Below are 41,785 nucleotides of genomic sequence, written 5' to 3' on the forward strand. Positions count from 1 at the left end.
GCATTCTGGAAGTGGGCGGCGGCACCGGCGGCACCACCCGCGACGTGCTGGCGCAGCTGCCCGAAGGCAGCTGCAGCGAATACTGGTTCACCGATGTCGGCCCGCTGTTCCTGGGCCGCGCCCGGCACAAGTTCGCAGCCGTGCCGGTCATGCGCTACCAGGCCTTCGACATGAACCAGCCAGCCGCCGAGCAGGGCCTGCCGACCGGCTTCGACCTGATCATCGCCGCCAACGTGCTGCACAATGCGCCGAACCTGCGCACCGTACTGGCTAACCTGGCCACCCGTCTGGCCCCCGGCGGCCACCTGCTGATGCGCGAAATCATCGAGCCGAAGAAACTCTTCGACTTCGTTTTCGGCCCGCTGGTGCCGCCGCTGGACCCGGCCGATGGCCGCCAGGGCGAGTTGTTCGCAAGCTTCACCCAGTGGCAGGCCGCCGCCACAGCGGCCGGTTTCCAGCGCTGCGACGGCTACCCCGGCACACAGTTGGCCAGCCATGCCCTGGGCGAGCAGATCATCCTCGCGCAATGGCCGCAACAGGCACAGGCCGCAGCACCGGAGCCGGTGATGCACAGCGTGGTGCAAACCTTGGAGCAGCCTTCGCCGGGCACGGTCCTGGGCTGGCTGGTGCGCACCGTGGGCAGGCCCGCCGACACCTGCCTGCAGGCCCTGCACTGGCACCTGGACCCGGCCTCGCTGCCGGCGCCCCTGCACCTGCGCCTGGAGCCCGACAGCCACCTGCTGCAGGTCAGCGCACGGCATGCCGAAGGCCAGTGGCAGCCGTTGCTCAGCGCCCGCCTGCAGCAACCGCGCAACCTGCGCCGCCAGGTCAGCCAGGCGCGCCTGGCACTGGCCGGCAGCGCCGATGACAGCCTGCTCGACCGCCTGCTGGCGCGCCTTGCCCTCGATGCCCAGGACCTGCACAGCCTGCACTGGCGCCAGGACCAGGCCGCGCCGGCCCAGGCGTGGTTGCAAACCGAACCGCAACAGGCCTGCGCGGCAGACGCCGATGGCCGGGTGTGGCTGGCCCTTGAACATGGCCCCCGGCGCTTCCCCGCGGCCGCGCAATGGCCCGACCAGGGCAGCCTGTACGCCTGGCACTGGCAGCCGCTCGAAACCCCACACGGCAGTACCGCCCGGCGCCTGCTGTGGTTGGGCGAACAGGCCGACCTGAACGGCTTCGCCCGCCACGGGGTGCAGGTGGACGTCAGCGCTTGCAGCGACCTCGGCAGCCTGCCATTGGCCGATTACGATGCCGTGTGCCTGGCTTCGGGCAGCTTGCCGGCGCTGCTGCAGCAACTGGCCGGGCTCGCCCAGCGCCCGGCCCTGGCGGTGCTGCGCCGCGACTGCTTCGTGGTCACCCCTGACGATACGGCCGAGAACTGGGCCGATGCCGGTGACGCCGGGCTGCTGGCGGTGGCCGTGCAAGAACTGGCGCCCCTGCACGCCTGCCTGCTCGACAGCGATACCCCGGTGGCGGCCGAGACGCTGCTCGGCCTGTTGGCCGCGTCGCAACCTGCCGACCTGCGGGTGTTGGCATTGCGCGCAGGCCAGTTGTACCAACGGCAGCTGCAGGCGGTGCCGCTGCCCGCCACGCCGATGCGCCCAGAGGGCCGCCATGTGCTGATCGGCGGCCTGTGCGAACTGGGGCTGGCGGTGGCGGCGTGGCTGGCCGACCAAGGCGCCGACGACTTGGTGATCCTGGCCCGCCGTGCCCCCGCTGCCGACGAGCAGCGCCGCCTCGACCGCCTGCGCGCCCGGGGCGTGCAGGTGGAGATCGACAGCCAGGCCGATGTGCTCGACACCCAGGCCTTCGACGCGGCCCTGCAGCGCCTGGCCCGTGGCCCGAAACTGGGCTGGGTGGTACACCTGGCCGGGGTGCTGCACGATGCGCCGCTGCGCCAGTACGACGCGGCGCACTGGGCCCGCTGCCTGGACAGCAAACTGCTGCCAGCCCTGGCCCTGGACCGCCACCAGGCGCAACTGGCCCCGGCCCTGACCCTGTACTTCAGCTCCGCCGCCAGCGTCCTCGGCCCCCAGGGCCAGGGCGCCCATGCCTGGGCCAACGCCCGCCTGGAGGCACTGGCCAGCCAGCGCAATGCCCGCGGCCACGACACCCTGGCCCTGGCCTGGGGCCTGTGGGGCGAAATCGGCCAGCCGCAACGCGCACCGCTGGTGGCGCAGCTGGCCGAGCGCGGCATGCTCGGCCTGAGTACCGCACAGGGCCTGGCGCTGCTTGGCGCAGCCACCGGCAGTGCCAACGCCATGCTGATGCCGGCACGGCTGGACTGGGCCCGTATCACCCAGGCCTCGGCCACCGCCCGGCGCTTTGCCGGCCTGTCGCGTGAAACCCCCGCGCAGCCTTCACCCGCGCCAGCCCAAGCCAGCGCGGCACCCGCCAGCCCGGCCCTGCCCGAGCGCCTGCGGCAGTTGATCGCCAGCATCGCCGGCTGCGCCCCGGAAGCCATCGCCGCCGACACCCGTCTCATCCAGTTGGGCCTAGACTCGCTGTTGTTGCTCGACCTGGCCGAGCGTATCGAGCAGCAGTTCGGCGTGCGCCTGGGCGCGCAGGCGCTCTACGAAGCCGACACCCTGCAAGCGCTGTGCGCGCAACTGGGTGACGCGGCAGCGCCTGCCAGCACGGTGGCCGACGACCTGCGCGCACGCCTGGCCGCGTTGCTGCAATGCCCGGCCAGCGATATCCAGGCGCACACGCCCCTGGCCCAGTTGGGCCTGGATTCGCTGTTGCTGCTGGAGCTGTGCGAAACCCTCAAGCGCGACCTGGGCGTGCTGCTGTCGGCCCAGGAAGCCTTCGAGTTCACCACCTTCGAGCGCTTTGCCAACGGCCTGGAGCGGCGCCTGAAGCCTACCGCCGAAGCCGCGCCGGCCTCGGCATGGGCACCGCTGCGCCAAGGCCTGGAGCAGTTGCAGGCACGCGGCGGGCAGTGGCTGGCGGCCAATGGCGATGCGCTGGCGCAAGCCGATGACGACGCACCACTCACCGGCCTCAGGGCCCGCCGCCAGGCACTGGATGACCTGCCAGCGCTGCTGTACGTGGAATACGACAAGCCCGCCAGCTTCGACCTCGGCGCGTTCGAACAAGCCTGGAACCGCTTGCTGGCGCGCCACCCGATGACACGTGCGCACCTCGACCGCCATGGCCGCCTGCGCCTGGCCCCGGACGATGCGCGCCTGGTGATCGCCCTGGACGACTGGCGCGACCGCCCGGCCAGCGAACGCGACCTGGCCCTGGCCACACGGCGCGCCCAATGGTCGCGCGAACCCGCCGCCGTCAGTGGCCTGCCGCTGCAATGGCACGCCAGCCGCCTGGACCACGGCACACTGCGCCTGCACCTGCGCATGGACACCGCGCTGATCGACATCGAAAGCGTGCGGGTGATCCTGCGTGAAACCTACCTGTGGTTGAGCGAGCCGCAGCGGACGTTGCCCACCCTGCACTTCAGCGCCCGCGACTACTTTACCTGCGAGCAGGCCCTGACCGACACCGACGCCTGCACCGGGCAGCTGCTTGCCTACCGCCAGGGCACTGCCAGTTGCCCACCGCCGCTGGCGCTAGCCGCCAGCGGGGCGGGCCCGGCCAGCTACCGCATCTGGCGCGCCGCGCTGCCGCGTGAGCGCTGGTTGGCGCTCAAGCAGCGCGGCCTGCAGGCGAACCTCCCGGCCAGTGCCGTGCTCGCCGCCGTGTACGCCGCCGCGCTGCTGCCCCTGGGCCAAGGGCAGGCCTTCGCCCTGCGCCTGGACTACCCCGACCGCAAGCCGCTGCACGCCGAGGTGATGAACCTGGTGCTCGATGCCAGCGACTTGGCCCTGCTGCCCTGCGACCCGGCACGGCCAAGCTTCGCCGCGCTGGCCCGGGACTGCGCAAGCGCCCTGGAACAGCGCCTGGCGGCCTGCCTGGTCACCCCGGCCCAGGTGCTCGATGCCCATGGCCTGGCGGCCTTGCCAACGGTGGCGGTGACCAGCCTGCTGGGCGTGCGCACCACCTACGCGATTGCCGAAACCAGCGACCCGCTGCTGGGCATGCCCAGCTATGAGGTTGCCTCGCAACCGGGCACCTGGCTGCACCTGCAGGTGCTGGAGGAGGAAAGCGCCCTGCTGTACAACCTCGACCTGCGCCGCGACCGGCTCGATGAGGCCGTGGGCGAGGCCGTGATGGGCCGCTTCGAGCAACTGCTGGCGCGCCTGGTCGATGACCCGGCAAGCTGGGACGCGCCGCTGGCCAGCCTGGCCGGAGGTGCAGCATGAGCGCCCCGGTGAAGGTACTGGTGTGCGGCACCCGCTTCGGTGAGCACTACCTGGCCGCCCTGGCCGGCGGCACCTTGCCGGGCTATCGCCTGGCCGGCATCCTGGCCCGTGGCAGCCAGCGCTCGCGGGCGCTGGCCGAGCGCCTGGGGGTGGTGTTGTACCAAAGCGTGGAACAACTGCCGGCGGACATCCAGGTAGCCTGCGTGGTGGTGCGCAGCGCCATTGTCGGCGGCGACGGCTCGAACATTGCCCGCGCCCTGCTCGAACGGGGTATCCATGTGCTCCAGGAGCACCCGGCGCACCCCACCGACATCGCCCGCCTGCAGGCTGTGGGCCACGCCCATGGCTGCCGTTACCAGGTGTGCACCTTCTACCCGCACCTGCCGGCCGGGCGGCGGCTGATCGGCTATGCCCGGGCCAGTGCCGAGCGGCGTGCCCCGGCGTTCGTCGAGATCACCACCAGCCTGCAACTGCTGTACTCCAGCCTGGACCTGGTGCAACGCGCATTGGGCGGCCCGGCGGCCAGCTTCAGCTGCAGCGCGGCGCCGCTGGCGGAGGGCCCGCCCATGCCGTTTCGTGCCTTGCAGGGGCGCTTCGGCACGGTGCCCTTCGCCCTGCACCTGCAGGACTGGCTCGACCCGCACGACCCCGACCACCACAGCCTGGTGATGCACCGTATCGCCATCGGCGGCCCGGAGGGCCATGTGACCTTGGTCAACAGCTATGGCCCGGTGGTGTGGAGCCACCCGATCTATGCCCCGGACTACCAGCGTGACGACGCCGCAGCCTCCTACCTGCTGGCCCCCGAGGCCCATGCCGATTGCCGTTTCAACCGCCAGCCCACGGCGGTCACCTTCGGCCCTGGCGACGGCCCGAGCCTGGCCCAGGCCGTGCACAACGACTTCCCCCAGGCCATCGGCGCGGCGCTGGACGAGCTGTTGGACCCCACCGCCGCCGTGCATCAACCCGCCTGGTGGCAGGCCCATGGCCAGGCCTGGCTGGGCATCATGCGCGCCGTGGGCCAGCCCCGCGAGGTGCACTGCGCGCCACCACCGGTGCCCTGGCCAGACCCACTTCAGTATGCCCAGATACAGCATGCCCAGGCCCAGGAGAGCCATCGATGAACAGCGCCGTTGCCCTGCAGGACCCGTCGCTGCAACGCAACCGCCAGGCTTACGCCGGGCTGGCCGAATTGCTGGAGGCCGCTGGCCTTGCCGAGCATGCCCTGTACCTTAACTGGGGCTACCGGCCCGTCGCGGGGCTGGCCGACCAGGCTGCACGCCAGGTCGCAGCCGGCGAGCCCGGCGCCGACCAGGCGCGGCTGGTGCTGGAAGTGCTGGGGCAGTTGCCGGTGGACGGCTGCCAGGTGCTCGATGTCGGCTGCGGCCGTGGCGGTGCGCTGGCGCTGATGGCCCAGCACTACCGGCCACGCACGCTCACTGGCATCGACCTGTCGGCGGCCAACATCGCCTACTGCCGCAACCGCCATCGGCACGCCCGCCTGCGCCTGCAGATCGCCGATGCCTGCCAGCTGCCGGTGCCAGGCAACAGCGTCGATCTACTGCTGAACCTTGAGTCATCCGGCGCCTACAGCGACTTGCCAGCGTTCTTCGGCCATGCCTGGCGGGTGCTGCGCGAGGGCGGCCATTTCTGCTACGCCGATGTGTTCGATGCCGCGAGCCTGGCGCCCATTCGCAGCGCGTTGGCCCAGTGCGGCTTCGAACTGCTCAGCGAGCGCTCGGTGGCCGCCCAGGTGGTGGCGGCCCGCCAGGCGGCGCCGCCACAGGTCGCCCTGCGCCTGCGCCAGGTGCTGACCGAGCATGACAACCCTGAACTGCGCGCCGAGCTTGAGCGCTTTCTCGCCGAGCCCGGCTCCAGCCTGTTCCAGGCGCTGACCGATGGCCGCGCCGACTACCGTGTGCTGCACCTGCGCAAACGCGCCCAGGCCGGTGCGGTCGATGCTACGGTGGCACGCGCCCTGGCCGGGCGCTCGGCGCGCCTGGATGCTGCGTTCGGTGGCAGCGCATCCAGCCCGTGGCTGCCGTTCGGGCAACCGGACCGCAGCCAGGGCCACCCGGTGTTCGCCCTGCCCTATGCGGGCGGTGGTGCGTCGGTGTACCGCCACTGGCAGCTTGAGAACAGCGCCTGGCGCATTCACCCGGTGCAACTGCCGGGGCGCGAGGGGCGCATTGCCGAGCCGGGCATCGACGACATGGCCACGCTGGTACAGCAGTTGGTCGAGCTGATCGAACCTTGGGCCGACCAGCCCTGGGCCTTGCTGGGCTGCAGCCTGGGCTGCAAGGTGGCCTTCGAGGTGGCCCGTGCGCTGAGTGCCCGTGGCCGGCCGCCGCGGCTGCTGTTCCTGATGGCTTGCCCGGCGCCGAGCCTGCCGCTGCTGCGCAAGGTGTCAAGCTATGACGAGGCGCAGTTCGCTGCCGAAGTGCGGCACCTGGGCGGCACCCCCGAAGCGGTGCTGGCCGACGAACAGATGATGCGCACCCTGGCCCCGATCCTGCGCAACGACAGTGCCCTGGCCGAAGGCTACTGCGCCGACGCCGCCGCCCAGGTGCACAACCCACTGGTGATGGTTGCCGCCAGCGACGACCACCTGGTTCCCCTGGAGGCTGCGCGGCTGTGGCGCCGCCACGCCGGTGCGGGCTTTGACTGGCGGCAGGTCGACGGTGGCCATTTCTTCCTGCGCGAACGCCGCGCCGAGCTGCTTGGCTGGCTGGGCGAGGCGCTGCAGCATTCCCTCAACACGAACGAGATCGAACATGAACGTTGAAGATTTTCAGGTCCACGATATCCGTACCTTCCCCCTGTGCCTGATCGAGCCGGAGGCGGTGGTGCCAGGCTACAGCCAACAATGGGCGCGGGAGCTCGATGCCCTGATGGCCCGGGGCGAGGCGTTCGTGCTGATCTACCGCGAGCCCGGTGACGACGAGCCACACGAGGACCGCAAGTTGCGGACCCAGTGGTTGAAGCAGCACAAGGTGGCGTTTGCCGGGTTGTGCCGCGGCATCATCAGCGTGCTGGAAGATGCTGCACGGCGGGCGCACTTCGACGAGATGGGGCAGATGGGTGAGCAGGTCTTCGGTATTCGTTACCGCACGGCGGCGACGGTGGCGGAAGGCGAGGCGTTGGGTTGGAGGCTGCTGCAGGCCGAGTAGGCGCTCGCGAGGGCTGGGTTATCCCTCATGGAACAAATCGCAACTATCTGATTTAACGGAGAATCCTGTAGGAGCGGGCTTGACCCGCGAAGCAAGCACCGCGGTGCATGGCACCGGCTGCGCCGGTGTTCGCGGGGCAAGCCCGCTCCTACAAAGGATGGTGGCGCGCCTACGTGCAATGCTTTCTGCGCGACAGCGCAGTCCACTGCGCTGGGTAATCTCCTAGCAGGCCCACTCATGCTATTTACCTGGGCAGCGGGCTTGCCCGGGCCGTTACGCGATAATCGCCACCTACCGCCTTCACCTGATCGTGGATCGCGGCTAACCTTGACGACCGCCTGTTGCCCTGTTCTGGAAACCACTGTGACGAAGGAAATTTCTGCCCCTCAACCCGCAGCCATTGGCAAGGACAATGCCGGCGGCCGCGTTCAGGTCATCGACCGCTCGATCGTCCTGCTGCGCACCCTGGCCAACCTCAAGCACGGCGCCAGTGCCCTGGACCTGGCCCGGCAGACCGGCATCGAGCGCTCCACCATCCACCGCCTGCTCAAGACCCTCACCTACTGGGGGCTGATCGAGTCCCGCGGCGCCACCTACCATATCGGCCCGGAAAGCCTCATCTACTCGGCGGCCTACTTGAATCGCCTGAACCTGCGCCGCCTGGCCCTGCCCTACGCCATCGAGCTGCAGCGGGTGATCGGCGAACGCCCGGCGATCGTCTCGTTGTCGGTGCCGGTGGGCGACCAGGTGGTACTGATCGAGCGAATGTGGACGCCTTCCACGCCACTGAGCGTCATCGTCGAGCTGGCCGACCAGTTTCCCATCGAAGGCAGCCCCAGTGGCCGGGCGGTGCTGGCGACCTACAGCGAGGCCATGGCCATCGGGGTGCTGGGGGAAGCCCGCTATGCCAAGGCGCTGGCCGGCTTGCAACTGATCCGTAGCGAGCAGGATTTCGCCTTCGGCCATGGCGAGTTCAAGCCGGGCTTGTCGTCGGTGGCGTTTCCGATCCGGGTGGCCGGTGGGCAGGCACTTGGGGCCGTGGTCGTGGCAGGGCTGGACATGGAAGATCAAACCCACCCAGGGTCGGCATTGGCGGCACACGTGCGGCGGGCATGCGAAGGCATCGCGGCGCAACTGGGGAATATCTGACGGCTCCGGGCCCGCTCACGGGTAAACCTGCGAGAAGGCCCAGCCGATCGCCAAGCGCTCAGCAAGCCGCTGTGGCCAACACCGCCATCAGCCGATTGCGCTGCACCTTGCCATAGTGCGACCGCGGCAGTTCGTCGAGAAAATACACGTGCTTGGGCACCTTGTGGCGCGACAGCAACGCTCGGCAATGGGCCTGCAAGCCCTCAGCCGTTACCTGCGCGCCGGGCTCCAGCACCACCACGGCGCACACCTGCTCGCCCCATTCCAGGTCTGGCATGCCGAGCACATGGGCTTCGCGCACGGCACCATGGCTGGCGAGCGCCTGCTCGACTTCGCCCGGCTGCACCGACTTGCCACCGCTGCGGATGATGTCCTTGCAGCGCCCCCGCACTTCCAGCAAGCCGTCGGGGCGCACCTGCCCCAGGTCACCCGTGCGCAACCAGCCGTCGCACAGCACCGTGGCCGTCAACTCGGGTTGCTGCCAGTAACCGGCCATCAACTGCGGCCCGGCCAGCAGGATTTCGCCAATGCCCTGCTCATCGGCGCGGTCGATTTTCACGGCCACCGCGAACAGCGAACGCCCGACCACGCCTTCGGCGCTTTCACCGTCAGCGCGCAGCGCCGCCATCTGCGCGGCGGGCAGGTAGCAGCTCCAAGGCGCCTCGGTCATGCCGTAGAGCACCGCAATGCGCCCGCTGAACAGGCTGAACGAGCCCTCCAGCACGTCGCCGGTCAAGGCCGCCGCGCCAATGTCCAGGCTCTTGAACGCCGGCAGCTCAACCGGCGCACTGCCGCACTCGCGCAGCAAGCGCAGCAGTTGGGTGGGCACTAGCGAGCTGTACGCCACCCGGTACTGGCGCAGCGAATAGACAAACTGCCGGCTGTCGAAGCGCCCGCCCAGCACCACCTCGCCCCCCGACAGCAAGTGCGCCAGCACCGCCACCGCCGCGATCGGCCAAAGCGGCCGCACGTTCAGCAGCACATCCCCCGGCAACGCAGCGCGCGCCATCACGATATTCTGCAGCACACCGCACAGGCTCGCGTGCCGGTGCATCACGGCCTTGGGCGCACCGGTGGTGCCGCCGGTGTAGTTCAGCGAAGCCAGCGCCTGCGCAGGTTGTGCGGGCCGGGCAGGCAGCGCCGAGGGGGCGACGCGGGTCAATGACGCCAGGGGATGGCAGTGCACCCCCTGCGCCTGCAACTGCCCGGCAAGAGCTTGGTAGGCCGGCGAAAACAACAACAGCACAGCCCCGGCATCCTGCCATTGCGCCAGCAATTCGCCGAGGGACAACGCCGGGTCCAGCGGCACGCGAACCCGCCCACAGGCCATGCAGCCGTAGTCGGCGATCAGGTAGTCGACACTGGCATCGGCCAGCAGCGCCACCCGTGCACCCGGCTCCACCCCCAGCCCATCCAGTGCCTGGCCGAACGCCGTCAACGCCTGGTCCAGCTGTGCGAACGTCAGGCGGCGCCCGCTGGCCGGCTCGTGCAGCGCGGGCGCAGCGGGCCATTTGCTGGCAGCCTGGCCCAACAAGGTACTGATATCCATGCTCACCACCCGCTCAGAACGATGCGCCCATTGACCTGCCGCGACTCCAGCAAGGCATGGGCCTGGGCCGCCTGCGGGAACGGTAGCACCCGGTCGATCAGCGGCCGTACCTGCCCACCGCGAATCAGCGCCAACGCCGTGCGCAACTGCTCAAGGGTCGCACTGCCCGAGCCCTGCAACTTCAAGCGCCGGCCAATCAGCAGCCCCGGGTTGACCGGCACGCTGCCCGGCTCGACATTGCCCAGCACCACCACGCGCCCCCCCAGGCTCATGCTGCGCAGGGTGTCTTCCAACGTGTGGCCAAGGTTCTCCATCGCCACATCCACGCCACGCTTGGCGGTAAGGCGCCACACCTCGGCGCTGTAGCTCCCGGCAGCGACCACCACCTCATCGGCGCCCAGCCCGTGCAGGAACGCACGCTTGCCCTCGCTGCCGGTCACGGCAATCACCCGTGCCCCCAGCGCCCGCGCCAGCTGGATCTGGTGCGCGCCCAGGCCGCCACTGGCGCCGTTGATCAGCACCGTTTCCCCAGGCTGCAAGCCGCCTTCGCCATACAGCGCACGCACACTGGTCGCCACTGGGCAGGAGGCCAGTGCGGCCAAGGTGTAGTCGAGCCCTTCGGGCAGCTCGACGGCCGCTATTGCCGGAATACGCAGGTACTCGGCATAGGCCCCCTCGGTGTCGACCGAGGGCAGGCCCAGCGCCCGGCACAGGTCCTGGCGCCCGCGCAGGCAGTCCCGGCATTGGCCGCAGAAGCGCCGCTGGTAGACCACCACCGGCGTACCGACGCAGAACCGCGTCACGCCGGCACCCACTTCAACCACGTCCCCGGCCACTTCATGCCCCAGCACCACGCCGGTGTGGGCACCTGGCAACTGCCCGGCGCGGTGCAACAGGTCGTGATGACAAACCCCGGCCGCACGTACCCGTACCAGCACCTCACCTGGCCCGGCATGCGGCGTCGGCACCTCCTCCAGTTGCAGTTGCTCCGGCCCACCAAAGGCTTTCAGTACTATCGCTTTCATTTTTTATAACCATTTAGGAGGAACACAAAACATGTTCGTATAACAAACATGTTGTTTGCATTATGAACATCCTTTAAGTTTTCCCCACTTCCACGCCGAGCTGCAAGAGGCAAAGCGTGTTTCTTTCACAGGCAGCGAAAAACACCGATGACAGTTCAATACCAACCCCTGGGCGATGGCGTGGTGCAGATCACCTTGAACCGCCCCGAGCGCCTGAACGCCCTGGATGGCGAGGCCAAACGCCAGCTGGCCGAGGCCTGGGCGCGAGCCGCCGCAGACCACCAGGCCCGCGCCGTGGTACTGCGCGGCGCCGGTGACAAGGCCTTCTGCGCCGGTTCCGACCTCAAGGAAATCCAGGCGACCGGCGAGGCCGTTGCCAGCGCCCTGCTGGCACGCGCCCTGCCCGATGTCGGCATCGACTTGAACAAGCCGGTAGTCGCCGCCTTGCACGGCCATACCCTGGGCCTGGGCATCAGCCTGGCGATCCACTGCGACTTTCGCATCGCCCGCCCAGACACCCGTTTCAGCTTTCCCGAGGTGCGCCACGGCATGCTCTCAGGGTTCAGCGCAATCACCCTGCCCAGCCTGATTGGCGAAGCCCGGGCGCTGGACATCATGCTCAGCGCCCGCAGTTTCGATGCCGAAGAAGCCCTGGCCCTGGGCCTGGTCAACCGCATCGCCGACGACCCGCACAGCGCAGCCATCGAACTGGCCGCGCAACTGGCGGCCCATTCGAGCAAGGCCATGCAATGGAGCAAGACCCTGCTGCTGGCCGACCGCAAACGCCGCCTGCAGCACCATATGGCCCTGGTCGACCAGGCCCGACAGGACGTCATGCTGTACCGATAACCACAACGACAAGCCCAACACCCAAACGCCACGCCAGTACTGTCAGGAACACCCACCACCAGGAATGGAAGCGGCCCCCGATTTCGGAGCCTCACCATGTCTCGCCCCAACCTTTTCCAGCCCAGGCTCAACCTGCTTACCGCAGGCATCCTTGGCCTGTGCGCCGCGCCCCTGGCCAGCGCCGCCGACACCGGCAACACCGATGCGGCCCTGCAGACGGTCGTGGTCACCGGCGCCCGTGACAGTGGCCGCACCGTGGCCAAGAGCCTGGCGCCCATCGATGTGATCAGCGCCGACGACCTGGCCCGCTCGGGCAAGCAGAACCTTCGCGACGCCCTGGCCGCCAGCGTGCCCTCCTACACCAATGCTGCCGGCTTTACCGGCGGCACCGGGCTTTCGGTGAAGTCCGCGACCTTGCGCGGCCTGGGCGGCAACCACGTGCTGGTGTTGGTGAACGGCAAGCGCCGGCACAACACCTCGCTGATCTTCGTGCAGACGGCGGCCAGCTCCAGCGGCCAGTCGCCGGCCGACCTCGACCTGATCCCGGTCAGCGCGGTGGACCACATCGAAGTCCTGCGTGACGGCGCGGCAGCCCAGTACGGCTCCGACGCCATCGCCGGGGTGATCAACATCATCCTCAAGCACAACGACAGCGGCGGCAGCGCCAGCGCCTTGTATGGCCAGTATGAAAATCGCGTCGGCGGCAAGGGCAACTTCGGCGCCCGCGGCCAGGGCCAGATCAACCAGGGCTTTGCCCTGCCCAACGATGGCTTCTTCAGCCTCAGTGCCGACATCGGCATCCAGGAAAGCTCCAACGTGGCAGGCGCGGTGCCGGCTCGCACCAGCATCTACTTCCCGGTCAACGGCGCCGCCGACCCCCGCGAAAACGGTGAAAGCCGCTATCGCCAGCAGCTTGGCCAACCGCGTTCGCAGACCTACAACTTCGGCTACAACGCCGAGCTGCCGCTGAACGAGCAACTGAGCCTGTATTCCTTCTCGACCCTCAGCCACCGCAACTCCACCAGTTGGGGCACCTACCGCACCGCCAACTCGCCGCAGAATATCGTTTCGGTGTACCCAGACGGTTTCTCGCCGCGTTTCGTGGTAGAGGAGGACGACTTCCAGACCGTGGTGGGCCTGCGCAACGACGATGTACTGGGCTGGAAGCTGGATGTGAGCACCAGCTATGGCTACAACGACGCCAATACCCGCAACGAGAAGTCGCTCAACCCGTCCCTGGGCCCGGACAGCCCGCGCGACATGGACGGTGGGCACCTGATCGCCAGCCAGTGGACCAACAACCTCGACCTCACCCGCGCCTTCGATACCGGCCTGTTCGCCAAGCCGCTGAACGTTTCCACCGGCCTTGAGTTTCGCCGCGACGGCTTCGAGATCGAGGCCGGCGAATACGCCTCCTATGCCGACGGTGGCTATGTATTCCCCACTGGCCACCCGCTCGCCGGGCAACGCCCGAACCCTGGCGCGCCGGGCCTGGTGGGCTTCACGCCAGCGGATGCGCACAACTATTCGCGCACCAACACCGCCGGCTACATCGACCTCAGCCAAAGCCTCACCGAGCAATGGGACGTGAGCCTGGCCGGGCGCTTCGAGCACTACAGCGACTTCGGCGACACCGGCAGCGGCAAGTTCTCCACGCGCTATGCCATCACCCCGCAGTTTGCCGTGCGCGGCACCGTAAGCAATGGCTTCCGCGCCCCCTCGCTGCAACAGCAATACTATTCCTCGTCCCTGACCGCCTGGCGCACCAGCCCGCTGACCGGGGTGCTGGAGCAGGCCACCACCCGCTACGTGACGGTGGACGATGCCGCTGGCCAAGCCCTCGGTGCCAAGCAGCTCAAGCCTGAAAAGTCGATGAACTACAGCCTCGGCTTCGTTGCAACGCCCAGCGAAAACCTCAACGTCACCGTCGACCTGTACCAGATCGACATCAAGGACCGCATCCTGCAGACCAGCAACCTGCAAGGCACTGCCGTGTCCAACATTCTGGCCGCCAACGGCCTGGACCCGAACCAGATCGTCTCTTACTTCGGCAACCTGGCCGACACCCGTACCCGCGGCATCGACCTGGTCGCCGACTACCGCTACGACCTGGGCGAATACGGCAGGACCAAATGGACATTGCTGAGCAACCAGAGCCTGCAGACCATCGAGAAGATCAAGGAACCCGATGCCTTGGCCGGCACCGGTATCAGCGCCGTCGGCCGCGACCGCCAGGGCAACCTGACCACGGCCTACCCGAAGAACGTCACCTCGCTGACCGCCGCCTGGCAACTGGGCGATTTCGACCTCACCCTCAAGGGCACCCGCTACTCCAAGGTCACCGGGCGCAACCAGGTTTCCGCCAGCCGCGACGAGGAAATTCGCCCGGCATTCATCACCGACCTGAGCCTGGGTTACTGGCTGAGCGATTCGGTGAAAGTCACCGTCGGCGGGGAAAACATCTTCGACCGCCGGCCACAGCAGCTCAACGCCGAAGCCAAGCGCTACTACTTCTTCCCCACCGACGACCCGACCTACAGCTGGTACTCGCCGTATGGCCTGGAAGGCGCGTACTTCTTCGGCAAGATCGACGTGAGCTGGTAACCCGCGATGAGCAGCCTGACCGCACCCACCGCCGCCCTTGCGCCGCCAAGCCCCGCGTTCGACCCGCCGCTGTACCGCAAGCTGGCGTGGCGGATCATGCCGTTCCTGTTCCTGTGCTTCGTGCTCAACTGGCTGGACCGGGTGAACATCAGCTTCGCCCACCTGCAGTTCAAGGCTGACCTGAACATCAGCGATGCCACGTTCGGCATCATCGTCGGGGTGTTCTCCATCGGCTACCTGCTGTTCGAGATTCCCAGCAACCTGTTGCTGGAGAAGTTCGGCGCGAAGAAGACCATGACCCGCATCATGATCCTCTGGGGGCTGGTGACCATCGCCACCGCCTTCGCCCAGACGCCCGCGCAGTTCTATGTGTTGCGGGTACTGCTGGGCGCCGCCGAGGCCGGTTTCTTCCCGGGGGTGATCCTCTACCTGACCTACTGGTTCCCGGCCGCTTACCGGGCGCGCATCACCTCGCGCTTCATCATGGCCATCGCTGTGTGCGGCATCGTCGGTGGGCCATTGTCGACCTGGATCATGGGCCACTTCGGCGGTGTTGGCGGGTTCAGCGGCTGGCAATGGCTGTTCGTGCTCACCGGTATCCCGCCGGTGCTGGCCGGCCTGTTCGCCTGGTACTGGCTGGACGACAAGCCGGCCAAGGCCAACTGGCTGAGCGACGCAGAAAAACAGGCCATCGCCCAGGCCCTGGCGGCCGAACGGGCCAACCGCAAGCCCGGTGGCCACCAGCGCTTCGTAGAAGCACTGAAGGACGGCAAGGTCTGGTTCATCACCTTGGCCTACTGCCTGACCATCATGTGCACCGGCAACGTCACCAACATCTGGGCGCCGTCGATCATCCGCGATGCCGGGGTCAGCAGCCTCGGCCAGCTCGGCCTGTTCTCCGCCCTGCCCTATGTGGTCGGGGTCGGGGCCATGCTCTGGGCCTGCCGCCATTCCGACCTGCACCAGGAGCGCCGTTGGCATTTTGCCCTGGGCGGGCTGACGGCGGCGCTGGCCATGGTCCTGCTACCGAAGCTGATCGCCGGGCCCTGGTCGGCCATCGCCCTGCTGACCCTGATGACCAGCGGCTACCTGGTGGCCACGGCGGTGTTCTGGACCATACCCACCTACTACCTGTCCGACCGCGCCCGGGCCGCCGGCCTGGCGCTGGTCAACTGCTGCGGGCAAATCAGCAGCCTGCTGACGCCGATCATGATCGGCAGCATCAAGACCAACACGGGCGATATCAGCCTGGCCCTGTACATCGTCGCCGGCCTGGTCGCCAGCGGCACCCTGATCCTACTGCTCGGCGTTCCGCGCCAGGCCTTGCGCGATGCACCCTGATCCCTTTTTCGAGACATGCCCATGACCGATTACCTGGCACTGGCCAATGAACTGGCCAACCACATTCAACCTGGCGCCGCCGAACGCGATGCCCGGCGCATCCTGCCCCACGCGCAACTGGACCTGATTCGCCAATCCGGCCTCGGTGCCGCCCGTGTCCCCGTCGAACTGGGCGGCGGCGATGTCAGCCAGCTCGACGTGGCGCGGATCTTCATCACCCTGGCCAAGGCCGACCCGAGCGTGGCCCAGGCGCTGTTCCCGCACTTCGCCACGGTGGAGCACCTGCGCCTGATTGCCGACGAGCAGCAACAGCGCCGTTACCTGGGCGCCTTCGCCGAACGCCAGCTGTCCTCGGGGGCCATTGCCGAGCGCAGCGGCACGTTCCGTGGCGAGATCCATACCCGCCTTGAGCGCGACGGCGACCGCCTGGTGCTCAACGGCAGCAAGTTCTACAGCACCGGTTGCCTGTTCGCCGACCTGCTCAAGGTGCAGGCGGTGGACGAGGCCGGCAATGCGCTGTACGTCATGCTGCCCGCCAATACCCCGGGCATCACCCTGCTGGACGACTGGGACGGCATGGGCCAGCGGGTCACGGCCAGCGGCACCACCTTGCTGGAGAACGTACCGGTGCAGCCCGAGCAGGTGATCCCCCTCGCCCAGTGGTACCAGCGGCGCAACTACATCGGCGCCAGCGCGCAGTTGATCCACTGCGCCATCGATATCGGCATCGGCCTGGCGGCACTGGACGATGCGGTGCAGTGGTCGCGCACGGGGGCGCGGCCGGTGCGCGAAAGCGGCGTCGACCAGGCGCGCCACGACCCGTACATCCTGCATACCGTGGGCGACCTGGCGGCGGCCATCCATGGCGCCGAGGCGCTGGTGGAAAAGGCCGCGCTAAGCGTCGACCTGGCCGCCCGCACCCAGTTGCAGGGCACCCTCGACGGCGAAGCACTGGATGCCCTGCTCGCCCGCTCCTCCATCGCCGTGGCCGAAGCCAAGATTGCCTCGACCCGCGCCGCGTTGCATGTCTGCGAGCGGCTCTACGAAGTCGGCGGCGCGGCCACCACCCAGTCGCGCTACAACTTCGACCGCCACTGGCGCAACGCCCGCACCCACACCACCCACGATGCAGTGGCCTACAAGTACAAGGCCATCGGCGATTACCTGGTGAACGGCACCTACCCGCCGATCGCCTTCACTTACTGACCAAGGGGCGCCTGCATGATGCCGATGCGCTTTACCGGGCTTGCCCTGCTGCTGTTATCCACCACGATTGCCGCCCAAGGGTGGGACGACCTGGACGCGCGGATTGCCAAGGCAATGCCCGGCGTCATCGAGATTCGCCAGCAGATCCACCAGCACCCGGAGCTGGGCAACCGCGAAGTGCACACCGCCGCGCTGATCGCCAAGCGCCTGGGTGAGCTGGGGCTGCAGGTGCAGACCGGCATCGCCCACACCGGCGTGGTGGGGATTCTGCACGGCGGCAAACCCGGCCCGGTGGTGGCGATTCGTGCCGAACTGGATGCCCTGCCGCTGACCGAACAGACCGGCCTGCCCTACGCCTCCCGCGTGCGTAGCGTGGACCAGAGCGGCGACTTTCGTACCCGTGGCAAGGAGGTCGGGGTGATGCACGCTTGCGGCCATGACGCACACATGGCCATGGCCCTGGGGGTTGCTGAAGTGCTGGCGGCCCGGCGCGAGGAATTGCCAGGGACCTTGAAGCTGATCTTCCAGCCTGCCGAGGAGGGCCCGCCGTTGGGCGAGGCCGGCGGTGCCCGGCTGATGATCGAGCAAGGCGTGCTGGAAAACCCGAAGCCGGCGGTGATCTTTGGCTTGCATGTCACCGCGGGTACCGCCGGCAGCCTGACCCTGAGCCGCACGCGCACCACGGCGGCGGCAGACACCTTCGTCGCCCGCATCATGGGCCGCCAGACCCACGCCGCCTTCCCCTGGACCGGCATCGACCCGGTGCCGGTGGCCGCCCAGACGATTCTGGCCTGGCAAACCATTCCCAGCCGCCAATCGAACCTGAGCCTGTTGCCGGCGCCGGTGATTTCCGTGGGGCGTATCGAAGCCGGTGACCGGCACAACATCATCCCCGCCGAAGTGCGCCTGGAAGGTTCGATCCGTACCGTCAGCGACGAGCAGCGCGAGGATGTGCTGCAACGCATGCGCCGCACCGCCGAGAAGATTGCCGAAGCCTCTGGCGCCAGTGCCACGGTGGAGTACCTGCCGGGCAATTACCGCGCCGGGTACAACGACACGGCACTGGTAGAGCGAATGCTGCCGGTGCTGGAGCAGGTGTCCACGCAACCGGTGAAGGTGGACAGTGGAACCTATGGGGCAGACGACTTCGCCGAGTACGCACGGCAGGTGCCGGGGCTGTTCATGCGCATGGGCGTGACCCCGGCGCAACTGGCGGACAAGCCGGTATGGCCAACCCATTCGCCGGGCTTCCAGGTGGATGACCACGCCTTGTCGGTGGGCATTGCGGCGCTTAGCCGGATGACCCTGAGCTACATGCAGGCGCCGCTCTCTGATTGAACGGATATTCCTGTAGGAGCGGGCTTGACCCGCGAAGCGAGCACCGCGGTGGATGGCACCGGCTTCGCCGGTGTTCGCGGGGCAAGCCCGCTCCTACAGAGAGATCGCGACCTGATTACAGCCAACGAGAGCATGCACAGCCCTGGTAGGAGCGAGCGCAGCTCGCGATGCGGTCGCACAGGCAGATGCCGGCCTGGCCCCTAATAATCCAAATAACGCATATTTTAATATCAACTAAATGCCAAAAACTAATAATTAGCTTAGAACAAAAAAGCCTTTTACAGCCAAAAAATATAAGATTAGGTTCTTACCCAAGCCACCTCATCACGCTGAGGCGCCCACGCGGTCGCCCGATCGCCCCGCCCTCCAATCCCGTGATGAGCACTTCAAGATGCAGCCTTCCCAACAGCCACGCCCCCCGTTTGCCCTGCGCTCAGGCTTGACCACCCTGCTCGCCTGCCTGGCGCTGCCGCCATTGGCCGCCCAGGCCGCCGAGCCGGAAGAAACGCGCCTGGACACCGTTTCAGTAATTTCCACCGGCCTGCGTGGCCAGCAGCGCACCGTGGCCGACAGCCCCACGCCAATCGACATCATCAACAGCGAACAACTGCTCAAGACCGGCCGTGCGGAACTCTCCGAAGCCATCTCCAAATTGCTGCCCTCGTTCAACTTCGGCACCAACATCGCCGGGGTCAACTCCCAGGTGCGGCCATTGAGCAACCGCGGCCTGGGCCCGGCCTACACGCTGGTGCTGGTCGACGGCAAACGCCGCCATAACGGCGCCGCCCCGGCCAACGGCAACATCGACACCAGTGGCGCCAACGCGGTGGACATCGACATGATCCCGGTCAGCGCCGTCGACCATATCGAGGTGCTGAAGGACAGCGCCGCCGCACAGTACGGCTCGGACGCCGTCGCCGGGGTGATCAACATCATCCTCAAGCGCACGGCCTCCGGCGGCCATGTGGAAACCAGCTACGGCCAGCTGTTCTCAGGCCAAGGGGAAACCATCAAGACCGCTGCCGACCATGGCTTCACCCTGGGCGATGGGGGCTTCCTGCACCTGTCGGCCGATGCCCGCAAGCGCGGCACCGCCACCTGGGTGGGGAAATCGCCAGACAGCGTCCGGGCGTTTTTCGAGAATGACCGCCAGGCTGCCTGGGACCATGTCAGCACCCGCAACGGCGACCCGGACCTCAAGGCGTTCAACCTGGCCTACAACGCGGAGTTACCGCTGGCCGACGATTTCAAGCTGTATTCCTACGCCACCTACGGCGAACGCAAGACCGAGTCGAACAACCAGCTGCGTGCGGCCAATGGCGCGGCGTCGGTTCCCGAGCTGTTTCCAGACGGCTACTACCCGTTGAACAACCTCAAGGACACCGACTACCAATTCCTGTTCGGCGGCAAGGGCACCGTAGCCAACTGGGACTGGGACCTCTCCACCACCTATGGCCGCGACAAGATCGAGCACGCCAGCGACCTGACCGCCAACCCCACCTATGGCCCGGACTCGCCCACCAAATGGGACGACCTGGCCACCCTGCAGTTCGAGCAGTGGGTCAATAACCTGGACATCACCCGCGCCTTCGATGGCCTGTTCGGCGTGGCGGTTCCCACCCAGGTGTCGCTTGGCCTGGAGCACCGCTGGGAACGCTTCAGGACCTTTGCCGGCAACGACCCGCGCGCCTACAACGTCGGCCCCTACACCTTCCCGGTGGGCAGCGCGCTGTACAACGCCAATGGGGCGCAACCGTCTACCGGCGCCCAGGGCGTGCTGGCCATCCGCCCGGAAGACGAGGCGGACCTCAAGCGCAACAACGTTGCAGCCTACCTGGACCTTGGGTTCGACCTGACGCCCAAGTGGTACGTGGGCCTTGCCGGGCGCGCCGAGCACTACGACGACATCAAGGAAAACACCTACAGCTTCAAGCTCAACTCGCGCTACGCCATCACCGACCAGGTGGCCGTGCGCGGCACACTGGGTTCAGGGTTCCGCGCGCCCTCGCTGACCCAGCTGGGCTACACCGTGTCCGACAACCGCACGGCAGCCGATGCCAACGGCAACGCGGTGCCGGCCCTGCGCTACACCGCAACGCCCGACAGCGCCCTGGCCCAGGCCCTCGGTGCCTCGGACCTGAAGCCGGAGAAAACCCGCAACGCCGGGCTTGGCATCACCTGGCAGCCCGCACCGCGCACCAGCTTTACCGCCGACGCCTACGTGATCGACATCGACGACCGTATTCTGCTCAGCGAAAACCTGTATGACCGCAGCAACGGCAACGGCGCCATCGGCGACATCCTCGAATCGGTGGGGGTGGCACGCAATACCTGGGTCAGCTACTACACCAACGCCTTCGACACCCGCACCCGCGGCATCGATTTGGTGGCGGACCACCGCAGCCAATACGGCGCCTGGGGCGATGTGCGCTGGAGCGCGGCGTTCAACTACAACAAGACCACGGTCGAGGGCAGCCGCGGCACGCCGGCTGCGCTGCAGAACGCCGGCGTAAGCGTGGTCGGCCATGCCGCCGAAGGCTTGCTGGTGGCCGCAACGCCGCGCAGCAAATGGATACTGGGGGCCAACTGGACGCTGGGCAACTTCGCCGCCAACCTGCAGACCACCCGTTATGGCAAGGTCGAAACCTGGCAGCAGAACGCCGCCAACGACCGCAGTTTCGGCGCCAAGTGGATCACCGACCTGGACCTGTCGTACGTGCTGTTCGACAGCCTGACGCTCAGCGTTGGCGGCACCAACATCTTCAATGTGCGCCCCGACAACAATGGCATCACCCAGGCAGCCTACAAGTACAACTACGGCACCCCGCCGTTCCACCCCGGTGGCGGCTTCTGGTACACCAAGCTGGCCTATGACTTCTAACCTGCTGCCTTGCCGTGGAAGCCTTCCAATGCAACGACCTTCCCCACCTTTCTTCAACCTGCTGGAGCTGGAAGCGCTGGCGGCGAAGGTGATCGCCCAGCCGGCCCTGGACTACATCGCCCGAGGCGCCGGCGATGAGCAAACCTTGCGCGAGAACCGTACCGCCTTCTCCCGGGCCTTCGTCGACCAGCGCATTCTCAGCGGCACGGTGGTGCAAAGCCTGGACACCCACATCCTCGGCAGCCAGGCCCGGGCGCCGATCATGGTCAGTGCCATGGCCGCCCACGGCCTGGTGCACGCCGACGCGGAATCTGCCACGGCGCGTGGCGCCGAGGCCTTTGGCACGCTGCTGGGCGTGAGTACGGTAGCCACCCAGAGCCTTGAGCAGATTGCCGCGGCCAGCCCAGGTGACAAGTGGTTCCAGTGTTACCTGACCCGCGACAGCGGCTTCAACCGCGAACTGCTGCAACGGGCCAAGGCGGCGGGCTACAAGGCGATTGTGCTGACGGCGGACGTCACCGTGGGGGGCAACCGGGAGCATGATCTGCGCAACAACCTGCGCTTGCCCACACCCGGCAACTTTCTCGACCCCCAGGGCCACCGCCTGCCGTTGGACCTGAGTTTTGACAGCAGCATCGGCCTTGCCAGCCTGGACTTCGTGCGCGAGCACAGTGGTGGGTTGCCGCTGGTGGTCAAGGGCGTGACCACGGCGGCGGATGCCCGAGCGCTGCTGCAGCATGGCGTGGAGGGCATTCAGGTGTCCAACCACGGTGGTCGCCAACTGGATGGCACGCCAGCGGCTTTCGATTCACTGCAGCGGGTAGCCGCCGAGGTGCGCGGCCGGGTGCCGCTGATTTTCGACAGCGGCATCCGCCGTGGCCTGGATGTGTTCAAGGCGATTGCCGCCGGCGCCGACCTGGTGGCGGTCGGGCGGCCGATCCTCTATGGCCTGGCGCTCGATGGCTGGCAAGGCGTGCGCGCGGTGCTCGAACAGCTCGAAACGGAACTGCGCGTGGTCATGCAACTGTCAGGTTGCGCCACGCTTGCGAACATCCGCGACACGCCCCTGTTGCACGGCCCACTGGCCGGCAACCGTTAGCGGATCTGCGTGCAGGCTTACTGCGCGGCGGGTTCAGCGGCGGCCTCGGTAGCCTCGGCAACGGGCGCTGCAGCAGGCGCCTTGGCCTTGGCACGGTTGCGGCGGTCCTGGCTGCGCTGGCGGCCGGCCTGTTGTTTGGCATGCAGCGCCTGGGCGGCGGTGACGACGCCTGCTGGCTGGCCGTTGAGGTCCAGGCGCGGGGCGTCCTCGACCATGCTGGCCCAGTAGCGGGCGCCACGGCACCAGGTGGAGATACCCAGCTTGAGCTGTTCGCGGGTGATGCCCAGCAGCTCCAGGTGTTGCTCGGCGTCCTTGAAGATGCCTTCCTTGAGCGGCACTTTCGGGGCCGGGTTGACCGGGAAGGCCAAGGGGAAGTGCTTCTGCAGCGGCCAGATCGCCGCTACTGCCGGATCCTGCTCACGCGGCTTGGCCTGGGGTGCGGCCTTGCGTTTGGGGCGTGGCGCAGATTCCGCCTTTGCCTGCTCTTTTTCAGCCCGCAGGCGGTCACGAAGCCCAGCTAGTTGTTCAAAACCCATTGTTCGATTCACTGCTTTGAAGTTGATTGCGTGGCGCAAGGATAATCCATGTAGCCCTCGGGAGCAGCTGAAAGTGGATAAATCGCCCTTTTTTGGCCCTGCCGAGCCAGGTGGGGAGCCGCGTCAGCGTACCTTGAGCAGGTGGTCCAGCGACCACGCACCCGCCCCCCTGGCGATCAGCAACAGCAGCAGGCCGGCCCAGGTCAGGTGGGTGGGCCATGCATCGGGGTAGACGAACACTTCGATCACCGTGGTCATGCCCAGCAACGCCATGGCTGACAACCGGGTCATCAGGCCGAGTACCAGCAGCAGCGAAAACAGATGCTCGGAATAGGTGGCCAGGTGCGCCGCCAGCCAGGGCGACAGCAGCGGCAAGGCATACTCGGTGCGAAACAGCTCGTAGGTGGACGGCGTGATCGTCAGCAGGCCCTCGACCTTGGTTCGCCCGGAAAGGAAAAACACCGACGCGATTCCGAACCGGGCAACCAGGCACAGCACGGTGTCACCCAGGTGCCGTTGCACGGCATCGGCAAGCCGATTCCAGGTGTGGCGCAGGTTGAACCCCCGGGGGGTGGTGTGGACGCGGTCCATGGTGGTTTCCTCAGTGAACGTTCAGCGAAAGAAAGACCCGGGCGCCGACCAGGCGGGCCAGCAGGTCGGTGAAGTCCAGGTCGGGTTGGGCGTGGTGCGCATGCTGTGAGGCTTGTTCCAGGGGCTGCCCGGCGGCGCAGGCCTGCAGGAAGGCGCAACCGCCCTTCTCCAGCGGCTGATGGCCAACACCCTCTGGGCCTGCGACGAACAGCACGCCTTCGCCGACCCAGGGCTGATCGTGCTGCCAGGCCAGTTGCTCGCGGCCGCAGCGCCAGAGGCTGTAGGCCGGATGTGCATCGCACCAGTGCCAGCGCGCGTTGCCACGTGGGCAAAGCACGCTGCGGGCAAGGTCACAGGTGGCCATGCCGGCGAGCGCTCGAAGGTCGAGGCACGGCGCATCCAGCGCGCAGAATGCCTCGTTCCACAAGGCATCCAGCCGGGCCACTTCGGCCAGGTACGGCAGGCCATGCTCGCCTTGCAGGCGCGCGAGCAGGTCGGCGAAGGCGCTGCCATACAGCACCAGCCGCGGGTCGTCGGGCAGTGCCTGGCGCACGTAGGCCACTGCGGCAGCCTCCATCCACGGGCGCCCGACCAAGGTCAGGACGCTGGGGAAATTGGCGCACAGGGCGTCCACGCAACCAGCCATGACGGTGTTGCGGTACACCGCGAACGCCGGCTGCTCGGTGAGCGCTGCCAGCTGCGGGGCCGGGCGCCCCTGCAGGGCCAGGGCGAAGGCGTCCTGGAACTGGCTGAGGGTCAGTTTCATCGCAGCACCTCAACGGCATTGAGGGTTGCCTGGGCCCTGTCGCGCTCATTCAGCAATTGCGCCCATGGCGGAACATGGCCATCGCGCTCGACCAGTGTCGGGCGCGGGCCCACCCGTGCGATCAGGCGCCGGTAAAGCGCCCAGACCGGTTCGGCGACGGGCGCATCGTGGGAGTCGATCAGCAGGCACGCCTGGTCGTCGTGGCTGTAACCGGCCAGGTGCACCTCGCTGATAGCCCAGGCTGGAAAGCGCGCCAGGTAGTCGATGGCGTCGAAGCCCAGGTTGTGTGCGCTGACATGGACGTTATTGATGTCCAGCAACAAACCGCACCCGGTGCGCCGGGCCAGCGCTTCGAGGAGGTCGATTTCGTCCCAGTCATGCCCCTGCAGTTGCAGGTAGTGGCTGGGGTTTTCGATGGCGATGGGCCGCCCCAGGGCCTCCTGGCAGATCTGGATATTGCGGCTGATGCGGCGCAAGGCCTCGCCTGTGCGGGGAAACGGCAGCAGGTCGGGGTGATAGGCGCCGCGCCAGGTCGACCAGGCCAGGTGCTCGGACACCAGCACTGGCCCGGCCTGGTCAACCAATGCGCGCAGGCGTTGCAGGTGCAGCCGGTCCGGTTCGGCATCGGTCGCCAGCGACAACGCGACACCGTGCAACGACAGCGGATGGCGCTCGGCAATGCGCAACAACCAGGCCAGGCGCGGGCCGCCGACCATGTAGTTCTCCGGGTGCACCTCGAACCAGAGCCCTTCGGCGCCACAGGCCAGCGCCTGGGCGTAGTGCTCGGCCTTGAGCCCGACCCCGGCGCCCAGCGCGACTTGGCCATTCATGGTCGGCTTCCCCTGTTCAGGACTGGATAGGGGTCAATGAGCCCATGCCGGTTGGGGTCTTGATCGAGGTGCAGGTGCCGGCCGGGACATTTTTCCAGTGCATGCCGTCGTAGTCTTTTTTCGCCGAGCCCGCACAGGTGGTGCCTGCGCCTGCCTTGCAATCGTTCTTGCCGGCCATGGCGACGCCATAGCATTTCTCCATGACGGCGCCACTGCCGGCTGGCTGGGAGGGGGTAGCCGCCAGGGCCGCGTTTGCCAGCGAAGCGAGGGCCAGGGCGGCGGTGGCGAGGGCGAGGGTTTTCATGTGGTGGACTCCTGAGGGTAAGGCCGCGGCGTATTTACCGGCGGCTCATGCAGTAGTTCGCAGCAGTTACGGCCCGGGTTACAGGGGCAAGAAAAAAATCTTTGTTCACCCGGCGTTGGCCGCCTAACGTTTCAAGCCAGGGGTGCAGGGTTGATCGGCCTGCGCCGCCGACGGTTGGCTCACAGTAAATGCACCGACGGTGTAACCCAGGCGGCCCATGCAGCGAACTGAATCACAGGCAGCGCTCGATGCGCGCGAATCCCAGCTACAAGCCTTGCTGCTGCGTGGGCTGGCTGGCGACGCCCAGGCCTACCGGGCGTTTCTCGCGGCCCTGGCGCTGCACATCCGCGCGTTTTTGCGGCGGCGCTTGACCCGGCGGCCTGCCGAGGTCGAGGATCTGGTGCAAGAGGTGCTGCTGGCCGTGCACAATGCGCGGCACACCTACCAGGCGCAGCAGCCCCTGACCGCCTGGGTGCAGGCGATTGCCCGCTACAAGCTGGCCGACCACCTGCGCAGTTGGTCGCGGCATGAAGCGCGGCACACCGTGCTGGAAGACGACAGCGAATTGTTCGCCGCCAGCGACGCCGAGCCGGCCGAAGCCAGCCGTGACCTGGCCAGGCTGTTGGGGCAGTTGCCAGCGCGCCAACGGCTGCCGATTGTGCACGTCAAGCTGGAGGGATTGTCGGTGGAAGAAACCGCGCACCTGACGGGGCTTTCCAGTTCGGCGGTGAAAGTGGGTATCCACCGCGGCCTGAAAGCCTTGGCCAAGCTGCTGGGAGGTAGAAGCGACGATGAAGACCGATGAGCTGATCAGCCTGCTGGCCGCCGGCGAAGGCCCGGTGCCGCGCCACCTGCCAGCCCGGCGCCTGGGGTTGGCACTGCTACTGGCCTTGCTTGCGGCCGTGTTCATGACCCTGGCCCTGTATGGCCTGCGCAGCGACCTGGCCGAGGTGGCACGCACCGGGCTGTTCTGGGCCAAGGTGGCGCTGCCCACCAGCCTGGCTGCGCTGGGGCTGTGGCTGACCCTGCGCCTTGCCAGGCCGGGGGCACGCGCGGGCGTGGCCTGGGGGCTGCTGGGCCTGCCGTTGCTGCTGTTGTGGGTGGGCGCGGCGCTCAGCCTGGCCGCCGCCCCCCTGGATGCACGCGCCGACCTGCTGCTGGGCCGTACCTGGCGCACCTGTGCGCTGAACATCACGTTGCTCTCGCTACCGGGCATGGTCAGCGTGTTCTGGGCCCTGCGCGGCCTGGCACCGACCCGCCTGCGCCAGGCAGGCGCTGCCGGCGGCCTGCTGGCCGGTGCCACGGCGACTGTGGCCTACTGCCTGCACTGCCCGGAAATGGGCGTGCCATTCTGGGGGCTGTGGTATGTGCTGGGCATGTTGCTGCCCACCGCGCTCGGGGCGTGGCTAGGCCCGCGCCTGTTGCGCTGGTGATGCCTTAAATACCGAAATTGAACGCCACCGAGATACGTGGCCGGGTGCCGTTGAAGCGCTGCACCGAATGCATCAGCCATGAGGGGAACATGACAAAGGTGCCCGTAGCCGGGGCCACGCTGGAGCTGTAGCCGGCGGTCAGGCAGCCTTCGATGCGCATTCTCAGGTCCGGGCTGTAGACCGACGGCATCATGCCGCGTGGGTCTGGGAACTCCAGGTCGCCGCCCACCGCAGGGTCCTCCTGGCGGCCGCCGTCATCCACCCAGTACACCCCGGACCAGTAGGCGCCCGGGTGGCCGTGCAGGTGGTTGGAATCGCCTGGGTGATTGACGTTGGCCCATGCCGAGTGCCGCCAGGTGAAGGTGGGCTCGACCAGGCCATGCTCGGCGCTGTAGACGGCGGTAAGCTGGTTGGCCAGGGCCAGGCCGAACGCCAGCAACGCCTGGGCGGGCTCGCCGCCCCACTGGCTGAAGTCGGCCGGCGACTGCCAGCCGCCCTGGTTGCTGTGCGAGGTGCCTGGGTCTACGGCCATGCGCTGGGTAATCACCTCGTGCAGCTGACGGTTCAGGGCCTGGGCATCGGGGTGGACGACGCTGGCGATGGGGGTGACGAACAGGTGGCGGATCTGGATGGCATCCGGGTCCAGCAGGGTGGGTTGCGGCATGGGTGCGTTCATCAGGTCCCTCCAGTCACTGGGCAGTCGGCGTGTCCTCGCAGGGTGGGAACGTAGCGGCAAAATGTGCAGAAAAGATGGAGGACGCTGGGCTTTTTGGGGCGACGGATATTTCTGGGCTTGACCCGCGAAGTAAGCGATGCGGTGCATGGCACCGGCTTCGCCGGTGTTCGCGGGGCAAGCCCGCTCCTATGGAACAAATCGAAACTATCTGATTTAACAGGCATTTCTGTAGGAGCGGGCTTGCCCCGCGAAGCAAGCGGCGCGGTGTTCGGCACCGGCAGCGCCGGTGTTCGCGGGGCAAGCCCGCTCCTACAAAGGATTGCGGTGCCCCTGCTGGCTCTGTTCCCTGCGCGACAGCGCAGCCCGCAGGGCTGGATGATCTCCTACAGGGCCATGTGCGGCGCTCGGGGTTCAGGGCTGCACAGCCACCTTGGCTGCGCCTGGCACGGTGAAACCGCTGGCGAAGGTGGGGGCCACGTCGAGGCGTTGGCTCATCAGGCCGTGGGCCTGGTAGAAGTCGGCGGTGTCTTGCTGTTCGGCCACGGTCTTGTCGTCGATCACTTGCCAACGCAACTGGCGGCGCTCGAACTGCAGACGGGCGGCGTCTTCAGGGAAGCCGATGATCGCAGCGAGGGTTTTCGAGTAGCTGTCCAGGTGCTGGTTGGCCCACACCTGCGCCTCGGCCAGGCGGTTCAGGTAGTCCTGCAATGCGGCGCGCCGTGCCGGGTCTTGCAGGGCCTTGTCGGTGGCGGCCAGGAAGCTGTTGCCGCTGGACAGGCCGCGGCCATTGACCAGCACCCGGCCCTGCCCGCTCAGCTCGGCCAGGGCGGTGTAGGGCTCCCAGGTGGACCAGGCATCTACCGCGCCGTTGGCCAGGGCGATCTTGGCGTCCACCGGGCCAAGGAAGCGAAACTCCACGTCCTTTTCACTGAGCCCAACCTGGGCCAGTGCCTTCAGCGCCAGGTGATGGCCAATCGAGCCACGGCCGGTGGCGATGCGCTTGCCCTTGAGGTCGGCGGCGCTGTGCAAGGGGGCGTCCGGGCGCACCAGCAGCGCGGTGCCATAGGGGTCGGACTTGTCCACCGCGATGGCCTTCACCGGCGCGCCGGAGGCCAGCACGAACAGCAGCGGCGCATCGCCAATGATGCCCGCGTCGATGGCCCCAGCGTTAAGCGCTTCGGCCAGCGGCGCAGCCGCGGGGAACTCGGCCCACTGGATGTCGTAAGGCAGGTCGCTCAGGGCATCGGCCGCCTCCAACTGGGCGCGCATGTTGCCCTTCTGGTCGCCTATGCGCAGGGACAGGCGCTCGCTGGCGCTGGCGTTGCTGGCCAGCAACAGCGCGGCGGCAAGGGTCAATAGCTTCGATCGGATGGACATGGCGCTCCTCGGTCACAGGGCGGGCGGCATCGTGCGGCCCAGGTCAGGCGACTCTAGCGGGATGCGCTAAATAAACTAAATTGATTTTAGGAATATCCTAATATGCATTTTTTCAAAGCCAACGGCATTTGGCGAATCTCGCCGCTGGCATTACTATCGTTAACCAATATGCCAATGCCTTATTTTCCGATCGATCCAGTGAGCGCCGACCATGAAAATCGATGATATGGACGCCTTCGTCGCGGTCATTCGTTGCCAGTCCACCAACCTCGCCGCCGAGGCACTGCAACTGACCCAACCGGCCATCACCCGCCGGGTACAGAACTTCGAGGAAGACCTGGGCACCACCCTGCTCGACCGCAACACCAAGCCCCTCAAGCCCACCCCCATGGGCCTGCGGGTGTACGAGCAATGCAAGGCGATCCTGCGTGAGATCGACTCGCTGCGCGAACTGGTGGCCAACGATGGCGCCCCCTCTGGCACCTTACGCCTGGGCGTGCCGCAAACCCTGGGCGATGTGGTGCTGCTCGACGCCCTGGCGCAAATTCGCGAGGCCTACCCGCCACTGCGCACCCAAGTCAGCAGTGGCTGGGGCAGCAGCTTGATTGCCCGGATGGAGAACGGCGAACTGGACGCTGCCGCTGCACTCTTCCCACCGGGCAAGATCTTTCCCGAGGGCATCGCCAGCCAGTCCATCGCGCGCATGCCGCTGAAGGTGGTGGCGGCCAAGGGCAGCGCCGGCAAGCGCAGTTACAAGCTCAAGGACTGCTACACCCGTGGCTGGGTGCTCAACCCCGACGGCTGTGGTTTTCGTGCCGGGCTGCAACGGGCGTTGAGCGAACAGGGGTTGAGCCTGTCGATCAACCTGGAAACCTTCGGTACCGAGTTGCAACTGGGGTTGGTTGCCAACGGCCAGGGGCTGGGGCTGGTGCCTGAACCGCTGCTGCAGGCCAGCCGCCACCGCGATGCGCTGGAAGTGCTTAACGTCAGTGACTTCAAGCCGCAGGTGGATTTGTGGCTGTTCCATCCGCGTTACCTGGGGAATCTGCAGGGGCCGGTGGAGTTGTTTGGCGAGGTGGCGGGGCACCGGTTGTTGGGGTGAGCGGCTGGGTGTGGGGCGTTGGTTGTTGGGTGAGCGACCGGGTGTAGGGCGTTGGTTGTTGGGTGAGCGACCGGGTGTAGGGCGTCGTATTTGTGGCGGCATTGAGATCGAGCGCCGCCCGCGCGGCGCTTCGCGGGGCAAGCCCGCTCCTACATCTGTTTCGGGCCAGTATCTCCTGCCACCATTGGCGCGCGTGCCCTTGTTTGTTCCATTCGATATCGCGTCGAGTACCAAGGGGCCGCGCGCCAACGGAAACAGGAATAATTGGCCCGAAACAGATGTAGGAGCGGGCTTGCCCCGCGAAGCGCCGCGCGGGCGGCGCTCGATCTCACAGACGCCACAAATGCAACGCCCCACCAATAAATGCAAAAATCGCATAACAAGAAAATCATTAAATTCTAAAAACAAATAATTAGCATAGAACCAAAAAGACTTTTACAGGCGCCATCCATAAGAATACGGTCTTAAGCAACCCACCGTCATTCAGGGATGAAAGCCCATGAGTCACCCCTCCGACAGCGCCCTGGCCGAGCTGACGCAAGCCCTTGCGGCCAATGCCGAGCGCTACGACCGCAGCGCCCAGTTCCCCCAGGACAACTTCGACCTGCTGCACGGCCATGGCCTGCTTGCCTTCACCGTGCCACGCGCCCTGGGCGGCGGCGGCGCGGACTTGGCCAACGCGCGCCGGGTGATCGGCGCGGTCGGCAAGGGTGACCCGGCCACCGCGCTGATCCTGGTGATGCAGTACCTGCAGCATTTTCGCCTGCAAGATGAAGCCCGCTGGCCCGAGCACCTGCGCCAGCAAGTCGCCCGCGATGCCGTGCAGCACGGCGCGCTGATCAACGCCTTGCGCGTCGAGCCAGAACTGGGCACCCCCGCCCGCGGCGGCCTCCCGGCCACCGTGGCGCGGCGCAGCGCCGAAGGCTGGCGCCTGAGCGGAAGCAAAATCTACTCCACCGGCAGCCACGGCCTGAGCTGGTACCTGGTGTGGGGCCGCAGCGATGATGCCGACCCACTGGTGGGCGGCTTCCTGGTGCACCGCGACACCCCCGGCATCACCATCGTCGAGGACTGGGACCACCTGGGCATGCGCGCCACCTGCAGCCATGAGGTGCGCTTCGACGACGTGCTGATTCCCCTGGACCACGCGGTCAGCGTCAGCCCAGCCAGCGCACCGAAGGCCGAGCTCGACGGCGAAAGCCTGCTGTGGATGGCCGTGCTGCTGCCCGCGGTGTACGACGGCGTGGCCCGCGCCGCACGCGACTGGCTGGCGAGTTTCCTGCAGCAACGCAAACCGTCCAACCTGGGTGCGCCGCTGGCCAGCCTGCCACGTTTTCAGGACGTGCTGGGGCGCATCGACACGCTGCTGTTCGCCAACCAGGCGCTGCTCGATGGCGCCGTCGCCGGGCAGATAATCGCGGCCCATGCCGGGCAACTCAAGCACCTGGTCAGCGCCAACGCCATCCAGGCCGTGGAGCTGGCCATCGAGGCCGCCGGCAACCCTGGCCTGTCGCGGCGCAACCCGCTGGAGCGCCACTACCGTGACGTGCTCTGCAGCCGTATCCATACCCCGCAGGATGACGTGGTGTTCGGCCAAGTCGGCCGCGCAGCCCTGGCCGAGGTGCAAGCATGAGCCATTCGATCATCGCCAGCCAGCTCGACGCCCAGGCCAACCAGCACCTGCGCGACCACCTGCCGGACCACGAAATCATCGATATCGCCCCGGGCCAACTCAGCCTGCAGGCCCCCGCCGACGTGTTCATCCTGCGCCCGATCAACGTGCGCGGCCAGCGCGTCGACACCGCGCCGCCAGGCTGGCCCTGGGGCCTGAAGTGGGTGCAGCTGGTGTCGTCTGGCATCGACTTCTACCCCGACTGGGTGTTCCAAGGCCCACCCGTCACCAGCGGCAAGGGCGCCAATGCCGAGCAGGTGGCCGAATTCGCCCTAGCCTTGGTGTTCGCCGCCGCCAAGCAACTGCCGGGGCTGTGGGTCAAGGACGCCGACTGGCGCCTGACCGCCCTGGCCCCGCTGCGTGGCCGCACCCTGGGTATTCTCGGGTTCGGCAGCATCGGCCAGAGCCTGGCGCGCAAGGCCGTGGCCCTGGGCATGAAGGTGCTGGCCCTGAGCCGCCCCGGCCAGGCCATTGCCGAGGTGCCTGGCGTGGCGCGTGCCGACGATTTGCGCCAGCTGTTCGCTGGCAGCGACCACTTGGTGCTGGCGGCCCCGCTGACCCCCGCCACCCGTGGCCTGATCGACGGCCCGGTGCTGGCCCACGCCCGCCCCGGCCTGCACCTGATAAACATCGCCCGCGGCGGCCTGCTCGACCAACAGGCCCTGCTCGAAGCCCTGGACAGCGGCCGGATCGGGCGAGCCAGCCTGGATGTCACCGACCCCGAGCCCCTGCCCGTCGGTCACCCGCTGTACCACCACCCACGGGTGTTCCTGTCACCCCACACCTCGGCCATTTCCGAGGACGGCTACCCCGCCTTCCTCGAAGCCTTCATCGCCAACTTCCACCGCTACCGCGAACAGGCGCCCCTGGCCAACCTGGTCGATAGCGCGCGCGGCTACTGATTACCGGAGAGCACACCATGAGTTCACTGTCTGCCGTCACCCCTCTTTCCAACACCGTGCGCAGCCGGGTCAGCGCCGAAGAGTGGGAGGTGCGGGTCAAGCTGGCTGCGGCCTACCGCCTGGCCGCCCTGTTCCGCTGGACCGACCACATCTACACGCACTTCTCGGCCCGCGTACCAGGGCCGCACGAGCACTTCCTGATCAATGCCTTCGGTTTGCTGTTCGATGAAATCACCGCCTCCAACCTGGTCAAGGTGGACGTCGACGGCACGATCATCGATGACCCACTGGGCCTTGGCATCAACCAGGCCGGCTACGTGATCCACAGCGCCATCCACCGCGCCCGCCCAGACCTGCACGCGGTACTGCACACCCACACCCGCGACGGTGCAGCGGTGTCGGCCCAGCGCGGCGGCCTGCTGCCGATCTCCCAGCACGCCCTGGCCTACTACAGCCGGGTGGTGTACCACGACTACGAAGGCGTGGCCCTGGACCTGGACGAACAACAGCGGCTGGTGGCCAACCTGGGCGATAGCAACATCCTCATTCTGCGCAACCATGGGCTGCTCACCGGGGGCATCAGCGTGGAGCATGCGTTCCGCGAGCTGCATGGGCTGGAGCGTGCCTGCAATATTCAGGTGGCGGCCCAGGCCGGGGGCAACGACCAATTGCTGCACGCACCGCAGGCGGCGATTGCCAAGGTGCATGAGCAGTCCAAGCGCTTTGCCGATGGCAAGGGGGAAGGCATTCAGCGGCATTGGGATGCGCTGATTCGGCAACTGGACCGAGAGGGGCGTGATTACCAGGACTGACCGGTAGCTGCAGCCTGGGCCGGCCTCTTCGCGGGGCAAGCCCGCGCCTACAGGGGTTGCCATTGCGGTCCATGTATAGGCGCGGGCTTGCCCCGCGAAGAGGCCGGCGCAGGAAACTCCACTTCATTGAAGCACCCTCCCATGCCCCCACTGCACCGCCTGTTCGCCATCGCTTCGCTGGCCCTGGCCCTCACCGCCTGCTCGCCCGCCGACAACACCGCCGCCAGCAAAACCCTGCACATCGCCTTCTGGGGCGACAACACCACCCTGGTCAGCGTCGACCCCTTCCAGGTCTACTGGCTGGAACACCGTGTGCTGCTGCGCAACGTCGCGGAATCGCTCACCGACCAGGACCCTGACAGCGGCCGCATCATTCCTTGGCTGGCGAAAAGCTGGGAGATCGGCGACGACGCCCTGAGCTACACCTTTCACTTGCGCCAGGACGTCACCTTCAGCAACGGCGAGCGCTTCGACGCCCATGCCGTGAAAACCGCCTTCGACAGCAACAAGGCCTTTGCCACCCAACTGCCGGCCACCTTTGGCGCCACCTACCTGGCCGGCTACGACCACGCCGAAGTGCTCGACGATTTCACCGTGCGCCTGGTGCTGGCCAAACCCAATGCCGGCTTCCTGCAGGCCACCTCCACCACCAACCTGGCCATTCTCGCCCCGGCCTCCTACCAGCTCAGCGCCCAGGAACGTTCGCTGGGCAAGATCATCGGCACCGGCCCGTTCGTGCTGGAGCACTACACCCCCGAGGTGGGCGCGCGCCTGGTCAAGCGGGCCGATTACGCCTGGCCCTCGGCCAACGTGCGCAACCAGGGCCCGGCGCACCTGGATGCCGTGGAAATCAGCTACATCCCCGAAGAAAGCGTGCGCAATGGCCTGTTCCTGCAGGGCAAGGCCGATATCCTCTGGCCGCGCAACCCGTTCTCGGAAGTCGACCTCAAGCTGTTCGAGTCCAAGGGCGCGAACCTGCAAAGCCGCTCGCTGCCAGGGCCGGCGCTGAACCTCTACCCCAACACCCGCAACGGCCGCCTGCTGGGTGACCGCCAGGTGCGCCTGGCACTGCAGAAGGCCATCGACCGCACCAGCTATGCCCACACCGTGTACAGCGCCCAATTCCCGGTGGTCAGCGGCGTGTACGACGTGACCACGCCGTACTTCAAGCCCCAGGCCAACAAGCTTGCCTACGACCCCCAGGGCGCCGAGCAACTGCTCGATGCCGCCGGCTGGCACAAGGCCGAGGATGGCTACCGGCACAAGAACGGCCAGCGCCTGACCCTGCGCTACAACATCACCCCGGCCGAAACCGCCGGCGACGTGTTGGTGCAGGACCAACTGCGCAAGGTGGGCATCGAGCTCAAGCTGAACGTGCTGACCCGCGCCGAGTGGGTGGCCGGCAACGCGGCGGGTACCTATGACCTGACGTCCACCTACATGACCCGCGCCGACCCGATCATCCTGCAAACCATCCTCGACCCACGCGCGGCCAACAGCGCCACCCTGGCCACCAACACCTACGAGCCACACGCCCTGGCCACCGCCCAGGCGCTGTTCGACCGCGGCATCACCGCCACCGCCGACAACCAGCGCGCCCAAGCCTACGGCCAGTTGCAGGACCTGCTGATCGACGAAGCCTCGACCTTCCCACTGTATGAGCGGGTGTGGCAGGCCGCCACCGCGCCGCGGGTCAAGGACTTCCGCTGGACGGCCGAAGGCATCGCCCTGCTCAGCGACATCCAGGTCGAGCAGCCATGAAGCGCTACCTGATCGGCCGCTTCGGCCAGGCGCTGCTGGTGCTGTGGGGCGCCTATACCATCACCTACTTCATCCTCTACCTGCTGCCCGGCGATACCCTGGCGATCATGCTCAGCGCCTCGGGCATGGAAGCCGACGGCCTGTCGCCCGAAGACCTGGCCAAGGCCCGCGCCTACTACGGGTTGGACAAGGGCCTGTTCGAGCAATATGCCGACTTGCTGTGGCGCGCCCTGCACGGCGACCTGGGGCAGTCGCTGTCGATGGGCCGGCCGGTTGCCGCGTTGCTGGCCGAGCGCCTGCCGCAAACCCTGGCCTTGGCGGGCACGGCTATCGTGCTGTCGTTGCTGGCCGGCGTGGGCCTTGCCTACCTCACCGCCTACCTGCAATGGCGGCCCCTGAAGACCGCGCTGGCGCGGGTGCCCTCGCTGGGGTTTTCAGTGCCGGTGTTCTGGATGGGTCTGCTGCTGATTCAGGTCTTCGCCTTCGCCCTGGGCTGGTTCCCCGCCACCGGCAGCCAAGGCGTGGCCAGCCTGGTGCTGCCGGCGATCACCCTGGCGATCCCCAGCGCTGCGGTGTACGCCCAGGTGCTGCAGCGCGGTTTCCAGGGCGTATGGCAGGAACCTTACATCACCACGGCCTACGGCAAAGGCCTGAGCCGGGCCCAGGTGCAGGCCCGCCATGGCCTGCGCAACGCCGCCCTGCCGCTGCTGACCCTGGTCGGCCTGCAGGTGGGCAACACGGTGTCTGGCGCGGTGCTGGTGGAAACCATCTTCTCGCGCAATGGCGTCGGCCGCCTGGCCCAGGAAGCCGTGCTGCGCCAGGACATCCCGGTGGTGCTGGCAATCGTCGCGGTGTCGGCCGCCGCCTTCGTGGTGGTGAACCTGATCGTCGACCTGCTGTACCCCTACCTCGACCCCCGCATCACCCACACGGCCAAGGTGAGCTGAAATGACCCTCGACATTCCCCTGCCCCAGATCGACAGCACGCCAGCTGCAAGCCGCCCTGCCGATACCTGGAAGCGCCGTACCCGCTGGCAACGCGCCCAGCAGGCGCTGGTTCCGTTGCTGCGCCGCCCCGGCTTCACCCTGGCCCTGCTGGTGGTGCTGTTCGCCCTGCTGTGCGCGCTGGTGCCCCATTGGCTGAGCAGCTTCGACCCCTACGCCACCGCGCCTGCCGCCAAGCTCAGTGGGCCCAGCGCGGTGCACTGGTTCGGCACCGATGAACTAGGCCGCGACCTGTACACCCGGGTGGTGTACGGCGCGCGCCTGTCGGTACTGGCAGCCCTGCTGGCGGTGGCCATCGCCCTGCTCGGCGGGCTGGGCCTGGGCGTGCTGGCCGGGTTTGCCGGTGGCCGGCTGGATGCTGCGCTGATGCGCCTGGTCGACGTGCTGCTGGCGCTGCCCGGGCTGTTGCTGGCCCTGGCGATCGTCACCGCCATCGGCTTTGGCACGGTGCCGGTGGCGGTGGCCGTTGGCGTCGGCATCATCCCCGGGTTCGCCCGCACCACCCGCGCCGAAGTGCTGCGCATCAAGACCCTGCCCTACGTCGAGGCCGCGCGCCTGGGCGGCGCCAGTTGGGCGCGCACGCTGCTGCGCCATGTACTGCCCAATGCCTGGGGCCCGGTGGCGGTGCTCGCCACCCTGGACTTCGGCGCCGCCATCCTGGCCACCGCCGGGCTGAGTTTCCTGGGCTTTGGCGCGGCGCCGCCTGCGGCGGAATGGGGCACGCTGATCGCCAACGGTCGCCATTTCCTGATCACCGCCCCCTGGGTATCGCTGCTGCCGGGGCTGTTCGTGGTCGCCGTGGTGTTCAGCCTCAACCACCTGGCGCGCAGCGCCGAGGAGCATGCCCGATGAGCCAGCCAACCTTGATCGACGTGCGCGACCTGAGTGTCAGCTATGCCTTCGCCGGGCAGCGCACGCAGGCGTTGAAACAGCTGTCGTTCAGCCTGGCCCAGGGCGAAACCCTGGCCATCGTTGGCGAGTCGGGCTCAGGCAAGTCGACCCTGGCCGGCGCCTTGCTCGGCCTGCTGCCGGGCAATGCGCGGATCGACCAGGGCCAGTTGTGGGTCGATGGCATCGACATGGCCAAGGCAAGTGAGCGGGCCAAGCGCCAGGTGCGCGGGCGTACCGTCGGCCTGGTGCCGCAAGACCCGATGGTCAGCCTCAACCCCACCCAACGCATCGGCCGGCAAATCGCCGAAGCCCTGGTGCTGGCCCAGGGCCGGCGCTACCCAGCGCTGGATGCCGATGTCCTGGAGTTGCTGGCCCAGGTTGGCCTGGACGAGCCGGCGCTGCGCGCCCGCCAATACCCCCATGAGCTCTCGGGCGGCATGCGCCAGCGGGTGCTGATCGCCATTGCCCTGGCCGGCAACCCGCGGCTGATCATTGCCGACGAACCCACCAGCGCGCTGGATGTGACGGTACAGCGGCGCATTCTCGACCACCTGCAACAGCTGGTGGCCGAACGTGGCATCTCGCTGCTGATCATCACCCACGACCTGGGCATGGCCTGCGACCGTGCCGACCGCCTGCTGGTGATGAAACAGGGCGAGCTGATCGAGCAGGCCTCGCCCCGGCAGGTGCTGTGGGGCACGCCGCAACCCTACACCCATGCCCTGCTCAACGCAGCGCCGGCCTTCGTGCCCCGGCGCAGGCCGAGCGCGCCACCGGGGCAGGCGCCGCTGCTGCGCCTGAGCCGCGTTGCCAAGCGCTTTGCGCTACCCGGCCAGAGCGCCCCGTTCACCGCCCTGCAGGACCTGAGCCTGGACGTGCATGCCGGGCAGACCCTGGCCATCGTCGGTGAGTCGGGCTCGGGCAAGAGCACGGCGCTGCGCATTGCGCTGGGGCTGGAAACGCCCAGCCAGGGGCGCGTGGAAATTGCCGGCGAGGATGTCAGCGCCTACAGCTGGCGCCAGTTCAGGCCACTGCGCCGGCGGATCCAGCTGGTGCAGCAGAACCCATTCGCCGCGCTCGACCCGCGCTTCACGGTGTTCGACAGCATCGTCGAGCCGTTGGTGTCGTTCGGCTTGCTCAAGGGCGAGGCGCTGGAGCGCAAGGCCCGCGAGCTGATTGCGCGGGTGCATTTGCCGGTGCATTTTCTCGACCGCCTGCCCCGGGAATTGTCGGGCGGCCAACGCCAGCGGGTGGCGATTGCCAGGGCGTTGGCACTGGAGCCGCAAGTGCTGCTGCTCGATGAACCAGTGAGCGCGCTGGACGTGTCGGTGCAGGCGCAGATATTGGCCTTGCTGGAAACCCTGCAGCAGGAGCTGGGGATGGCCTATGTGCTGGTGTCCCACGACCTGGCCGTGGTGGCCAGCATGGCCGACCAGGTGCTGGTGTTGCGCCGCGGGCAGGTGGTGGAACAGGGGCCGGCGGTGCAGGTGTTCAGCGAGCCGGCCAGTGCCTATACGCGGGAGTTGATTGCAGCGATACCGGGGTATTCGCGCAGCGTGCTGCCGGTGGCGGTTTAGCGGTTGGCGTTAGAAGTGCGGCGCCTGGGAGATCGAGCGCCGCCCGCGCGGCGCTTCGCGAGCTGCGCTCGCTCCTACGTTTGTTTCGGGCCAATGTTCATGTTGCCACCGCGCGCGGCCCTTTGTAGGAGCAGGCTTGCCTGCGATGCGCCGCGCGGGCGGCGCTCGATCTCCCTCGCGCCACACATCCATCGCCATATAATTCATATTATAAAACAAACATAATCAACATTTTGCATAATTAGCTTAGAACCACAAAGCCTTTCACAACCCCCGCTCCCCCGCGTTAACGTCCCCTCAACAGTCCGACCCCACCTGGCGGAGGCCGTCCACACCGACCAACACCCACAGGTATGCCCAATGAGCAAACGACAAATTCACCTCGGCGCCATGATCCATGGCGTCGGCCACGGCTGGGGCGAGTGGCGTCATCCGCAGGCGCTGGCAGACGCCAGCGTCAACTTCGGTTTCTACAAGCAACAGGCGCAGCTGGCCGAAGCCGCCAAGTTCGACTTCGCCTTCATCGCCGACAGCCTGCACATTCACCCGCGCTCCAGCCCCCACTACCTCAACCGCTTCGAACCGCTGACCATTCTTTCGGCGCTGGCCGCGGTCACGCAGCACATCGGCCTGGTGGCCACGGTGACGGTGAGCTACACCGAGCCCTTCCAGGTGGCCCGCCAGTTCGCCTCACTCGACCTGATCAGCGGCGGGCGCGCCGGCTGGAACGTGGTGACCTCGTGGCTTTCCGGCACCGCCGACAACTTCGGCAAGGCCGAGCACCCACCCCACGCCGTGCGCTACCGCATCGCCCGTGAGCACGTGGAAGTGGTCAAGGGGCTGTGGGATTCCTGGGAAGACGACGCCTTCACCCGCGACAAGCAAAGCGGCGAATTCTTCGCCCCGGACAAACTGCATACCCTCGGCCACCAGGGCGAGTTCTTCAAGGTCAAGGGCCCGCTGAACATCCAACGCTCGCCCCAGGGCCAGCCGCTGATCTTCCAGGCTGGCGTGTCCGAGGATGGCCGCAACTTCGCCGCCCAGAATGCCGATGCGATCTTCGTCAGCCCCGAGTCGTTCAGCGATGCCCGCGCCTACTACCAGGACCTCAAGCAGCGCGCTGCCCAGCATGGCCGCAACCCCGAGCAGCTGTTCATCCTGCCGGGCATTCGCCCTATCGTTGGCCGCGATGAAGCGGAGGTCGAGCACCGCTACCAACAGGCGGTGGACCTGGTCAGCATCGAGGACGCCCTGGTCGCCCTGGGCCGCCCGTTCAACGACTACGACTTCAGCCGGCATGACCTCGACGCACCGTTCCCAGACCTGGGCAACCTGGGCGACAACAGCCACAAGGGAACCGCCGACCACCTCAAGCAACTGGCCCGCGAAGAAGGCCTGACCCTGCGCGAGCTGGCGCTGCGCTTCTCGCGCCCACGGCGCGACTTCACCGGCACCCCCGAGCAGGTGGCCAATGCCGTGCAGGACTGGTTCGAGAACGGCGCCGCCGACGGCTTCATCATCAACTCGCTGCTGCCCGACGGCCTGCAGTACTTCACCGAACTGGTGGTGCCCCTGCTGCAGGCCCGCGGCCTTGCACGCAGCGAATACCCCGGCAGCACCCTGCGCGACAGCTTTGGCCTGAACGTACCCACCAACCGCAACACCCTGCGCCGCGCGCAGGGCGAAGTGGCCTGAAACCGCCCCATGGCAAAAGGAGTTTGATTGCATGAGCCTCGAATTCATCGGCCTCATCGGCCCCCAGGAAGGCAGCGAGTCCCAGGCCCCACGTGGCCCGCTGGTTGACTTGGCGTTCATCAAGGCATTTGCCCAGGCCCAGGAATACGGCGGTTTCGACAAAGCCCTGCTGGCGGTCAACACCAGCGCGCCAGACTCAATGATCCTGGCCAGCTACGTCGCCGCGCTGACCGAGCGCATCGGCCTGCTGGTGGCCCACCGCCCAGGCTTCCAGGCCCCCACCTTCGCCGCCCGCCAGTTCGCCACCCTCGACCAGCTCAGCCGCGGCCGCGCCGCGATCAACGTGATCACCGGCGGCGACAGCGGCGACCTGCAGCGCGACGGCGACTTCCTCGACAAGGATGCCCGCTACGCCCGTACCGACGAGTACCTGGATGTGCTGCGCAATACCTGGACCCAGCAGCAGCCGTTCGACCACCACGGCGAGCACTACCGGGTGGAAGATAACCTGACCTTGGTGAAACCCGTGGGCACGCTGCCGGTGTACTTCTCCGGTGCCTCGGACGCTGCCGTGGAAGTCGCCGCCAAGCATGCCGACGTGTACATGATGTGGGGCGAGCCGCTGGAGCAGGTGCGCGCGCGTATCGCCCAGGTACGCAAGGCTGCTGCCCGCCATGGCCGCGAGCAGCACATTCGGTTCAGCGTGTCGCTGCGGCCGATTCTGGGGGCCACCGAGGAGCAGGCCTGGGACCGCGCCGAGCGCATCCTGGCCGATGCCAAGCAGCGCATTGGCATTCGCCAGGGCAACCGGCGCGAGAAGAACTTCGGCAAGAGCAATGTCGGCTCCGAGCGCCTGGTGGAACTGGCCAGCCAGCGCAAGGTGCACGACACCCGGCTGTGGACCGAGATTGCCGCCCTGGGTGGGGGCGCCGGGAACTCAACGTCGCTGGTGGGCACTGCCGAGCAGGTGGCCGAGGCGGTGCTGGCGTATTACGAACTGGGGGTGAGCACCTTCCTGTTCCGTGGCTTCGACCAGTTGCGCGATGCCGTGGAGTATGGGCAGGAGCTGATTCCGCGGGTCAGGGCCCGGGTTGCGCAGTTGCAGGCGCAGGGAACCGTGCGTAGCGCTTGAGCCAAACAGGCAGGCCGCGCGCCCCCTGTAATTAAATGGACTCGCCCCCGCCGAGGCATCACAGTGCCACGGTGGCGTTCTAAGAAGCCAACGGCAGCGAGGGCGAGACCATGAAAAAGCTTACGACGAAACACGATTGTGCGCCTTGTGCAGATGTAAATCTGTGCGAAAACCTCTGTGTTGATCTGGCCAAGCAAGTTTTTCAGCTTGCGGGTGATGACGGCACGGGCCGCGTGATCTACGAGGC

At 67.3% G+C, this 41,785-nt stretch carries 33 protein-coding genes (1 of these 33 only partly in view); 24 read left to right on the forward strand and 9 right to left on the reverse strand.

The features are described from left to right. The 5 genes from F3J44_RS22050 to F3J44_RS22070 form a co-directional block, all read left to right on the forward strand. Positions 1–4,265 carry the 3' portion of a beta-ketoacyl synthase N-terminal-like domain-containing protein gene (locus F3J44_RS22050; protein ID WP_167276064.1) on the forward strand. The gene continues 2,359 nt to the left of window position 1, outside the view, so the window shows 4,265 of its 6,624 coding nt (coding positions 2,360–6,624); its start codon lies beyond the left edge, outside the window; it ends in the stop codon at positions 4,263–4,265. Beyond that, complete coding sequence (locus F3J44_RS22055; RefSeq protein WP_167276067.1) at positions 4,262–5,389, forward strand: Gfo/Idh/MocA family oxidoreductase; 1,128 nt, start codon at positions 4,262–4,264, stop codon at positions 5,387–5,389. The genes F3J44_RS22050 and F3J44_RS22055 overlap by 4 nt, the downstream gene beginning before the upstream one ends. Next, positions 5,386–7,050 (forward strand): alpha/beta fold hydrolase, encoded by a 1,665-nt coding sequence (locus F3J44_RS22060; RefSeq protein WP_167276071.1) that lies wholly within the window; start codon positions 5,386–5,388, stop codon positions 7,048–7,050. Before F3J44_RS22055 ends, F3J44_RS22060 begins: the two co-directional genes overlap by 4 nt. Next, entirely contained in the window at positions 7,040–7,435 is a 396-nt protein-coding gene (locus tag F3J44_RS22065) for a hypothetical protein (protein ID WP_167276074.1), read from the forward strand. Before F3J44_RS22060 ends, F3J44_RS22065 begins: the two co-directional genes overlap by 11 nt. Before the next feature lie 363 nt (positions 7,436–7,798). Further along, a complete protein-coding gene (locus tag F3J44_RS22070) occupies positions 7,799–8,584 on the forward strand; it encodes a helix-turn-helix domain-containing protein (protein ID WP_167276076.1) in 786 nt (261 codons plus the stop codon). 58 nt (positions 8,585–8,642) lie between these two features. Here the strand turns inward: F3J44_RS22070 and F3J44_RS22075 are convergent, their stop codons facing one another. Continuing rightward, complete coding sequence (locus F3J44_RS22075; RefSeq protein ID WP_167276079.1) at positions 8,643–10,133, reverse strand: class I adenylate-forming enzyme family protein; 1,491 nt, start codon at positions 10,131–10,133, stop codon at positions 8,643–8,645. Positions 10,134–10,135: 2 nt separating this feature from the next. Then, positions 10,136–11,158 carry an alcohol dehydrogenase catalytic domain-containing protein gene (locus F3J44_RS22080; RefSeq protein ID WP_167276082.1) on the reverse strand — a complete coding sequence of 341 codons (1,023 nt, stop codon included), beginning with the start codon at positions 11,156–11,158 and terminating at the stop codon, positions 10,136–10,138. Between the two features lie 147 nt (positions 11,159–11,305). Here F3J44_RS22080 and F3J44_RS22085 point away from each other — a divergent pair, with 147 nt between their 5' ends. The 7 genes from F3J44_RS22085 to F3J44_RS22115 all read left to right on the forward strand — a co-directional run bounded on the left by F3J44_RS22085 (position 11,306) and on the right by F3J44_RS22115 (position 22,476). Further along, the gene (locus F3J44_RS22085) at positions 11,306–12,007 is read left to right on the forward strand and encodes an enoyl-CoA hydratase/isomerase family protein (RefSeq protein WP_167276084.1); all 702 of its coding nucleotides are present in this window, start codon (positions 11,306–11,308) and stop codon (positions 12,005–12,007) included. A 96-nt stretch (positions 12,008–12,103) separates the two neighbouring features. Then, entirely contained in the window at positions 12,104–14,611 is a 2,508-nt protein-coding gene (locus tag F3J44_RS22090; RefSeq protein ID WP_167276087.1) for a TonB-dependent siderophore receptor, read from the forward strand. 6 nt (positions 14,612–14,617) lie between these two features. Next, the gene (locus F3J44_RS22095) at positions 14,618–15,952 is read left to right on the forward strand and encodes an MFS transporter (RefSeq protein WP_167276090.1); all 1,335 of its coding nucleotides are present in this window, start codon (positions 14,618–14,620) and stop codon (positions 15,950–15,952) included. A 21-nt stretch (positions 15,953–15,973) separates the two neighbouring features. After that, entirely contained in the window at positions 15,974–17,158 is a 1,185-nt protein-coding gene (locus F3J44_RS22100) for an acyl-CoA dehydrogenase family protein (protein ID WP_167276092.1), read from the forward strand. Positions 17,159–17,173: 15 nt separating this feature from the next. Further along, positions 17,174–18,496, forward strand: a complete 1,323-nt coding sequence (locus F3J44_RS22105) for an amidohydrolase (protein ID WP_167276095.1) — start codon at positions 17,174–17,176, stop codon at positions 18,494–18,496. A gap of 391 nt (positions 18,497–18,887) precedes the next feature. Continuing rightward, a complete protein-coding gene (locus tag F3J44_RS22110) occupies positions 18,888–21,377 on the forward strand; it encodes a TonB-dependent siderophore receptor (protein ID WP_167276097.1) in 2,490 nt (829 codons plus the stop codon). 28 nt (positions 21,378–21,405) lie between these two features. Next, entirely contained in the window at positions 21,406–22,476 is a 1,071-nt protein-coding gene (locus F3J44_RS22115) for an alpha-hydroxy acid oxidase (RefSeq protein WP_205300055.1), read from the forward strand. Between the two features lie 17 nt (positions 22,477–22,493). Here F3J44_RS22115 and F3J44_RS22120 read toward each other — a convergent pair whose 3' ends face one another. The 5 genes from F3J44_RS22120 to F3J44_RS22140 form a co-directional block, all read right to left on the reverse strand. Beyond that, positions 22,494–23,012, reverse strand: coding sequence for a ProQ/FinO family protein (locus F3J44_RS22120; protein ID WP_167068741.1), 519 nt, complete (start codon positions 23,010–23,012; stop codon positions 22,494–22,496). A gap of 123 nt (positions 23,013–23,135) precedes the next feature. Further along, entirely contained in the window at positions 23,136–23,603 is a 468-nt protein-coding gene (locus tag F3J44_RS22125; protein ID WP_167276103.1) for a DoxX family protein, read from the reverse strand. A gap of 10 nt (positions 23,604–23,613) precedes the next feature. Further along, the gene (locus tag F3J44_RS22130; RefSeq protein ID WP_167276105.1) at positions 23,614–24,369 is read right to left on the reverse strand and encodes a DNA-binding domain-containing protein; all 756 of its coding nucleotides are present in this window, start codon (positions 24,367–24,369) and stop codon (positions 23,614–23,616) included. After that, positions 24,366–25,199, reverse strand: a complete 834-nt coding sequence (locus F3J44_RS22135; protein WP_167276108.1) for a DUF692 domain-containing protein — start codon at positions 25,197–25,199, stop codon at positions 24,366–24,368. Before F3J44_RS22135 ends, F3J44_RS22130 begins: the two co-directional genes overlap by 4 nt. A gap of 16 nt (positions 25,200–25,215) precedes the next feature. Next, positions 25,216–25,503, reverse strand: coding sequence for a DUF2282 domain-containing protein (locus F3J44_RS22140; RefSeq protein WP_167068754.1), 288 nt, complete (start codon positions 25,501–25,503; stop codon positions 25,216–25,218). 217 nt (positions 25,504–25,720) lie between these two features. On the opposite strand from F3J44_RS22140, the gene F3J44_RS22145 reads away from it, so the two are divergent. Further along, complete coding sequence (locus tag F3J44_RS22145) at positions 25,721–26,308, forward strand: sigma-70 family RNA polymerase sigma factor (protein ID WP_167276111.1); 588 nt, start codon at positions 25,721–25,723, stop codon at positions 26,306–26,308. Further along, positions 26,295–26,936 carry a DUF1109 domain-containing protein gene (locus F3J44_RS22150; RefSeq protein ID WP_167068760.1) on the forward strand — a complete coding sequence of 214 codons (642 nt, stop codon included), beginning with the start codon at positions 26,295–26,297 and terminating at the stop codon, positions 26,934–26,936. Before F3J44_RS22145 ends, F3J44_RS22150 begins: the two co-directional genes overlap by 14 nt. A 4-nt stretch (positions 26,937–26,940) precedes the next feature. On the opposite strand, the gene F3J44_RS22155 is transcribed toward F3J44_RS22150, so the two are convergent. Both F3J44_RS22155 and F3J44_RS22160 read right to left on the reverse strand, forming a co-directional pair. After that, on the reverse strand, positions 26,941–27,612 hold the full coding sequence (locus tag F3J44_RS22155; RefSeq protein ID WP_205300056.1) for a TIGR02466 family protein: 672 nt from the start codon (positions 27,610–27,612) through the stop codon (positions 26,941–26,943). Positions 27,613–28,023: 411 nt separating this feature from the next. After that, positions 28,024–28,989, reverse strand: coding sequence for an ABC transporter substrate-binding protein (locus tag F3J44_RS22160; protein WP_205300057.1), 966 nt, complete (start codon positions 28,987–28,989; stop codon positions 28,024–28,026). A 211-nt stretch (positions 28,990–29,200) separates the two neighbouring features. On the opposite strand from F3J44_RS22160, the gene F3J44_RS22165 reads away from it, so the two are divergent. The 10 genes from F3J44_RS22165 (at position 29,201) to F3J44_RS22210 (ending at position 41,538) form a co-directional block, all read left to right on the forward strand. Next, complete coding sequence (locus tag F3J44_RS22165) at positions 29,201–30,091, forward strand: LysR family transcriptional regulator (RefSeq protein WP_167068772.1); 891 nt, start codon at positions 29,201–29,203, stop codon at positions 30,089–30,091. 499 nt (positions 30,092–30,590) lie between these two features. After that, a complete protein-coding gene (locus F3J44_RS22170) occupies positions 30,591–31,724 on the forward strand; it encodes an acyl-CoA dehydrogenase family protein (RefSeq protein ID WP_167276114.1) in 1,134 nt (377 codons plus the stop codon). Continuing rightward, positions 31,721–32,665 (forward strand): D-isomer specific 2-hydroxyacid dehydrogenase family protein, encoded by a 945-nt coding sequence (locus tag F3J44_RS22175; RefSeq protein WP_167276116.1) that lies wholly within the window; start codon positions 31,721–31,723, stop codon positions 32,663–32,665. Before F3J44_RS22170 ends, F3J44_RS22175 begins: the two co-directional genes overlap by 4 nt. Positions 32,666–32,682: 17 nt before the next feature. Further along, positions 32,683–33,477 (forward strand): class II aldolase/adducin family protein, encoded by a 795-nt coding sequence (locus F3J44_RS22180; RefSeq protein ID WP_167276118.1) that lies wholly within the window; start codon positions 32,683–32,685, stop codon positions 33,475–33,477. Positions 33,478–33,618: 141 nt separating this feature from the next. Further along, positions 33,619–35,238, forward strand: coding sequence for an ABC transporter substrate-binding protein (locus tag F3J44_RS22185; protein WP_167276120.1), 1,620 nt, complete (start codon positions 33,619–33,621; stop codon positions 35,236–35,238). Beyond that, positions 35,235–36,185 (forward strand): ABC transporter permease, encoded by a 951-nt coding sequence (locus F3J44_RS22190; RefSeq protein WP_167276122.1) that lies wholly within the window; start codon positions 35,235–35,237, stop codon positions 36,183–36,185. The genes F3J44_RS22185 and F3J44_RS22190 overlap by 4 nt, the downstream gene beginning before the upstream one ends. A gap of 1 nt (position 36,186) precedes the next feature. Beyond that, a complete protein-coding gene (locus F3J44_RS22195) occupies positions 36,187–37,095 on the forward strand; it encodes an ABC transporter permease (RefSeq protein WP_167276124.1) in 909 nt (302 codons plus the stop codon). Beyond that, the gene (locus tag F3J44_RS22200) at positions 37,092–38,711 is read left to right on the forward strand and encodes an ABC transporter ATP-binding protein (RefSeq protein ID WP_167068793.1); all 1,620 of its coding nucleotides are present in this window, start codon (positions 37,092–37,094) and stop codon (positions 38,709–38,711) included. The genes F3J44_RS22195 and F3J44_RS22200 overlap by 4 nt, the downstream gene beginning before the upstream one ends. Positions 38,712–39,071: 360 nt before the next feature. Beyond that, positions 39,072–40,406, forward strand: coding sequence for an LLM class flavin-dependent oxidoreductase (locus F3J44_RS22205; RefSeq protein WP_167068796.1), 1,335 nt, complete (start codon positions 39,072–39,074; stop codon positions 40,404–40,406). A 31-nt stretch (positions 40,407–40,437) separates the two neighbouring features. Continuing rightward, complete coding sequence (locus F3J44_RS22210; RefSeq protein ID WP_167068799.1) at positions 40,438–41,538, forward strand: LLM class flavin-dependent oxidoreductase; 1,101 nt, start codon at positions 40,438–40,440, stop codon at positions 41,536–41,538. Positions 41,539–41,785 lie beyond the last annotated feature (247 nt).

The organism is Pantoea sp. Tr-811 (assembly GCF_011752535.1).
Taxonomy (GTDB): Bacteria; Pseudomonadota; Gammaproteobacteria; order Pseudomonadales; family Pseudomonadaceae; genus Aquipseudomonas.

Coding starts and splice junctions, on each gene's coding strand:
- F3J44_RS22055 (WP_167276067.1), top strand. CDS start 4,262: ATGAGCGCCCCGGTGAAGGTACTGGTGTGCGGCACCCGCTTCGGTGAG.
- F3J44_RS22060 (WP_167276071.1), top strand. CDS start 5,386: ATGAACAGCGCCGTTGCCCTGCAGGACCCGTCGCTGCAACGCAACCGC.
- F3J44_RS22065 (WP_167276074.1), top strand. CDS start 7,040: ATGAACGTTGAAGATTTTCAGGTCCACGATATCCGTACCTTCCCCCTG.
- F3J44_RS22075 (WP_167276079.1), bottom strand. CDS start 10,133: ATGGATATCAGTACCTTGTTGGGCCAGGCTGCCAGCAAATGGCCCGCT.
- F3J44_RS22080 (WP_167276082.1), bottom strand. CDS start 11,158: ATGAAAGCGATAGTACTGAAAGCCTTTGGTGGGCCGGAGCAACTGCAA.
- F3J44_RS22085 (WP_167276084.1), top strand. CDS start 11,306: ATGACAGTTCAATACCAACCCCTGGGCGATGGCGTGGTGCAGATCACC.
- F3J44_RS22090 (WP_167276087.1), top strand. CDS start 12,104: ATGTCTCGCCCCAACCTTTTCCAGCCCAGGCTCAACCTGCTTACCGCA.
- F3J44_RS22095 (WP_167276090.1), top strand. CDS start 14,618: ATGAGCAGCCTGACCGCACCCACCGCCGCCCTTGCGCCGCCAAGCCCC.
- F3J44_RS22100 (WP_167276092.1), top strand. CDS start 15,974: ATGACCGATTACCTGGCACTGGCCAATGAACTGGCCAACCACATTCAA.
- F3J44_RS22105 (WP_167276095.1), top strand. CDS start 17,174: ATGATGCCGATGCGCTTTACCGGGCTTGCCCTGCTGCTGTTATCCACC.
- F3J44_RS22110 (WP_167276097.1), top strand. CDS start 18,888: ATGCAGCCTTCCCAACAGCCACGCCCCCCGTTTGCCCTGCGCTCAGGC.
- F3J44_RS22115 (WP_205300055.1), top strand. CDS start 21,406: ATGCAACGACCTTCCCCACCTTTCTTCAACCTGCTGGAGCTGGAAGCG.
- F3J44_RS22120 (WP_167068741.1), bottom strand. CDS start 23,012: ATGGGTTTTGAACAACTAGCTGGGCTTCGTGACCGCCTGCGGGCTGAA.
- F3J44_RS22125 (WP_167276103.1), bottom strand. CDS start 23,603: ATGGACCGCGTCCACACCACCCCCCGGGGGTTCAACCTGCGCCACACC.
- F3J44_RS22130 (WP_167276105.1), bottom strand. CDS start 24,369: ATGAAACTGACCCTCAGCCAGTTCCAGGACGCCTTCGCCCTGGCCCTG.
- F3J44_RS22135 (WP_167276108.1), bottom strand. CDS start 25,199: ATGAATGGCCAAGTCGCGCTGGGCGCCGGGGTCGGGCTCAAGGCCGAG.
- F3J44_RS22140 (WP_167068754.1), bottom strand. CDS start 25,503: ATGAAAACCCTCGCCCTCGCCACCGCCGCCCTGGCCCTCGCTTCGCTG.
- F3J44_RS22145 (WP_167276111.1), top strand. CDS start 25,721: ATGCAGCGAACTGAATCACAGGCAGCGCTCGATGCGCGCGAATCCCAG.
- F3J44_RS22150 (WP_167068760.1), top strand. CDS start 26,295: ATGAAGACCGATGAGCTGATCAGCCTGCTGGCCGCCGGCGAAGGCCCG.
- F3J44_RS22155 (WP_205300056.1), bottom strand. CDS start 27,612: ATGAACGCACCCATGCCGCAACCCACCCTGCTGGACCCGGATGCCATC.
- F3J44_RS22160 (WP_205300057.1), bottom strand. CDS start 28,989: ATGTCCATCCGATCGAAGCTATTGACCCTTGCCGCCGCGCTGTTGCTG.
- F3J44_RS22165 (WP_167068772.1), top strand. CDS start 29,201: ATGAAAATCGATGATATGGACGCCTTCGTCGCGGTCATTCGTTGCCAG.
- F3J44_RS22170 (WP_167276114.1), top strand. CDS start 30,591: ATGAGTCACCCCTCCGACAGCGCCCTGGCCGAGCTGACGCAAGCCCTT.
- F3J44_RS22175 (WP_167276116.1), top strand. CDS start 31,721: ATGAGCCATTCGATCATCGCCAGCCAGCTCGACGCCCAGGCCAACCAG.
- F3J44_RS22180 (WP_167276118.1), top strand. CDS start 32,683: ATGAGTTCACTGTCTGCCGTCACCCCTCTTTCCAACACCGTGCGCAGC.
- F3J44_RS22185 (WP_167276120.1), top strand. CDS start 33,619: ATGCCCCCACTGCACCGCCTGTTCGCCATCGCTTCGCTGGCCCTGGCC.
- F3J44_RS22190 (WP_167276122.1), top strand. CDS start 35,235: ATGAAGCGCTACCTGATCGGCCGCTTCGGCCAGGCGCTGCTGGTGCTG.
- F3J44_RS22195 (WP_167276124.1), top strand. CDS start 36,187: ATGACCCTCGACATTCCCCTGCCCCAGATCGACAGCACGCCAGCTGCA.
- F3J44_RS22200 (WP_167068793.1), top strand. CDS start 37,092: ATGAGCCAGCCAACCTTGATCGACGTGCGCGACCTGAGTGTCAGCTAT.
- F3J44_RS22205 (WP_167068796.1), top strand. CDS start 39,072: ATGAGCAAACGACAAATTCACCTCGGCGCCATGATCCATGGCGTCGGC.
- F3J44_RS22210 (WP_167068799.1), top strand. CDS start 40,438: ATGAGCCTCGAATTCATCGGCCTCATCGGCCCCCAGGAAGGCAGCGAG.